Below are 56,152 nucleotides of genomic sequence, written 5' to 3' on the forward strand. Positions count from 1 at the left end.
GGCGTCGGGGAATTTGATCTTCTTTCCCTTGACGTCGACGGTCGTGTCCGGCGTTCCCAAACCTGCTGCGGGAGCGCCGGACACGACCGTCGACGTCAAGGGAAAGAAGATCAAATTCCCCGACGCCAAGACCGCCAAGCTGGCCAAGCTGCTCGCCGCGGCCGACCCGAACCACCCGATCTCGCTGGCCGATGCCGCGGCCCAGTCGGGTCTGACCCCGCCGGTGCCCGGTCAGGACCCCGGCAAGCAGATCCCGCCCGCCGATGCCAAGCCCGGCGATTTCCTGGTGGCCGGCGACAAGCACTTCATGGTGCTCGGCGACGGCAAGTTCTACGACCTGGCCCAGTACCGGACGATCGATGCCTCCGAGCTGCCGCATGACATGGGTTCGCGCGCAGGCTACTTCCGCCTCGGCGACCCCGGCGCCGCAGCTGCGGGCCAGGGCCCGGTGTCGGGCCCGACCTCCGGTGTGCCGTTCTCCGTGCCCGGGGCCACCGACGCGCCCACCGCGCCGGCCGACACCTCCGCGGGTGCTCCCGCGGCACAGCCCGCGGCCCCGCACCCGTTGGGCGCCGCCCAACAGTCGGTGCAATCGACCGGAAGCCCCGGCGTGCCCAAGCCCGGTGGCACCGCCCCGGCCAACGCCGCGGCCACCAACACCGGCGCAGGTACCTCGGTGCCGTCCTCGACGGTGCACAACCTCGATCCCAGCGCCGTGAAGTGACGAGGCTAGGCGAACAGCGATGACCGGCGCGATTGGAAATGAGTACGACACTGTCATTGGCGGAAGCCAGAAGGCGGCACAGGGATTGCCCAATCCCACAGGAGGCAAGCCGGGCGCCGGGGTGGATCCACGACTGACCCATGCAGTCGATGACACCTCCAAGCAGACCAAAGACGCTCGCAACAAGGTCTCTGACCGCACCGACAAGACGGCCGACTACGCCAAGGGACTCAAGGATATTCAGGAACGCGGCGGCCGCGACGTCCAAGGTTCCGGTAGCGGCGACAGCGGCAAGAACGCGCGCTCGGCCATGCCCGCCATGCCCCAAGTGCCCCAACAAGCCGCACCTTCACCTCAGCCGCAGTCTTCTGCTCCAGCTCCGCAGCCGTCCGCTCCATCGGTCCCGGCGCCCTCAGGGCTGACCAACATCGACCCGAAGGTGCTCGAAGAACTGGTCAAGGCAGTCAAAGAACGCCAAGCCGAGCTCGGCCCAGATGCGTTCCCATCGAGCGGGCCCGGCGCACCGCAGCGTCCTCAGCCCTTGGACGTCTCGCAGGTGTCGCTGGAGAAATATCCGGGCGGGCCGTTGTCCAAGGAAGAGACCGCAAGCGTCATCGATCAGGCACTCACCATCAACGGGATCCCGGAGGATCCTGCGCTGCGCGCCCAGTGGCAAGAGCTGTACCAGCACATGGCAGAGCATGAGTCTTCACGTGATCCGAATGCTGGCAACAACTCTGACAGCAACGCCACTGGCTCGATGATGGAGGACGGGTACTACGCCAACTCCAGCCGCGGTATCTGGCAGTGCATACCGTCAACGTTTGCCGCATATCACATGGGCGGTACGTCAAACAGCATCTTCGATCCCATCGCCAGCGCCGCTGCGTCCATGAACTACGTGATGCAGACTTATCACGTCTCCCCAGATGGCAGCGGCCTGGCAGGTTTCATGGAGCGGCAAGGTGTCGGAAGTGGCAGCTACCAGGGATACTGATCATCAACGGGAGCACGATCGCCGATCGGTACGCCCGCGACAGGAGGGAACTACCTTGTTCGGCAAGAAGAAGCACAAGCGCAGCGATCCTTCAACCACGTCCGATTCTCCGCACTCCTATGACTCGTACACTCCGACCAGCTACTACGACTGGGGTGGCAGTGCCGGCAGCTGTGACACCTCAGGTTCGTCGAGCTGCGACTTTTCATCTTTCTCGTGCGATGGGGGAGGTTTCTGATCCCGTGATCTACTAGCGGAGCGCTCCGGTTGGCTGACCCAACCGGAGCGTTTTGGTTCGCTGTGGGGATCGCGCCGCGACAAAGCGGCCCGCACACGCGGCCTCATCATCCGCGCCGTGACCACACCAACCGGGACACACAAAGCCGCTCACGGCCTGCGCACCGTAGCGCCGATCGCGATTGAGACAGCGGTGAAAATGCGTCGGGCCGCAATCCGCCCCAGTGATATCGACGACCAGCTGTGTCGATACCTGGGCGATGGGGACACCGATGCGCTGCACCTGGGCGTCTGCGTCGACGACACGGTCGTCGGATCGATCTCATGCGTGCCAGACCCGCTCGTGCTCGACGGGGCCTTGTACCCATGGCGCCGGCGGGGATTCTGCGTTCTGCCCGGGCATCGAGCCAGCGGAGTCGGCCGGTGGTTCTACGGCATGTTCCTTACCGAACTCAGTGCACGCAACATGCTTCCTACGTGGGGAACGAGCCGCGAGGACCTGATCCCGTTCTATACGACTTTCGGGCTGCGGCGCACGGACAATGTCGTGAATTTCCCGGGGACGGGGCTACACCGTGTGTGCCTGTACCCCTGAACCAAGTAGCAGGTGCCGCCTCCGAGGGGGTTCTCGGTTAGACCGAGGAGGCGGCACCTGCAAGAAAGATCATGCCAGATTGCGGGCCGATCGTCACCCGCATCGCAAAGAATTCACGGGGACGCGGGGTGTTGATCTTGTTGCGCCCCAAGTAGTCCCGTTATGCCCTAGTGCCTAATCATCGGAACGCACGTCGGCCTGAGACAGATCAGGCGCGATATGGCAAGGGAATCCCGCTACTGAATAAAGCAGCCGTAGTTGAATTTTCGATCAACCAGCGTGCGCGAACTCCGCCAATTCGGCGGCTAATTCCTTTGCGTATTCGGCATACTCGCGGGTTCCCTCGGGGAATTTCGGCGCCATCTCGACGGGTAGTCCGTGAGTCTTTGACCACTGTTCTCGGGCCTGATCCGCTGACAGGTACTTGGGTTCTTCGGCCATTATTCTCTCCTTCGGTTGGGGCGCAGCTGAACACGCTGGAAGCGAATCAGCCGCGTGCAGCGCGTAGCTGTTCGCGCTTGCGACGGAACAAATCCATCGATTCTCGGCTCATGTACCCAATCGGTACCGCGCCGAGCCGCAGCGCTTCCTGCCGTCGTGAATCCGTCACGTCGTAGTGCGAGATCGCGGTTCCGGGCTTCTGATGCCACGAGCGCTTGAGTCCCAACCTGGCGGCGAACGCGTGTAGCTCTTCGTCGGTGTCTGCCATCAGATGTGACCAGTGGGCCTGCAGCCTGCCAACCCGGGCTGGCATCCGCATGTCGTCGACGTAGACGGTCATCGGCACGGCCTCCGTCCAGCTGGTCGGTCGCTTCCTCGCTTCGCCGACCTGACTGCGCCTGTGGATCCGCCGAATTCGATGGCGCCTCGGGTGGCGAGTTGATCAGCGAGTTCGTTGCCTTCGTGTCCGTTGTGGCCTTTCACCCAGCGCCAGTCGATGTCGAATCGCGCCGCAGCGGCGTCGAGCCGCTGCCACAGATCGGCGTTCTTGACCGGCGCTTTAGCGGACGTCTTCCAGCCGTTGCGCTTCCACCCTGAAATCCAGCTGGTGATGCCGTTACGCACGTACTGGCTGTCGGTCCACAGCTGAACCTGGTGCGGTGTGGTGATCGCCTCCAGCGCCATAATGGCCGCCATCAGTTCCATGCGGTTGTTGGTGGTGCCACGTTCGCCGCCGTAGAGCTGTTTCTCATGTTCTCCGAAACGAAGCACCACACCCCATCCTCCGGGCCCGGGATTGCCATGGCATGCGCCGTCGGTGTAGACGGTGATGGTTTGCGTCACGGTCTCGCTGATATCAGTAATGTCTACTCCCAGGGTTTTTCATCGAAGGCTACGGGTTAAGTGGTCTTGAACTTGAGCTGTGCAGTCACGCACTCGGGCGGTTCTACATCACTGCGCTCCCCCAGATACACCGGCTGAACCAGCGCAGGAGCGGCGTAGAGGTAGCGCACCTCGACCACCGCGCCGATCGAAGGAACGTCGTGGTTCGCAGGGATGGTCACATTACCCACCGGCTCCCAGCCCTTCTCACCGAGCAGACTGAGCCCCACGCTGCGTTGCGTGTTGATCGTGGTCACCAGCGCGCTCAGCGTCGCGACGAACTTGAATTTGAGCTGCGGCCCGCCTCTGTTGGGGCGCCCGGGAGTGAAAGGCGCGTCCCACAGTTTGAATACGACGCCCTCCGCGCCGCCTGCTTTGAGGGCGGCAAGGCGCCGCGCCTTGTCAGCCGCGCCAGCCCAGCTGTCCACGAAGGTGATGTGCGGCCCGCTGCCCGCGAGCAGGTCAACAAGTCCGGCATAGCGTTCGCGGTATGCCATGTCGCGCAGGTCATCACCATCGCGGCCTAGCAGATCGAAGACGAAGAGTCGATCACCGATAACTTCACTGTCGAGTATGAAGTCGCCTGGCAAGGAGTGCGCAGCTGCCACGATCGGCTCGGCTGCACCGACTACTAGGCCGAGCTTGTTGATCGCCTCCACAGAATCGCCGAACTTGCGCAGCATCAGACGGCGCCCGTCGAATTTCTGCTGCATGCACCAGGCGGGATCGTTGACGAGTCGTGCAACATCGGCTTCATCGGCAACGTTGAGCAACTGTGGCAAGAGGCCGGAGACTTGACCTGCCGCGTTGGTGTGTTGGTAAGGCGTGCCATCCAGGCCAGCGGTATACCCCTTGGCCTGTTTGTCGTTCACGAGCTTGTCGAAGATCCGGGATGCAGCTGCATAATCGACGGGGGTATTCGTCTTGGTGCCAGTGCTCAGCGCCGAACCGCGGCGCCCGTAGGCGTAGTTGACAACGAACCCTACGTCCCGAGCTTCGAGACGGACGTGATACTCCTTGTCGCTGGACCCGTTGCGGTAGTACAGACTTGCCGCTCTTGGCTCGGCAATTGCCGTCATGACGATCCTCTCGACCAATACTGTTCTATTCTCTATTTTAGAGAATTTCTGAAGGTACGGCAACCCCCTGCCGGATCAACCGGTCCATCCCGGCACCACAGTCGTTGGGATACCGAGCTCGCGCCAGAGAGCGACGATGGCTGGGTTGTCATCGATGCAGTGCACGATCTGGTGACCGTGATCGCTCGTGAGGATCCGGTGAATGTCGCGTTTGACGTCGACGTCGGGCCGGAGATCGCTATCACCGCGCATGAATGGTCCAAGGTATGGCGCCGGCATGTGCTGGTTCAGCCACGATCGAGTGGATCCCTCCCACTGGTACATCCGCGCGGTGACCACGAGGATGGTGCGCCCCGCGCTGTGGTGACGCCTGACCTCGTCGAGCACCGCGTGATGTGGAGGGCAATCGGCCGCTGCCGCATGGAAAGCGGCGAAGTCCTTTCGCTTCCCCATGACTAGATGCCGTATCGCTGACACGTCGCACAACGTTCCGTCGACGTCAACGATGACGGCCGCCCCTTCGGCGCTCATTTCGCATTGACCGGAAATCGCCGGTCAGCTGCCTCATCGGCAATCTTTTTGGCTTGCGCGAGGCCGACTTTCCCGTCCACCCAGTCCTGTTCGAGAACTCGGCCGCACGACCCGTCTTCGATTGACCAGTGATACGTCAGCGGATACTCCTGATCCCAATCGGTTTCGTAGTCGACGTAGGCAACAATCCGATCCTGCAGATCACGTCGGTGCACAATCCGCCCGCTATGGCTGGGGACCATTTTCCAGTCACCCATGCCGCTACGCGATCGGTTGCGCCAGTGCGCCGATATCAGCCATTTTCAAGGCATCGAACACAGCTGCCGGGTTGTAGTCGAAGTTCAGCGGACCGTCTTTCGGGTGGTTGAACACGAGCTCTACCACCGCGTCGTTGGTCGCTACCGCGAACACCTCCATCCAGGTGTCGGTGGTCTCGATCAGGGCGTGCGCCTGTGTTGGGTCCAGAGCCGAGGTTCCGATCGCCGCGTTGCGGAATTGATCGGCCCGCTCAGGCGCTGTCTTGCAGGCGTCCAGATAGCGCCGGTAGGCGGCCAATGCGTGGCTGGCAGCGTCCACCCCCGGGTATGTCGTGGCCGCGATCGATCCCTCCCACCCTGCGGCGTCCCCGGTCGGATTCAGCCAGGCGAAGTAGGTCGGCGAGGTCGCCTGTACGCGCGATCCCAAGTCACCTGCAGGAGGCTGGCGATCTACCGAGCACCGCACCACCCCTTCCAGCGCCCCGATGGTGGTGTCGTGACCCGTGACTGGGCTCCACTCTGCGGTGCTAGATAGCGGCAAAGCAGCGGTGTCGATGACGCTGTACGCCGGCGCGGGCGCCCACGGCCAGCCCGAGTCCGCGTGAGCGGCGGCCGGCACCGCGGCGAAAGCCGCGACAGCGAGAGCGGCGACATAGGTACGAAGGACGTTGCGGAAGCTGTTCATGGCGGCGACGGTAGCCAGGGAAGGCAGCCAGCTGCCGACAGCGGCGCGTACACGCCGACATATTGACCAAACGTGAGCCGCGCGCAGGCGCCGAGGCAGCGGAGCAAGTACGGCCTCATGGGAGCCCCCGGAAAGTCTCAGCATGGATGAAAGTTCCCGGCGCCCACACCATGTACTCGAACGCTTCTCGGCCCCCAGCTGCTGATGTTCCCGTGATTCGCAGATATCCCCGGTTATCCACTTCATCGATCTCGCAGTTTGGATAGGTGACCGGCCCACCTTCGCATTGCGGGTAGACAACCGTCACCTTCTCAGCTGGTCCGGCCGCAATTTGACTCTGCTCTTCCCAGCCCCAGCGTTCAGGCACCACACAGGAGCCGGCCGCGTCAGCAGAGACGATTCGATATGCGAGCTGCGACAACGCCGTTCGCGGATCGACCGTGTCGGTTACCACGGCCAGGGCACGGAAGTCTCCAATGTCACCGTCTTCGTTCGCGGCAAATAGGTACGTTGACGTTTCTCCCGGAACGACAATCACGCTGCTGAATGGGCCTATCGGGGAATCTAATTCAGGGTGAAGGAGATAGTGCTGTTGCTCGGTACCGATGCGGCTGCCACGTCTGTTCTCAACCAGCTCAACAGCGGTGTACTCGATGGCAACAGTCATGCTCTCTCCCGCGATCAATCTTCAAACTTGTTCGTATGTTGGTCAGACGTCACGGACCACCGATTCGGTTCCATCGATTTTGGAGGATTTCTGGGCCGCTGATTCTCGGCGCGAGGCGCGCGTGACCTGGCTATTATCAACAGCTTTCGCCCTTGCAGGCGCGTGCGGTCTCAGATCCTGGGAATCAATCGTGGCCTAAACGTTACAAACGATTTCACCTCGATCGTGGGCGATACGGGAGTCGGCTCCCCCTCAACCTCAGTTCCGTCTTCGGTGGATTCGCTCACCGTAAACTGCCACATCTGCCCGTCGGGGTCAGTGGCCACGATTGTGAAATACACACGAGAGTGTTTGAACCACGCATACTCGCGTGAGACGACCACCCAGCCTGCAACCTCTGCACCGACGTCACTGAGAAGATAGCCGTGATTGGCGATCGCCGCCCGGGCCTGGTCAACGGTAACCATGTCAGTACCGCTCCCGAATCCCCGAAGAGAAGATCAACCCTGACCCACCGCACGCTGCGCACGCCGTTACCGGCTCGTCGACTCGTTCCCGGATCTCAATGACGATCCGCTCGACCTCGGCGTGTGCCGCGGCTAGTGAATCAGCGGCGATCGTGATCGGAACCGGTGTTATCAGTTTCACGTACTTTGTGTCGGTGACCGCGATGCGCTTGGCGTCGCGCCGGTTGTTGAGCGGGTTCTTCTTCATCAACTTCTTACGCGCGTCCGAGAACGCGACCTCGAACTCCACCGTCAGCTGCACCTCGGACTGCCCTGGCCGGGGCTGGCCAGCCGAGGCACGCAGGCCAGCATCAGTCAGGCTCGCCACGATCAGGTCCGGAACTGCTCCCAGCGTTCCTGGCACCACGGCAGACAAGGGCGCAGGAACGCCCAAGTAATCAGCAGAAGGTGACCACCCCATTGCACTGTCGGGAATGCCCGAGACCGCGACATCAAGCACCCGCATCTCAGCGAGGTCACAGGTGCGCGAAGGGGTGCTGTCGTGGGTGCTCTTGTCGACAACGCGCCGGTAGAAAGCATCGACGTTTTCCCACTGGCCGCGCAGTTCATCCATGTGAGCTTCGCTGCCTACCGTCTCGGGTAGCTCCGGTACGTTTGCGATCCGTTCGAAATGCTTGAAGACCTCGAGCGTCTCGGTCCGCGTTGGCCCTTGCACGGTGAAGGACTGCGCCCCTGGGTCCAGCACGACGTAGCCATCCATGGCGTGCACCGATGCAGACTCGACAACCTTCTCTACCCCACCGCCCCAGCCATTGGATCGTTCAAGCTTCACAGGCACGATCGTGGTGCCATTGGGCAGCCGAACCGCGACGGTCATGGACGAACACCGCCCTTGATCTGTCCTGCTTCTACAACCAGCCATCCGCCGTCTGGGAGCTGTACGCGGTAGGTCGGTATGACCTCAACAACCGTCGCATTCATACGCCCAGCCCCGATCTGTACCTGGGATCCGACCGGCCATTGCACGACCTCCTGGTCACTCATCGCCGCCCGGCTCCCGATTCGACGGGGTGCAGCTGGTTGTAGCGTTCCCAGTTGCACGATGGGCTGGCAGACCCGCCGTTGAACCTGTCGATGGCAACGACGCATGTCACGGTAGTGCCATCGCCGAGTTTCACATCGCGGGGCGATGTGTCGACCTGGGCAGTCGCGGCACAGCCTGACAGTGCCACCAGTCCGAACGCCGCGAACGCGAACGTGGGAATCAGGCGTGCCCTCACCTTCCACCATCCTTCGTTGAAGCTGCAGCTGCCTTCCTGCGCCGTCGAATCAACCACACAACGGCCACAGCAAGAGCAAGCGCAACAATCAGCCCGATCGGCAGAGCGTGCATGATTCGGCTCCCCATGGACCAGCCCGCGCCGCGCACCGCGCTATTGAAGAACTGATCGAACAACCCGCCGCGCGCGTGAGTTCCATCGTGCCCGGGGCGCGGTGCCGGCGTCTCGTGACCGCCGGCATGAGCGATGAAAGCCACCATCTGTATATGGGCCACAAGGGTGTTCACCTAGCATCCTCCCAAAAAACGTTCTCTATTTTAGAGAATAGCAGTGATGCTCGCCGCACAGGACACTCGCCGGTTCGGAACGCGGTCGGATTAAGCTGCCGCATCGACCGCGAAGAGCTGGAGCTGATCGGGGTGGTCCACCGGAAGGACGATGGCTTCGTCGATCAGCTCTGGATTCATCGTCAGTTCCTCGGCGAGGTCCGCCAGCTCGGTGAGCCGCCACTGCCGTTCTACGTATTCGACCAGAGTCGACCGTGGGAGCGTTCGCACGGCCCGCGCTTGCGCAATGATCTCGTTGATTACCAGAGGCATTCGCTCACCGGAACGGTCCACAGTCCCTAACATCTCGACCAGTTGCTCAACGGCGCTGGCCTCGGGACCGTATATGCCACCGCTCGTACTCCTGGATGAGTCCCAGTCGGAGTACTCGAATGGCTCTGTTGCAATGACGATCCGCGGACGCAGCAGCCTGTCCAGAATCACACGCAGGTGTCCACCATCGTTGTCGGGTAGACGATCCCAAGCGTCGTCGGTGTCCTCGCACCACCGATCGACCACACATTGGGCGTCATCGCTGATTTTCCCCGCACCGAACGTTCCCTCGCCGGGGTCTGCGGCACGAGTAGTGAACATCACGGCCGACTCACGCACGAACACCAATTCGATGTCGGAAGCAACTGAAAGGCGGGCGGCCTGTTCATCGCCTTTAGAGCGCCGCAAGTATTGCTTCCAGCTCTTGGTGCCGATCGCTTGTTCGGGGGTGTCACAGCGGGTGATGTACACCCCGTGGGCCAGCACAGCGTCAGCGTTGCGGCCAAAGAATTGAGCATCGATATCGCCGCGGCATGTGATGCGTCCATAGGCCTTACAGAGAGCCCTGACCTCCGCTGCACCGATGCTTTCTTCTTCCCTGTCAGCCGTATGAAAGCAGATGGGTGCATATCGATTGCCCGACGCTTCGGCAGCTTCGATCGACCTGAGTTCAGTCGCAGCCATAGCAGCCCAATCGGTGCGCGAGATCTCCTGTCGCAGCTCACGTGCCTTGCATACGTACAGATCGACAATCTCCTGGCGCTCGCGACGCTGATTCGCTTCGACAGCGGCGAGCCCGGCCGGCGACAACGGCACAGCGGCCGCCAGGTCACCGGCGATGGAGCGAAAAGCAACCGTTCCATGCTCGGCGACCAGCTGTTCGGCGGTTCGCAACGCAGTCGTCGGCCCCACCAACGGATGCAGGGGCTCATACCCCCGAGACAGGGTGTAGTCAGCGAGCCGCTCTGCCTGCGATGAGCCCTGAGCTTTACGTCGGAACCTGGTCGTGCCACCCATCGTCGCCTCCTGTGGTGCGTAATCGACCGGGCTCGTAGCCGGTCGCTGCCACGGGCAAGGTAGCGACAACCCGAGACACTGTGAATCGACGAGCACGGACACGCCGACGCAGCGTCAGTTTCTTGCCGTATTCTCGGAAATAGAGAATTTGGCGAACCTGGCGCGGAGAGGAGGACGACCGTGACGACCAAGACCCAGCCGATGCCGAATACAGGCTCGGGCGCACCCGCCTACGTGGCCAAGATGCAAGGCCTGCGCCGAAGCGGTGCCGCTGGCGCCCACCAACCCAAGGCCACCAAACGGGCCCGCACCCGCGCGTCGGCCCAGCGGCGCGCCATTCGGCGTGACTTCGCTGCCGGCTGAACCCGCCCTTACAGGTCGTTGTTGGCCCAGATATTCGGATCTTCGGCAAGGAACAGTCCGGGCGCGCTACGCACGATCGGGCGCGGGAACCGCCTCTGCCTGATCTCCGAGAGGATGTTTTTCGGGTTGTTGCCGGTGTAGAAGCCCGTGAAGTCCCAGCGTTGCGCCGCCTCGGAGATGTCGGCCTGAAGTAAATGGATGGCCAGCTGGTTTGGGGTGGGTGGCGCCGCCTGGTCGCATGCGAATGGTCCAGCACCGTAATAGCGCTCGACCTCGCCTCCCGACTCCGTGATTCCCGAGACATCCAGCTGGGCGTGTACCGGAACAGACCCGTTCTCGACGAATAGGTCGGCTCGGGTGGCCGGGTCTGGTGGCGGATTCAGGCCTTCGCGTCGCCACTCCACTAGTCGATAAGGGCTGTTCGGATCGATCGGCGAGTTCCCCGCTGGCAAGTCGGACATGCACAGTCCAACCCCTCCTAGGCGGGAAGCGCAGAACATCCAGTCATCCTGTGGAACAGGCGCATTAGGGAGCGTTCCACCGCGAAGGTTCACGTGCTGGGAATGTGCCAGCAGGCGCCGCGGCAATACGCGGGGTGCAGCGGTGGCCGCGGTGTAGAACACCCTGGCGCCGAGGCCGGACCAGTTCTCAACCAAACCCCAAGCGTCTTCATCACCTGGAAGTATCTGATCCGCATCATCAATGAATATCAGGTGCTTCTTGTGGAGCTGTCGACCGATTCCATCCAGGTTGCCAGGCGTCAGCCTTAGTACCCGATCACCCAAGTGAGCAATCCGCGTGAAGATCGATGCGTCGGGGGCAGCTACGACAGCCAAGACTGTGTCAAGCGGGGACGTGACAACCGCTCCTTGCTCGATGAGCGCATGCAACATCGTCGTTTTCCCAGAGTTGGCTTCGCCGGAGATACCGACGCCGACGCAGCCTTCGCCCGTGTCCGCGAAAACAGGACCACCCTCGAACAACCGGGTTGCGACCAGGGCGTCGACACTGGAAGTGTTTTCCGCCGCTGGCACGGTCCACCGATCGAATGACACGCGCGAAGGTAGTGGCCGCACACCCAAGCACAAGCTTCCGAAGTCGCGAAGTTTGTGGTCGTAATGCCGAAGCAGCGCGGGCATCAGGTCGTTGACACTCGGAGCGCCCGACGAGATCTGCTTCTCCCGGATGTCTCGCGCGGCGTTGAGGGAAAGGTTCCAGGCTGACGCCAAATCCTTGGCGTAACGGTCATTCTTGGTGATGGACATTGCACGGTCCTTCATGTCTCGTGCACGTCCCGCGTTCGTGCGGATTCTCTTCCTGGCGTCCTCGGCGAGGAAACTTGGCCGGGCGAGTGCCGCAACGCGGGCGCGGCCCCAGATCCCGAAGCACGCACCCAGGATGGTGCGCAACCGAGAAGATAGAGCGCCCTACCTAAGCGCAGAGCACAGGACGCGGAAACGGAAGCAGTCGTTCACACCATTGTTATTCTCTATAATAGAGAATTCATCTCAAGGAGGAACGACAGTGCGAAACGGAAGCTTGCAAAACCTGGTAGCGGCGAACACTCGCAGCGCCAACCCCGAAGTCGGCATGGGGGCAACGATCGTGATGTGGTCCGACCGCCACGCCGCAACCATCGTCGCCATCAACGAGCGAGGCACAACTGTCCGAGTTCAGCAAGATCGGGCCACCCGCACCGATAACCACGGAATCTCCGACTCCCAGTCCTACGCATACGCCCCGAATCCCGAGGCCACAGTGCAGACGTTCACACTGCGCAAGACCGGTCGCTGGATCCGCAAGGGGGAATCAGAGAAGGGCGGCACCGTGCTCTTAATCGGCCGGCGCGACGAGCACTACGACTACAGCTTCTAGTCATAGAGCGGTCGTGCGCACACGAGATCGTTGCAGCCAGAACACCAGAGGCCGCGACGCAGCCATGAATCGCCCTATCACTGTCACACCCTTCTGCTATTCTCTATTTTAGAGAATTACTGGAGGGATTGGACAGATGTCGACCAGCACCGCCGCGCCGGCTGCCGCACTTGAGACCATCATGCTGATTCAGGTCAACGCCGCCGGGAACAACAACAAGTTCTACGAGCTTTCGAAGATGCCCGACGGAAGCACGTTCGCGCGGTGGGGCCGTGTTGGCGGCGGCGCGGGACAGTCACGCACCTACCCCGGGCACGGCAGCTTCGACAACAAGCGCGAAGAGAAGCTGCGTAAGGGCTACCAGGTTTTTGATGGGGGCAAAGCAGCATCAGCAGCGGTGGCCACGACCGCTAATCGCGGACAACTACAACAGCGCGTGAGCGCAGGTCTGTTTCCAAGCGGTGGCGCCACCGCCGACCTCATCGCCCACTTGATCCGATCAAACCGGCACGCGATCGACACCGCGACCGGTGGTCGAATCACTGTCAGCGACAGCGGTAGCGTCACCACAGCGCTCGGGCCGGTGTCATTAGTGCAGGTCACTCAGGCCCGCCGCGAGCTGGCGGTGCTGCGCGCGGGGTACGACCGATTGGCCGTCGAGAAGTACCTGACGCTGATTCCCCAGAAGATCCAGAACGTTCGTGCCACCGACTGGGTCACCCAGTCCTGGTGCCGCGAGCAGGATGACCTGCTCGATGCGCTGGAGTCAGCGGTGACTATGTCATCGACCGGAGCTGACACCGGTGACGTCGCCGCGCCTATCGATTTCCGCCACACCTTGACTGAACTGGGACACGGGGACGACGACTTCTCTCGCATCGCGGCGAAGTTCGATCGCTCCCGCAACACCATGCACGCTGCCAATCGTCTCGCCCTGCACCGGGTCTGGGCGCTCACCGACAGCAGCGGTCCCGTGTGGGAGAAGCGCAAGACCGCGCTCAAGCACAGCCGCGACCTCTGGCACGGCACCACAGCCGGGAACGTGCTCTCGATCCTGCGTACTGGCCTGATCTGCCCCCCGTCCACCGCAGGCGCCTACAACACGACCGGGCGCATGTTTGGCGACGGTGTCTACTTCTCAGATCAATCGACCAAGAGCCTGAACTATGCGATCGGCAGCGCGCCCGGCCAGCGCGGTCGAGGCAGCGGCGCCGGCAACCCGATGATGTTCCTTGCCGACGTCGTGATGGGCCGCGAATGCCGTTCCGATGCCATCACGAGCAGTTCTGCGCTGATCTCACGCTCACGCACCGGTGCTGACGACCGGGGCCGCAAGTTCGACTCGATCTATGTCCGCGGCGGGCACTGCGGCGTGATGAACAACGAGATGATCGTGTGGCGCACCGATCAGATCAAGCTCACTCACCTGTGCGAGTTCCGCTGATCGACAGGGACGCAGCTGTCCCCGGGACGAGTTGTTCGAGCGGATGGGCTTGAATCTGGATGTGCATCTCGCCGTCGAACACCACCGGAGCACCCGGCGACTCATGTGGGCGATGCTCGTGTGTGCGACCGCGACAAGCATGGCCGGCAACATTGCCCGCGCGACGGCGCATCACAACGCTGTTGACGCCCGCGGATCGATCCTCGCCGCGGCGATCCCTCCCCTGGCGCTGCTGAGTTTGACGCATCTCACCGGCATGTGGTCGCGCATCACCGCGCGTGGATTCGTCTACTGGTGCTTCTTGGCTGCTGTCACGTGCATCACCGCAGCTGCATTCCGACTCAGCTTTGACGCGCTGCGCACCCTGGCGATGCAGTACGGCTACGGACGCACCGACGCTGCGCTCTTCCCACTGATTCTCGACGGTCTGGTCGCTGTCTGCACCCTCGGTCTAGTGATGCTCTCGCGCATCGAGTCTGTCGAGGGACGTGACATCGGCGATGCACAGAAGGAACCAGCCGGCGCGCCCCAGAATCCCCGTGACGCAGCAGAACTCATACGCGTCAGGATCGCCACCAGCGATGATGCAGCAGATGACGCGGATAGCGACGCTGCTTCAGCCGCCTTGATTCGCCCCGTGCGGCATGGGGCAGAGCCGCGGATACCAACAACAGAGTCCCGCGGCGATGCTCCGCGTCAAGAGGCGTCAGTGACGCAACGCGGTGCGTCACTGCGTCACGACGATCCTGAACCTGATGCGCATCTGCTGCTCGCGCGTCGGCTGGTTCATGACAGACGCACCACTGCGGATGTCACGGTGGTGCACCGTGTCCTGCAGCGCACCGCGGACAAGGTTCCGAGTCGCGAGGTTGCCGCTGAAGTCGGCGTCTCGGCAAGTTCCGTGCAGCGCATCGTCAAAGCCGCGAAGGCCGGGCACCGCGGCCAGCTGAAGCGGCGCGAATCAGATTGAGTCACCAGGTACGAGTTGCTATCGAACGGACTTCCATCGCAGTCCAGCGAAACCGCCAAGTACTGATGGCCGGATCGCGCGCCGCACGGGGCACAGCGGAGTGCGCGGGCTCAATGTGGCTCCGCGTGAATACCATTGAGCATCTTGAGTCCATAGACTTTGATCGGGCACGCGGCGCCCTTATCGGCGCGGCAGCCGGGGATGCCTTGGGCGCTCCGTACGAATTCACCCGTCCCGGCTCTGACGCCGAGATCATCCCGAAAGGTGGCGGGGCATTTGGATGGGAGCCGAGCGAATGGACCGATGACACCGCCATGACCGTCGCGGTGGCTCGGGGGCTACTTGCCGCCGACGCACTCACCGATCACGGGCTCAACGCTGTTGCGCAAGAGTTCCGAGTATGGCTTTCCAGCGGACCCAAAGATGTTGGTCGACAGACAAAAGTCGTGATCTTGCACGGAGGCAGCACCGCTCAGTCGATGACCGAATTCGCCAGGACGAAGGTCGATCGGGGCGCCGGCAACGGCTCGCTGATGCGCACTGCTCCTGTGGCCTTGCGGTACCTGACCGATGCCGTTCACTGTGTCTCAGCGGCAATGCAGATCTCGGACTTGACCCATCCAGACCCACACGCAGCACAAGCCTGTGCGATGTGGTCTTACGCGATCCGTCATGCGGTACTGCTCGGAGATTTCAATGGGCCCCACCAGTATCTGGATGAGTTCGCAACCCCCTCCGAACGTGGATTCTGGGGCGAGCTACTACGCCGAGCAGAGCACGCAGGCCCCACCGATTTCAGGAACAACGGTTGGGTGGTAGACGCGGTTGCCACCGCGTGGTGGGCGATAACCAATGCACCTGGAGTCCACGAGCAGCACCTAGCCGGAGTCCTCGAACGCGCCGTGCGAGCAGGTGGGGACACCGACACCACTGCTGCTATCGCAGGCGCCTTGGTCGGAGCCCGTTGGGGAGCTGAGGCGGTCCCCGCTCAGTGGAAGGTCGACCTGCACGGCTACCCGGGCATCGACGCCAACGGATTGGCCGAACTCGCAGATTCGCTAGTCGAGAAGTCGCAAGTATGCGAGCGTGTATCACGTTCAGGGACGTGACAATTCGACAACCATTGAGCTGCAGCGACGACACGCCGAAGGGAACGGTTACGTCCGAGGACGGCTTTTTCCGCCGCTCGCCCTAGCGTGAGCTCCATGCGCCTCCATGACGTAGATGCCGACTCGATGCGCACTTCGAATTCCACCTCGAAGTGCATCATCAAGCTGTCTGGATTGGCGGCTGAACGATGAACGCCAACCGCAAGCTCATCGCGCGCATGGCCGAGCTCGGCTGCCACCTCATGCCACTAGCGCCGCAGATCAAGCACCCGATCATGGAGGGCTGGCCGCTGGCTTTGGCCACCACCGTCGACGACGCCATCGCGCACGTTGACGCCAAAGGAAACCTCGGCGTCAATCTGGCGTCTTCGCGCCTGATCGTCCTAGATTCCGAGAATCTTGCCGCCACGCAAGCCGTTGTCGATGCGGGATTCACACTGACTGTGATCACCGCCAAGTCACAAGACCCCACCAGCCACAAACGCGGCGGCTCGCACGTATGGCTTCGCGTGCCCGATGGAATCGAAGCCCGTGGACTGCCCTCCAACCGCCTTCAAATCCCACTCGCGAACGGCGGCATGATCGACGTTCTGGCCGGTGCCCGCTATGTGGTGGCTCCGCCATCTCGTATCGATGAGGCACCTAACTGGATGTACGCGCCATGCCAAGGCGGCCCGCTGGACCTGTTCATGCCAGCGCTCTTGGATATCCCCGTCGCACCGAGCTGGTTGTTCGATCGCTCCGCCGCCTGCCCACCTGGATTGGAGCCGTTGCACGGCATTCTGATACCCGACCCGCCGCGTTTGAAAGTAGAACAGGACGCCCGCTCAATCGAGCTGGACAACCGCGTCGACTCCGTTCCGTGGGATCAATGGCTCGCCAGCGACCCGCGGCTCATCGCACTCAGCCAGCTCGACGGCTGCGGATGCCGTATCTACCACTGGATCGGTGCTGACAATGACAAGTCGGCCACGCTGCATGACGGATGCGAGCAGGGCTACGGCGCACATATCTGGTCCGGCACAATGCAAGCCGCACTGAACCTGGACCACGACCACATCTCCCGCCTGAACCTGGCCAAGGCGCTGCACGGTGGCACCATCCGCGAGCGAGCATCGGCGGTTGGAATCGAACTCGGCGCCGAGCGCGAAGACCTGCAGACCGTGCGGCCATCGGACTATCTGCGCATGGCAGCGGATGCATCGGCGACCGGGGATACACGCAAAGCCGAGATGTACCGCGCCGCAGCGAGGGACCTGGAATCGCGGTTGCCAACAGCACAGCAACGCGGCATCGCCTACGTGGTGCCAGGAACAGTTGTCGGGGCTAATGCGCTTGCACCTCAGACTGCTTCGCTAGCCAATGAGCCGGATCCCGAGCGTGCCGGTGTGTCTCGCAAGGCCGGAAAGATCACCATCCGCTCATTCCCGGATCGGGAAATCGGTGATGTCCCGGTGCCCGCCGAGGACGAGTTTCACGAGTACCCGATGCCCGCCATCCCCGAGCACATCACACCGGTGCAAGGCGCCAAGACCAAGATGCTGCCGGTGCTGCCTCCTCTGGCCAACCGGATGGATCATGACAGCGTCAGCAGCGAGTGGATCTTCTCGGCCACTCCAGGGCTCAGCCACGTTGCAGCGGCCGCTGATTCACACGCGGTTTCTCGCTGGGGGCTTCTCGGGGCGCTACTGCCCCGCATCGCCGCGCTGGTTCCACCCACCGTTCGGCTCACCCCGGCCAGCCGCAGGATTCCGTCAGACCCCGGACCCACCACCGAAGGCACGTCCATCAACGTGTACTCGGTGCTGGTAGGCCCGCCGGGATCGGGTAAGACCGACACAATGAGCGCCGCAGCAGCACTCATCCCGGATGTGCGGATCGTCGCACCCGGCACCGGTGAGGGTGTACTGAAGGAGTTCCCACGCGGCGACCAGGACGACGTCGATGCAGATGCGGCCGAGGACTATTCACAGCCTGCCGTTGGCAGCGTCGGTGAAAGCCTCTCAGACTCGGTAATGATGGAGTCCGACGAGATGGACGTGTTCCTCGGCGAGCTTTCACGTCAAGGATCCAGAACTAGCGGCTGGTTCCGCACGATGTGGATGGGTGGTGACGTCGGCAACACCGCCTCAGACAAGGATCGACGCAGCGCAGTCAAGGCGCACACCTATCGCTTCGGAATTTTGTTGGGCGCTCAGCCCACCACCGTGGCCACTCTGTTCGATGAATCCGATAAGGGAACACCGCAGCGATTCATGTGGCTTACCGCGCACCAGACAGTGCAGCGCGGCCCCGAATACCCACAGAGACTGGCCGTGGCTCCGGTGTATTGGTTCGGTGGGCGTCCCTCGATGATCCCCACCCTCGGCGACGCTCGCCCACCTGTGTGGATCACGCCGCCCGCCGCGGCGACCGAATACATGGATGCAGATCGGGCCCGCGCGGCGACGGCGAACCCGTTTAGCGCCAATGGCGGATACAGCGACGGAGATCTTGTGGGCGACAAGGTGGAAGCGATCGCCGACCGCCACTCCGTGTTGCAGCAGCTCAAGATCAGTGCGCTACTTGCCGCCCTCGATGGCCTTGCACAGCCCCAGGACGTTCACTGGTTCTGCGCGGGAGAAGTCATGGCGGTGCGCCGGCGCAACATCGAGGCCCTTGTCGCACTCGCAGAGCGGCTGTCCATCATGGAAACGCGCAAGCGCGGACAGAGCCTGGGCCTCATGCAGTCGCACGCCAAAGCGGCCAGCGAGCAAGAGACGCACGAACGCAGCAAGGAAACATCGGCGCAGGTTCTGTGGGAGTTCAACGAGATCATGCGCGAGGGGCGCGTAGTGACTCGATCAGAGCTATGCCAGCGCATCGAGAAGAACGGCTGGGGAACTGCAGCTTTCGTCCCGGATGCACTGGCTCTGCTCATGTCTGAAGGCATCGTCGCTCAGACCGGCGACGCCAACACCTACACGCTGCTCTCTGCCGGAGGCGACGCCGAAGGCGCCACCGTCTCAGTGCTGCACCCACCCACCATCGCCAGCGTCGGCGGGTAAGTCCCCCACCTGCCCGCCGACATCCAGATCCGGCATTTTTGAGCACGCATCCCATCAGGCATCTATTCGGCAACAGTGTATGATTTGCATATGTTAAAGACATGGGAAACCACGCTTGAGCAGGATGCTTCCCAGTTCGCAGGCCTGGATTCGCAAGAGGTGTTCACAGATCTAGCTGCCGGCCGGTATGTCGGCGGATGGGACGTCATGTCGGCAATCGACCAGGTCAAGGGCAACAACCCCGCGCTTGCCGACGATCTGGAGAAATTCCGGTCCCGCGTGAGTGCCACCTACAGCTTCTGGAGCTGAGCTGCCGTGCCCACCTTTCACCGCGTCGTGACCCTGCATCGGTTCATCCACGCCCCCGACGCCGACACCGCGCATGAACGCGCGCATCACGGGATGCAAATCGACCGCAACATGCCCCCGGACCGGTTCTCAATCGTCGAGTCAGCCCTCGTCGAACACACCGCTGTCCTGCCCTATTTGCACGCCGGGGAAGACGACGACCTGTGGCAGGTATCGATCAGGGTGAGTGCGCGACTGCGCACGGCTAACGCTCTCGCAGCCACCGAGGCTGCGCATCAGCTCGTCACCGTCGATCCCAGGAAGGCGCGCGATGACGCCTTCGAATTCGAAATCCAAGTATCCGACGACGAGCACCAGATCCGGCTGGCCGGCTGATGAATCACGAGATTGGACACCGTACCTGCGCGCGAAGAAATACGGCTGCGACAAGACCGTGATCAGTTCCAACGGAGCTGCTCGGCGGCCACGCGGAACGCACATGTCGCGGCGGGTGATCCGGGCTTTCTCCCCGCGGATGTACGGCGACGGCGACGGCGACGGCGGCTGAATCGATCGTCGGCAGGCAGCAGAGTTAGAGCTTGTCCATGAGTACCGCGATTGAATTATCTAGCTGCATGGTCGATTACATCGCCGATGTGACCACGGTCGATATCGTCGATGCGTCGCTCCGCAGCCCCAATATCGACATCCAATCCGAGGTATGGCAGACATTCGATTCGGCACTCCGGGGCGCACTCAAAGGGCTCCCTATAGGCGAAACCCGTTGGGCGCCGCTGAGCTGTGCCGCGGAATCATCCTGCTGGGAGGCGAGATGAGCTGGAACGACAGCGGCACTGTCGCCCCATCACTGCCCAGCCGATGATTCCGGAACAGCAGGTTCTTCGGCGACAGGGCTCGGGGCCATCACCGGCGGCGGAAGTGTCGCTCGATCCGTGACAGCCGGATCGCCATCCAGACACCCCGAAACCAGTTCAGTCACAATCAAATCGCGGAATCCTGGGTACGGATCTTTCAAGCGACCCGTGACCTCTCCTACAGATGTCAACGCGGCAGCCACAAGCCGATACGGCTCCATGTCGATGCCTCTGGTGTTGAGTATCTGCACCTGCCGCAGCGGCGCGTCTTCAGACTCGTCATCATCACGCAGACCGGCGTCACGGTAGGCCGCGGTGAACATGTCCCAATCGCCGAGCCCTGCAAGTCGGTACATGAACCACACATCTGCCTGCAGTGCGCTGGTTCCCGGCGGGACCGGCTCGACGAGTTTCTGGGCGTCGGCCTTGTCGATCGATCCGTCTTCTTTGACCGGGATGGCTTGGACGGCATCCGGTGGAGCACTCGGAGGTGTCACCGCCAACGATTCGCTGAGCGGGTCTGTCACCGCGTTCTCGGGCACGGTGACTGTCGTGCTGGGTGCGGTTGTACGAATGTGACAGGTGATGTCGCCGTCGCGGCCTGCGGCGGCCATGTCCTCACCCGCGCCGAACACGTCGGAGGCGTCAGGTACGAGCTTGCCTGAGATGGAGACGGGGCCCGTCGCGGTGATCGCCGCAGTGGCCATCGCGAATAGTCCCGCCAGAAGCACCAGTAGCGTTACCGCCAGAGTTCCGGCGATCTTGAACAGACGGCCATAGCCCACCCGACGCAGAACACGCTCTCCTGCGGGAGTGATGAACGCGGACACCAGGGCTCGCCCGCCGCGAGTGGCCAGGGTGGGTGCGCTCGAATCAACGACTGTTCGGCCAGCCACGATATCGGCGACTGAAGGCGCCTGTGATTCGCGCAGGTGCGCCCACCCGCTTGGACGAAATCGATTTCCGGACAAGGCTCTCTCGCTTACGCCGGCGGAAGCGTTGGCTGTCCCGGAGGATCAATGGCAGCCGGGCCCGCTGTCCCGAGCGCCGGGCCCGGCCCCACCACCCCGGAAGAGGTGTTCACATTCGGTGGCTGAACGGGCGGCCTGTCACGTCCCGCAGGTGTGGAGTCGGGCAATATCCCGTGTTCCCACGGGTTGGACTTGATCAGCCCGACGATCCCCGCGGCCACTAGAGCCAACGCAAGCATCTGGATCGCCGACTGCACGGAAACGAAGACCGTCGGATGTGTTCCCGGAATGGCGAGAATATGCAGTGCTCCCACCACATTTGTCTCGTAGTAGGGGGTCACGAAACCCGCCATGGTGAGCATCGATGCGCCGTCTGGGACAGCGATCGCGACGACCAGGATCACCAGGATCTGGCCGATCAGCACGTACGAAGCTGTGCGAATCAGCACCGCTGGAGTGTTCATGTCGCGCACCGTAGACATTGGTCGCGCCGCTGGCCATGCTCTGGCGCGAAGTGGCTTTACCGTGCGCCCCATGATCAAGCTGCAAACCGCACTGCTGGTTCCCGCCCTCATGTCTATCGCGCTGGCGGTGCCCGCGACGATCGCATTCGCCGATCCTGATTCCGATCCTTCGGCTCCGGCCTCGGATGGGACTGATTCGGGATGGCGCGCCACACGCTCGACGCCGGCCACCATCACTGTCACGGCCACCGTGGCTCCAGGCCAGTGCCAGCCGGTCAGCGGGGGCCCGGCCTCGACACAGGTCACTGATACCGCCGGTCCTCCCATCGAGCCCTCTGTGGTCGCTCGGCAGGCGGCATTGACCTCCGAAGCGAAGGCACCGTCCTCGTCGGAGTCGAGTCGCTTCGACCCGTACACCTGTGCTCCAGTGCCCGTGGAATCGACTTCGCTTACTGCTGCGCCGTCCACCTCGGTGATCCCCAGCTACACACCGACGCTGAACCCCTACCCGGGCCAGAACGGCTCGGGCGCCGCGGGCAGCTCGGGTTCTGGTTCGGCGAGTACTTCCGACCCGCTGAGCGCGCCGACCACATCGCACACCATCGCCCCAGCCCAGCCGTGAGCGATCCACTAGACCGCCTCATCGAACTCACCAGCGGCGAACTAGAGGCCGTATGGACCTCGGCGGCTTTCACTGCCGCCGAGGCCGTCGGCTTGTGGGTAGACGATCCCGACGATCCACACGTCGCTGTGGCTGTCCACGACCAGCAGATCGTCCAGATCAGCATCAGCGACGCAATGCTGCGGGTGCCCCTCGACCAGCTTCAGGATGTACTAAATATGTGCATCTTCAACGCATTCGCGATGTGGCAATCACAGGTGAGCGCCGCGGTACCGACGGTGGCTTGATCGCCCTATCCACACGGACTGCTGGTTTCAGCGGCGCAGTACTTGTAAGCCGTACTCCACGGCCGCATCTGCTGCCATGAACCACGTGAGGGAACACAGGCCTGCCAAAATGGCATGCCAGTAGCAGAGTCGTTCATGGAACCGGCCCCTGCGAGCCACAGCCACGATCGCAAGTATCACGCTGATACCGAAGGCGATCCAGAATCCCAAGTACAGGGCCTCGGACCAGAAGAACGGGAATAGCACCGCCGACCACGCGAACCACAGCAGCATGCTCAACCCGAGGCCGGCCGCGAACGCCAAGACTGTGATGACGGCATTCCTGGTGCTCAAAACGGCCAACTGCCAGAAGGTTTGGCGACGGACCCCTTGTGGCCACTCATCCGGCGATCTCCGCGGCGAGCTGGAAACCCCATAGAGCTACGTAGCCCAGTGCTATCACTGCAGCCGCAACCAAGGCATAGCGAGCCAGGAACTCGCGTGCAGGCGGCGCTTTCCTGAGACCGTCTGCTGCCAGTCCAACGGCGAGCACCACCACCAGAAGGCCGACCAAACGGCACAGATTTCCCCAGAGACCAGCGGTATGAACCTGGTCCAAATAGTCGTCGGGATCGACGTTGGCGCGACCTTGAGCCTCGATGAGCACCACCGCGACACGCCAAAAACCCCAATACATTCCAAAAAGAAACGTCGCTACGACCGTGGCAAGCACGGAGAGCCTCGTCGCCAATATCCCGGCAGCACCACGCCGCTCAAACGAACCGGGCTGCCCAACCGGCTGACCTTCAGGAACCATCCTGCCTCACCCTCCTAGCCAGTGCTGGCTCGATGATCGCCACACGGTGACCGTCATTGCCTGCCACTTGAGCGCGCTGACGCAATCCCTACCGCGACGAGACCGCCGCAGTACTTCCAGCCCTCGTTCTCTTTGAGGAACGCGACACGATAGCCCTCAGCCAGCTCGCGCGCTATCCCAGGAGGAGCTGCAAGCGTGGCTAGAGCGGCGTCGCCATGCACTGACACGGCGGTGAGAGCGCCGGTTGCGGGTAGATCGGCTGCAGAGTCGCTTTCAATGGAATCGATCCCATCCAAATGCTGCCGGGCACAGGTCAACGCGTTGTACGCATCGAGGTTGTGGTTCTGCACCGCCTGGGCGACCTCGCGGTAGATGTCATTGAGCTCATCGGCAAGCACCTCATCTGGGGTCTGACCACACGCAGACAGAACGCAGACGCCAATGAGGGAAAATACTGTTGTAGTGCAAACACTTTGACGACGCAACGATCGGCCGATCACCCATACTCCTTCATCCGATCACGTCGAAACTAGAAAACCCAGCTTTTGGGCGTCGCGATCACGAATCCATGTGTGACCGGTTGCCTCGAGCTGGCGCCCACCTCCTGTGGTGCTTTGAGGACACAGACCACGTCCGCTGACGTCGGCACCCCACACATGAGCGACTCGGTGGCCGAATTATTCCAGAACACAATCTTGTGACCTGGCGCGAGCGCAATAGGCGCCACATTGCTGGTATCACCGAAGTACTCTTCAGCGGGCTTGTCCATGAAAGCGCCCGGCCCAAGACCTTGACTGTAGGCCGAGCCCACCGTCACAACCTGCGGCCCCGGCGTCTGCCCGGGAAACTCTCCGGCACAGGACACCTGGAATGCAATCTTGACCACTGTCTGCGCACACAAAAGACCATTGACGGTGCTAAAAAATATGGCGCGCCCACCGTTGATGCCAACCACCCTGGTATCCAGGGGACCGGTGTCGTCGATCAGCGAGTCGATATCTGGAATCGACGGTGCCGCAGCAGCATTCGGAAACGTGCCGATCGGCCCCAGCGAAACCAGGATCGCGCCAATTAATCCCACTACGAACCTTGCGACAACCGAGTCCGCCTTGCTACCCGCCCTGTTCATACCGACCCCGCCCCTCCGTATCGACAGCCCCGACCGTCCGCCATCCTCTCACACCGGATGGTTTGCTGTCTGCTTACACTGTGCTGGTGTGGATAAGACTTGCACTTGCCCCGTGGTGGATACAGTGGCTCGTGTATTCGGCCCTGATCTTCACCACGGCAGGCGTTCCGGTGGCGATCATCAACCGCAACGAACAGGGCCAATGGCTGGGCTGGTGGATCGGAATCGCGATTGTGGCGCTCGTCGTCGGGCTGGTGTGCTCACTAGGCGCACGATCCCGGTCCCCGCAGCTACGCCAGATGCTCGACGGCCTGACACCCACCCAGTACCAGCAGGCTTCCAAGGCTGTCTTGTCCGGGCCGATACCGGCCGACCCGGCGATACGGCGTGTTGCTGCACGCTTGGCACAGAGAGCAGTTGAACGTCAATTCGGCACGATGACGCCCGGGGTGCGTAGATTCCTCATTGGAGCCATGGCTGTCTACGTTGCGTTTCAGCTGGGCGACTTCGCTTTAGGCAAACCAGTATCCCCCAACAACTTCTTCACCGCTGTCCTCTTTGCCGCAGCGGCCGTGCACTGGTGGCTCTATCCCCCGCTGCTCGAAGCACGAGCACAACTACTGGCAGGGCCGGATATCGAGGTCATTGGTCCGCTGCCGGCGCAGCGATCGGATTCCCACCCAGATGCAGACCGCTATCAGGGCTGGCCCGAAGGCACCTCCTGCCCACCGCAGGTATGACGATGTCGTCGGCTGCTGGTCGGACCTCGACATGGATTGCTCCCAGGCCTGCAACAGGATTCCGGCGCCGGTCAAATAGACACCCGCGGCGACCCCGAGAAACAGCAAGACCACTGTGATTGCATTCCCTCATCACGATGGAACCCCTTATGCCGATGGCCATTTCGGAGTCCTGAGCGGCCTTATCAGCCCTGTTGCGGGTTACCGGTGCGACGCCCGAGGGTTGCTTCCTGACTGGAATCTGGTTGGCTGCCTGACTCGCTCGAGTTCGGATTAACGCCACGCTCAAGCAGAAGTTTGGTCATCGAACCGTCCGGGCAACTCCTGCGTTTTCTGAGAGATATCCACAGCCGATGTCCGCGCCAACCGCACCGACGTGCTTCTGTGGCAAATGTGAGGACACACAGCTCCCCAAGTAGCGATCGTGTTGCCGTCGCCGCTGGTTTTCACCCGCCATGGAAAACTTGGCGAATTTTCTTCAATGTGCCAGGAATGTCCGCTGACATCTACTGAGGCGCACTCTCAGTTACCATCGAGTGGTTTCTGTCAGGAAAACAGACTAGGGGTGCAGTGGCTTATGCGGAATCTTGGGCAAGTAGCTGTCGGCATGGCTGCGGCGGGGGTATTGGTGGCCGTTGGGCACTTGCCATCGGCCAGTGCGGCGACGGCAACAGCGAGCCTGGTCCTGAATGAGCTGCCCGGCTACAGCGTCGACGTGTACGAGACCGGGAGCAAGTTGGGCGGAGGGCTACTGGATAAGTACGAAATGAAACCCGGCTGCCGCGCCGCCATCGCCGATTCGGTGTCGAAGATGCCCGCGGATGCTGTGGCCTATCGGGGCGATATCAGTCGGATCGCGGCGGATGGATCGCAGCGTACGGCCGCATACTCAGTGCTGATTAGCCTGGATGATCCACAGGTAGGCCGCGCCGCCGTCGCAAGTTGGGACCCAATCTTGACGAGTTGCTCGGATACCGGCCTTCGGCCCGGTGAATACGGCGCCCGCCCCAGCCCTATGCGACTGCGTGGAGTGGAGGCACAGGCCGCCAAGATCTTCACGATCAAGAAGGACGGCGAGCTGCCGACTCCCGGAGTTGTGTACGTCACCGGCGGCATTCTCGGCTACCTGGAGTTGGAGCCTACGGGGGATGAGCCCGCAGACCTTGCGCTGTGGCAGGAGCTTGCCCAGAAGCAGGTTGATCGCATCAATGCCCGTAACGCCTAGTCCCTACGTCCCAGAGTCGGCTGGTAGCAATCCATCCGGCCGATCCTCGCGCCCACGGCACCCTGATCGCATATTCGTGGGCCGATGCATCAGCTCGCTGCAGCCGCTAGCGGTGCGCCGCGCACGCACTGTTTCTCCGATCCGACGAGTATCGGGCCAGCGTGCAGGATCGCCCGTGAGCCTGCGGATCGCCGTGGCGGCAACCGCGGCAGCGGCGCTCCTCGCCGCCGCTTGTGGTCCGAGTTCCACGCCAGCAGCGCCTTCTGGCTCCGTATCTCCGTCTGCGGCCTCCCCCACCGCATCCGTCACTTCCGGATCATCGCCGCACTGGATCAGCCCGGCGCCCACAGGGGCCCTGGCCTCCCCCGTCCACGGATACATTCCGTCGCTTACTTCAACACCGGGATCACCGCAGGGGCATAAAGTTTCGATCCCGACGCTTTCGGGCGGTGATCCCGCCGTCACGAAACGATTCAACGAGTCGATGAGGGCCTCGCGCGCCGGGATGCCCCTGGGATCGCAGGAGATGAGCGTGGGCGATAGTGAGCTCCTCGGCGGCTATCGCAGCGGGGTGACCCGGATCAGTGCCGGTGCTGTGGCGGGCCGGATCGTGCTCCTCTGGTACGGCAAAGGCGCAGCGCACCCTAACCGCAGCGTGGGCACCGTGGTGATCGCAACCACGACCGCCACGCCGATCACCGTCGACGACCTGTACCGCGACCGCTCCGCTGCGCTCGACCGCCTGCGCAGCCTGTTACCCGAACTGGACACCACCAAGCGCGTGTATGCAGCCGACCTCACAGGCACCCACTTCGCCGATGCGTGGCTACCGACCTCCGCCGGCCTGGAGGTGTACGCGCCCGTCGCGCACGTTGCCGGCGACTACGCCCCCGTCGTGGTGCCATGGGCGCGCATCGCCGATCAACTCCGTCCCGGCATGCTCGAGCGACTGCGCGCCGACTGATCGGCCGCCCGAGCCTTCTTCACACCGCCGCTAGGATCAAATGCAGCAGCATGCCCAAGCCGATTCCTGCCCCGAACACCGACACTGTGAGGAAGGCTGTTCTAGCGCTCAAAACGTCTAACCCCCATAAGGTTTGAGAACGGCCCAGTCACAGGACCAGGGCACATCAGAATCTGACTCTCATTCACCCCAGCAGAAGGTTTTGACAGCTTTTACTTCGCCGAGCATCTGCCCGATGAGCTTCTGATACGCCACTTCCCGGTCGGCGGCTTCTGCGGCACTACTGGTCGGTGCAGCCGCATACGCACTACGCACCAGGTCTGTTACCTGCACCGATAGATCCGCAATACGACGTACGTGTGGCGCCACATCCGGTGTCGTCATCTTGGCAGCTTCGCGCTGAAGCTGATCGGACCACCCCTGATAATCGGCAACACTAGGGCCGCCCTGCACCACCAGTCGCCCATTAGTCAGCCAATTCCGTTCGTTCACGGCCACGATGACATCGTGTGTCTGCTCACAGTCTCGTCTGGGCCACTGCCGCTCAAAGGTCACCGCCAACCCGACAACGCACGCAACCAAACCCGCCGCAATCACCGCCAGCCACAGCCGATCCCACTTTCCCAAGAATGGACCGCTATCTGCACTCTGCCCGGCTTCTGCAGCTCCGAGCAACGCGATATGGCTCTCCTGGCGGCGCGCGACATACCACTCCGACAACAAGATCGGCACACACAGAACAGCCAACAAAGTCCACCCGGCAGCAATCCTGACGCTGTGCGTGATGTAAATCTGAAGGAACGGCAGCGCGATCCAGAACACCGGGTTCGACAGAGACGACGAGTCCTTGCGGAGCTTTCTCAGGGTCTCGCCCAGCTCGAGCGCGGCGTTCAGCACACCGGGGTCGGCCGGGATGTGTCGGCGCCACAGCGCCTTCACAACATCGGCGCGCTGCACATCGCCGACACCGTTCAGCACGGCCAAATATGCGCGATGCGCCTTCTCCTGGTAGGCGACCGACACCGCAGCGATCGCCACGCCCATCCCGATCGGTGCCCAAACCCATACCGGGCTGAAATCTACGGCCGGGATGATCAGGAGAAATGGACTCGAACTCAGTGACACCAGCACCGATATGCAAACCCACCGCGCCCACCAAGGCAACCCAATCAGGCGGATCTGCACAGCATGCCTCCCAACCGAGGTTTCAGCTTGACAACGTCGGCACCGAATTCGGAAAGCAACTCATCCGGCTCCGCTGGAATCCCCATAACCACGAACAATAGCGAAATTCAGCAAACCTATTGAGTTTGGGTGCGCTTGCAAATCCGATCCTCGTAACCCGACCGGCCAGTCAGCTATTGTCATACCTGTACTGAACAGGACAAATACAATCGGGGGTTACGCCATGCAAGACAACGATCCTGCTACTTCGTGGACGCAACCTCCACTGCCTCCGCAACATGCCGGCACGCAGCCATGGGGTCCGCCGCGAGCGCAATGGCCAACTCCCCCGCCCGTGGCCCCGCACCGACCGATGCGCGGCTACTGGTACATCATCGGTGCAACATTGATAGCGGTCGGGCTGATCGGTGGCATCGGACTGTTCGTTGGCGGGCTGATGCCCGTACTGCAGGGGCCGACGAGTCAATTCGACGCAAATGGTTCTAGCACTACACGATTCGGATCAGGTGATTCGATGATCATCTACGTCGCCGACGTGGAACCCGTACCGAAACTGACCCAGAACACACGCTGCGTGGGCCGCGACGAGAACAACAACGAAGCCACTGTCAGCCGCTACGACGGCACCCTGAGCATCAACCAATGGCATGCCCTCTACGTGGTGCGCGCCCACCAGGCAGGCAATTACACCATCAGCTGCGCCGGCTACTCCGACATCACCTACGGACTAGGGCCCCGCGCCGGCCGAGGCGCCATCACAGCGGTCCTCTTGGGGCCCATCGGCGGCATCACACTCATCGGAGCCGGCATCATCGTGCTCATCATCACCGCGTTACGGCGACGCAAACCATCACCACCACCGCAGCACCCGTACGGCAACCCGTACCCGCCCGCGCCGCAATAGCCCGGTTATTTCAGCGGCGGGCCCTTTCCCCATTTCCACCGCTTCATGCCTTCAAAGGGGTTCCACGACTGGCTGCCCTTGACCTGGTCGAGGTAGTAGGTGTAGTTCGCCGTCACCATCAGCGCTGCGCCAGATTGCTTGCTATGAGTCGAAGGCCCGCTGGCCGGAGACGGCAGAGCATTTAGCAGGGCGGGGGGCTAGGGTCTGCGCATGGGTGTTCCGACGCATGTGATGATCTACAGCGGCCGCAACGTCGCGGAGATGGACGGCGGCGCTGGTCCGCTGCAGTTCCTCGGCCCGCTGGGAGCGTTCGGACAGAACGATAATTGGAGCCTGCTTCTCTACGCGCTCCCCGAGGGCAAGGAATACAAGGACGTAGCCAACGAGGCCACGACCGAGTACCTACAAGCAGCTGGGCACAGCGCGTCTGCGATCGCCATCGAGACTCGCAAGCCCGGCGGCGCCCAGTGGGGTGCGCAATGGGTGCGATACGTGGTCGGGCATCCGCACGATGGGGCTGCTCCGCTTGATGTGGCGATCCAGTTGCCGCATGGCGCTGAATATGTCAGCCGCCCAGAGGTTTTCAGCTCAGAAGAAGCTGCTGACATCTTCATCTCGTACTACGAGACGGGGCAGATCCCCGCGGGCTACGTGCTCCGCCCGGTGGAGGGTTACACCTCAGACCAACAGTTGATCGATCTTCGCGGTCAAACTGCACACGCTGATCACTGACTGGCGACCTTGTCGCCCGGCGTCTACCAGATGGTGCGCGTCGCCGACTGCGCTATTAGGTCACCAATCTCAACAGTGCTGCCGCGCTTGGAGTACGGGGCTTGCACTGTCATCGCGGCGCCTTCGCGGTGCTGTAGGCGGACCTCGATGGCATCAGATCCCAACGCGGCGACGTGGGTGTCGTACGCGATTGCGTATGCAGCGAGTTCGTCCTTCTGCGCGGTCAATTCGCGCTCTAGAGTCGCAATCGTCTGATTCGCATCCTCCCCCGCGCCTGACAGCAGGGAGTGCTCTTGGCCGGCGTTGACGGTGACGGCGAACGGGATGAAGCTGTCGGACTTCTGCAGGTTCTGCATCGCGAGGTCAATCGAGGTGCTCAACAGAGTGTCTAGCGCATCCTGCGCCTCTGCAGATGCGGTGTTCCGCCAGCTCATGTCGCGTTCTCCTGCTTCGGTCCACACTGTTCCAGTGCCCGTTTCACCCTATCGCGCAACCACTTATCTGGTGTGTCCACCAGGGCCTTCAGCGGCTCATAGAGCCGTGGATCTTGTAGCCTGCCCGCTGCGGCGACAGCCGCAGACGGTATGACCTCAATAGCATCCTTGGATCCAAGCGGGGTTTCGAGCACTTCCTTGATCAACAACACTGCACGCTCGCGTTGTTTCTTCGTTCGTGACACCGCCGACAAGAGGAAGTCCGCGTCTGCTTTCACAGCGAGCTCGTCGATCAAGCCGAAGACCTTCTCGATCTGCTCTTCATTGAGCTTGCCGTCTATCGCATCGGAGATGTACCACCTCATCTGCGTACCCCCGCGATCACACGCTCCGGCGAAATCCCGATAGGCCTGAATAAGGGCATCAATCGAGTAAGGCCGCATTTTCCCGAGCTCGATAATGATTGACCGCTGTTGTTTCCGACTCGGGATGCGGTACAGGTACTTCACCAGGACTGGCACAGTAGCCGCGTCAACCGGCATCCTGTTGCCGCCATGGGACTGCCGGAAGGCTTCGGTCCTGTCACGTTTCAGCGCTTCAACCCACGGCGCGATTTCAGACCAGGATTCCTCGGGCGACAGAAGATCGATCCGATTGTAGAAATCGTCATCATCAATCGGATGTGGTTCCTGCACAGGCTCTTTGACCATTGACTCCATGCTATATCACCTTGTGGAGGACTATTTGCCCTGAGTCTACGAGCGCTTGAAGTGGCCCCGACAGTTGAGTGCCCTCGCCCTGCCGAACAAAAAGATGCACAGCATAGCCATTCGCCTTCGCATACTTCAGGTACTCCGTCAACTGCTGGGTCAGCGACAGCTTCCCGACATTTTTGACTTCGCCCAACATGCTGACAGGGGCCTGCACCAGCACATCTGGGATACGGAACTTCTTCGTCGACGGGTTCGGAAAGATCTTCTCGGAGTTCTGCGGCAGACCGACGGCCTCCATACCTTGTCGACCTCGAGCCCCGCTGCTCATCTTGACCATCGCCGCCGTCGTGCCCGGAGCGTTTTGCGCCTGTAAATAGCCTTCGAGCGTTCCTGTGGCCTGACGCTGGATGTTTCCTTCGAACCATTCGATGGTGGCGGTCTGTTTAAACAGAATGGTGTCACCGTCAGTTACTTGGGGCACGAAGAGCGTGTAGTTGTTGACGGCCTCCAGTAGTTTGGGTTCAACTTTCTCGCCGTTGACCCAGATTTCAGTGGTTTGTTCGACAACCTCTGTGGGTGAAGTTCCCAGCCCCTGGTACTGCCACACAAATGACGCCAGCCCCGTATCGCTATCGCCCTGAGGCAGGAAACTCGCCTTACCCGTGGCCAGCATGTCGGGCACCTGCACACCAGAAGTAGTTGGCTTGAACGGCACCGACTGATCGATGGTGACGGGCTGCCCTGCGATTAACGGCACGAGGTCATCAGTCGCTGGCATCCCGTCACCGCTTGGATCAGCCGGCGCGGGAAGTCCCGGCTGCGGCCCGCCGAAGGTGGCCGGACCGCTGCCCGCTGGGCCACTTGCTGTAGTCGCCCACCCCACCATCTCAGCTGGCGCTTCGCCCGCCGCATCTGTCGGCATCCCGCTAGCACCCAAGCTGCTCACCGAGTTGACGGCGCCGGCACCCTGGCTGGTGAGTTGTGCGACCTGCCCGACACCAGCGGTGCCCTTCGACACGGTGTCGTTGAGTTGGGTGAACTGCTCGGTCTGCGGTTTGAGTTGCGGGTTCGCGTCCCCTACCGCTTGGGCGACTTGATCGGCTTCACCCTGAGCGGTTTTCACGATCTGACTGCCCGCATTGATCGCGTCCGCGGTGCCCTGAATGCCTTGCGATACCCCCTGAACCACTGTGATGGCATCTTGTGGGTTCACCGCCCCGGATTGCACCGAGGATGCCAGCGAGGCACCGGCTTGTGCGGCCGAACTGAAGCCTTGCGCGGCCTGCCCGGATGACTCGCCGATCTGCTGGCCGGATTGGACATAGGTCTGCACATCGCCCGGGAGGCCTTGCACCGCTTGGGATGCATCCTGTCCCAGTGCCTCGGTATCCGGGCCCTGCTGGTCGTCTTGCTTACGGCGCCGCGTGGAGGCCGCGCCCATCAACAATGCGGTCAGGTCGTTGTCGCCGGACTGCTTATCGCGGTCCTGCTGGTCGCGATCCTTCTTATCGTCCTTCGACGGGAACCTCGGCGACTGCTGCTGTTTCTGGTTCTGCTTGTTCTGCTGCTGCAGTTGTTTGGTCAAATCATCGATGCGTTGGCGGTCCTGAGTGGACTGCTGCTGTTGATCTTGCAACTGCCGGGTCAAATCATCGATCTTCTGCTGATCCGACGACTGATTCGGCGATTGGTCGGGCTGCTGCCCAGCATCTTGTTGCGGCGGTTGTTGCGATGCCTGTTGCGGTTGTTGCACAGGCTGCTGTGCGCCCTGATTCGACTGCCCGCCTTGCGATCTCGGGTTGAAGTCCGGGTTCGGCCTGCCCGGTCCTTGTGTATACGGGGTGGCGGTCTGGTAGTCCGGGATTTGGGTGCCGTGTGCGGGCTGATCCCAGTTCTGCTGTGGTCCCTGCTGCCCGCTGGAGCCCTGGCTGCCATTATTGCTGACTGACGGTGCCTGCGTGTTGTAAATCGATATCGAGCTGTTTTGATCCAGCGGCGGCTGGTTGATCCCGCCCTGATAGTCCGGCATCTGGTTGGGCATCTGTGGCGGCTGAAACTGCGAAGCATCAGGCCCGTAGGAGCCACCGTTGGAGCCACCCCCACAATCCGGCGGACACTGCGCATGCGCTTGGGGCACCGTGGCCGGGGTAAACCAACCCAAACCCAACCCACCCGCCGAGAACATCAACAACGCAACAACACCGGACGTCGCGGCCGTCTTATGCGAAGCGTCGGTGGCCCACTTCCACAGACCTGCAAGACCTTTCCACCACCCCAGATTGGAGCCGATCGCCCACAACAACACCGCGGCGACCGCAGCGGCAGCAGGCAACACATCCGGACCGGTAATCCACACATACAGCCGCGGCGTGATCCCGGCGGTCAGCAGCACCAACCCCAAACCGCCCCCGATCAAGGCCGCCACCAAACCGGGATGCCACAGCCCCTCCGGCGCCCGCCGCTTACCGGCGCTACGGTCGCGCTCGATGAGCAGTCCAGAATCCGTGAGGGCATCCTTGGCCAAACCGGTGACATACCGGCCACCAGTGAACAGCGCAGCACCGGCAAGAACCGCCACCAGCATCTGACCGACGCCGAGCAGTAGCGTCCACCGGTGTTCACCGGAGACCTGCTGCCACCAACTGGCGTATCCGCCGCGGAACGTCCACCACATGCCCAACGCCCCGGCGATCACAGAACCAGCGGCCACGACAGTGCGCCCGAACTCGGTCAATCGTGCCTTCGCCGCGTCGAACAGCGCAGTGATGACCGGCCGCGCGCCCCACATCGCAAGCTTGATTCCCCCACCAAGGGCGGTCAGCGCCAGCAGCAACAGGGCGGACCACGCGATCAGTTCGGCAGCATCGTCACCGCTGCGATACAGGTTGTGCAGCGCTGTGACCGCCCCCACGACCAGAACACTCCCACCAGCGAAAGCCGCAACACGTCGGCCGCGCTCATCCCCCGCCACAAGCGACGTGTCAAGATCACGAGACGGCAACCTCTGTGCCGCCGCAGCGGACCGGACCAGATCACGGCAGTCGGTCACCGCTGTCAGCTGTTCAGTTGATCTCTCATTCCCCGACACATCGCCTCCGTCAGCCACCGCAAAGCCCCCAGGGACGTGACACTACGCCCCACCACAGAGGCGTGTCCACACAAGCAGCAAACATCCAGCAATGCAGGGGTGTCGCCGCTCGGGTCGCCCCCACTGCGAGGTCCCGGGCCAGTTCGTGGAGAACGTCGGTGGCTCTTGATAGACCAGCACTATGTCCGAACTCTCCGCTCGCAAAGCCGTCGAGCGGCTGATCGCGCGCATTCCGAATCTGCTCACTGCGACGGTGCTCGAGAAGTTCACTGACCGGCCCCTAGCCGTTGTCCATACACAAGACGAGGTCGCTGCCCGTATCGGCGCGGTGCTCGCCGATGGCTTGAAGTCCGAGGGCTACGAACTGGTCGAGCTGCCGCCGGTCTCCGCTGACGGTTATGGAGGTCTCTGTGTCCGGATCGCGCTTTCCAGTCAGCCGTGGGCAGACGCTGAAATACGCATCACGCGTGGACGGCGGGGGGACAATTTGATCGTCTCTGGCCTGCCAAACCCGCTGGCCGTCGAAGATGTGCCAATCGTTGCCGCAGGGCTACTGGCAATCTACGGCACCCGGCCGCGCATCACCCGTGATCGGGGCTGACTTCGCCCGCTACAACTCCCCGATGATCTTCTTCCCGCTTGAGCTCGGTGGCGGAAGGCACACGTACTCGCGGCTCGACGGGTCGTACTTGGCCATTGCAGGATCGGGAACGATGACGCCATCAGCACCGCGCATATCCAATGGAACCCGCTCCATGCGCTTGATCTCTTCGACGGTGAACATGTCGAAATCGATGTATCCGCGGTCGGGTTCGCCCTTCTTTTCGAGTGCCTGCTGCAGCTCTGACTTCTCGTCGATTCTGAACCACTGCCGGCTGTACATGCGCGGAACGCGATCGGACACTTGCTCTTTGAACTGAGGCCATTTCTGTTTGGCCTCAGGCGGCAGCTTCGCGTTGTCCCACGACTCCCCGGGGCTATATCCGAGATAACCCTGGTACTCCGTGGCGTCAGCGGCGCCGGTGACTGGATCCACAGACGCGATTAAGCAGCGTCCCTTGATCTTCGGGTCCATCGACTCACGGACCATGCGCACCTTCGGAACGGCGGACTCTTCGAACGCCTTATCCATGGTCATGTCACTGGGCTTGCCCAGCGAGATGGTCAGGGGCAGGTTCGAATTCCACACGCCGGGGATGGACTGATCACGCGCGTCCTGCGAGATCAGCATGACATGCACACGCAGCTCGCGACCCAGGGCTGTAATCTCGGTGACCATCGACTCGATCGCCTTCGCGTCGGCCTTGGAGAGGTTATTCTTCCACTTCTCCCGCATACCTTTGATCTCGTCCATCACCAAAAGCACGGGTATGAACGAGTTCCAGTTCTCTGGGTCCTTGATCTTGCCCTCCAGAGAGCCTTCCTGACGCTCCTGCATGATCTGGTACGCCAAAACGACGGCACCGACGTAGCTCATCCCCTTCGCGGACGATCCCAGCCCGACCGCGACAGTGCCAGGCACCGGCAGACCATGGTCACCCATTTGTGGCGCGAAGTAACCGGCGTAGTCAGCACCTTTACCGTCGGCGAGGATCAGCATCCACAACATCGCCCTGAACTGCTCCAGCCAGCTACGCACGGCAACCGACTTGCCTGACCCTGTCTCGCCAATAACCTTGACGTGAGCCATCTTTTCCAAGCACACGCCGAGTTCGCCGCCGGCGGCCACCCCGACCTTGAACTCCCAGCCGGTATAGGCACGCTTGGCTTCTTCCACGGTGGACGCCACACGCCACGCCGGCGGGAATATCAACTTGGGGATCGACGACTTACGGCTACCGCCGAATGTGTCTTCGCGCGGGTCGCTGCTGGGCGCCCAGATGCCACCGAGAGCTTTCGTGAATGTCCTGTGCAGACGCTCGTGCATGCCAGAGTCCGTGATGAATCCGGACTCAAGGCAACGGAATCCCCATGAGACGAGCTTTCGCCCACCTTTACCGTCGTCCTCGAACTCGACTTGATCGGTATCGAGAACCAGCTTCTCGGGGAACTTGGCCGCCGCGACGTCCAGCAGGCGGCGAAGGTCTTTATGCAGTTCACCGTGCTGAAGGAACATCGGCGGAACATCGGAGAGATCCAGCGCGGCGGGATGCCCGTCGATGAGCAGCCCACCCGCCAGCTCGCGTCGGTGCGCGCGCCAGTTCTCCCGCGCTTTCCAGAACGCATGAGCGCCGGCCGCCGCTGCAGCCCATCCGAAGGCAATCGGAATCGGCGATTCCCATCCGTACACCGCGATCGGAGCGAGCATCCCACCCACACCCAGGCATCCCAGACACAGCGCCTGGGATTGATGTGATGCGCGGGTGAATCCGCTTGTGTCACGGTCTATCTGCGCGCACATCTAGCCATCGCTCTTGCCATCTATGCGATGGTGTCGGCCGCGGACCTGACGCTCCTGTGCTCGTCCGGATATTGCCCCCTTCCACCCCGCGCCGCTGCGCTCGGCTGCTGGCGCCGAGGGTTGCGCGGTGTCCGAGCGCGCCCCCGAGGTTGGCGGAGGCGGTGCTGCTGCAGCAGGCAGGGACGGCGGTACCGCCCGCGTACCCGTCTCTGGGTGCGGGGGCTTCACAGGCGATCTCAGCGGCGGAAGGGACGGCGGCGAGGCCGCCGGCGCAACCGGGCGGGGCGGTCCTACAACGGGCCGCGGTGGCGGCTGCCGCCGCGGGTTCTGCGCGATGCTGCGAGGTTCAGGAGGCGGTACTTGCCCGGGCACTACCTGACCCGGGGTTGGCACTACCGGAATTGGTGCGTTGCCGGTTCGAGCTGGCCGGGGCTTCGGTGCCTCAGGTAGTTTCACCACTTCGCCCAGTAGCAAGTCGATCCGCTCCCGCGGAGCAGCTGTGCCAGCCACGTCGACGTCGCCGAGCAGTGTTCGGCGCTCCATCGGAGTCAGCTCCCAAGGAACGGTGACGCTCTGTTCGTCAACAGACACCACGATTTCCGAGCGGCCATCAACCGTCTCCACCGAAATGCTGTTGGTGGCGCCGCTGCCGACGGCACCTTCGGTCACCAGCAGAACAGCTTTTCCAGCGGTCAGCTTCCGGTGGCGCTCCCACCACTGCGGTGTGCACACCACCACATCGGCGGGAATGGTTTCGACGGTCCTCAGCGTCAACGCCGGAGAATCACGGTGTGCAACCAGGTGTTGCCAGCGTGGCTCATCGATCATCACCGCTATCCGCTGATCCTGGGTCGACAGCCGGGCCACCATCTGCATCGCGAACAGAGGCGGCCCGGCCAGCCACAGCGGCTCATCAGCCGGTGAGACCGCCACAAATACACGCGTCTTGTCTGCTTGCGAGCCCACGAACAGGCCGGCGCCACCTGCTGGAATCCCAAACCCGAGCTGGCGCTGGTCATCGATGATCGCCCCAGCTGATCTCAGCGGAAGGTGACTGGCCACAGGCAGAGCACGACTGAGTCCAGCGACCTGCTGCCCGCCAGCGGTTCGCAGTCCGTAGCTCTCGGCTTTGGCCAACGCGTCCCCGCCGCGCACCAAATAGGTGACCAGTGGTTGGGCCAGTGCCCGGCCGTCTCCCTGCGGGGTGAGGGTGAGTGTCGTGTACTGGCGGTGTGCCTGCAGATGGTTCCAGCTTCCTGCGGACTCGGCGTTCCAGTGTCCACGCGCCGGCACGTAAGTGCGCGTGTGCACACCAGATGTTGCCCCGCAGGTGCGCCATTTCGGTACCGCCAATGCGCGGACCACCTGAGCCAGCACGGCGTCGTGAAAGTCCCGGATCTGCTGAGCACTCATGATCCGGCCGCCGAACCCTTGCTCGGCCAGGGCATTGCGTACCCGCGTCGCCGCGATAGTCAGGGCCTGACATAGACCGTGCGGCAGCGAGCCTCTGCGGGTTCGCGCGTACGCGGGCTCCAAGACGTCAGCCTCTAGATCGAGGGAAACCGCAACGACAGTTGACCCTCCAAGAGGTACCGACACCGGCCCGATGAGTGTGTCCAGAACACCAGAGGCAGTGTCGTTGGCCGCGAATTTGTAACCGGCACAGATCACATCGATGCGCGAAAGCCCGATGTCATACCTCCGCAGCTGACGGCGCAATACGTCCGCCGAGATCACCGGCGACCCACCGCCTCCGGTGGCGCCAATGCATGTCAGCTGCCATGGGCGCGGGGTGATCTCTACCAGAGCTGTCACCGTGTGTCCGTCGAAAACGACTCCAACCCCGTCGCGCGAGAAGAGCGCGGCTTGTTCTGGAAGCACATTTTTGTTACCACGCAACGTGATCCATTCACCGACAGTGCGTCCGTGCACTTTCCCACCGACGGCGGCGAATACCGCCGCCACTGAGGCCGCCGCCGCTCCCATACCCAAGCCAAACCCCGAAGCACCCAGCACACTCGCAGTAGAAAGTGCCGAAGCAACCAATGCACTGCGGGGTGTCAGCGAAATCAAGTCCCGCGCAGGGGCCGCATGCCGCATCAGACGCGGCTCAAGCGACGCTCTGGGCTCGCGATTCTTTCTGCGGCTCATAGCTTCTCCACTCCACGCCCGCTGCGAGCTATGGACACAACCAGCACGATGAACACCACGGCGGCAAAGACTGCCAACGCGATGTACCCGATGGTCTGCCCCAACGTGTCAGCCTCTTCGCCTGGAGCATCCGGAACGGCCGCGACGGGCGGTACCCCCTCAGCCACAGTGGGAATTGAGTCGTCGACGGGCGCGGTCAAGGCCTGCATCGGGTCGACAACACCCGCTCCGACCAGCGAGCTCATCGCTTGGGAGGGTTTGTGAGCGGTTCGCTTGATCCGCTCGATAACCTGGTGCGACGTCAGGTTGGGGTACCGCTCACGGATCAATGTGGCCAGACCGGATACATTCGCCGCGGCGAAACTCGTTCCAGCGATCGGCTCGATGCCGTCTTTGGTCTGCTGCGCGTTGATCAGCTCGCCGGTGAGTTTGGCCGGGTCGATGCTCACGACGTTGATCGCCGGGGCCGCGACACCGACCCAGGGCCCGGACATGCTCTTGATGTAGGGGTCGCCAGTGAGCGTGGTGCCCCCGACACTCAGAACGAACTGCTCGAACATCGATGGCAGAGAGATGGTGGTGACGCCGTTCCAGCCCCGGACGTCCTCGGGGTGGGCCGGGTTGGGATCAGGATTGGGCGTGCAGTCTCCACCGAGATTTCCTGCGGCAGTGACGATCACCGCGTTCTTGACCACCGCGGCGTAGTACAGCGCCCCAGCTAGAGCGCGCAATTCGACGGGCTTGCTCGTGGCCACACAGGCAGTCACGGAGATGTTGATGACACTGGCATTCAGCGTGGCCGCGTGCACGATCGACTCCGCCAGCGTGGCTACGGTAGACGCGGATTGAGCCTCGCGGGCGTTCCCAAGCTTCGCCGAGTCCACCTCGTAGGCCGCCGAGGTCTGGCGAATGGAAACGATCGTTGCATCCGGGGCCATCCCAACGAACCCATCCCCCGCTGCTGGCTGGGCTGCGATGATCCCTGCGATGAGTGTCCCGTGATGGTCGCAGTCGAAGAGTCCGTCACGTCCCTCGATGTAGTCACCGCCACCGAGCAGCCTGGGCAGGCGGTCGTTGCGGTTCACGCCTGTATCGATCACTGCGACGGTTTGTCCTTTACCCGTGGCGAATCCGTGCAGCTTCTTCACACCCCAGACAGTGTCGATGGGTATGGCGTCGAACTGAGATCCTTTGAGCTGACCAGAAGTTGCACACAACGACCGCTGAACCATGTCGAATTTGGGGCCAGGTGGGGCGTCAGGTGGCGCGATGTCGACCTGCGGATTGAAAACGTACGGGCTCAGCGCCCAGGCTGCTGGCGCGGGAGAACCTGCGATGAGCACCAATGCCGCGGCTACGGCAGCAGCGATTTTGCGGACAGCAGTGACGAAACTGGTTCGGATATCAGCGGTTACGTACACGGGGCCAGCCCTCCATGATGAACACAAGCAGCGGGAAGACGGTGATGACTGCGACCGTGGCGACGATTTCAAGGCGGCGCTTACTCAAAGGCGAGTGCATCGTTCTCGCCTGAATCGCCCAGATCGCCGACAGCAGAATGCCGATCACCAGTGGGCCAATGCCCGCGAGAAGAACAACGTTGTCAGCGCGACTTTCCGACAGCGCCCGCCCTGCCAAGTAGGCGGTCCAGGCCAGAGGTCCACAGATCGTCAGCGGTATCGAGGCAGCACGGATCACCAAACCCCGCCCGACAGCGACACTGGCCACAGCAGCAGTAGCAACCAGAACGAACATGTGCCACTCGTAGTTGCGGGTGTAATAGCCGCCCGCGAACGCAGAGAGCACCATCACCAGCGACGCGGCACACACCAATCCGACCAGCGCATTGAGCGTCTGGATAACGCGCACCTCTTGGTTGAGCATGGATTCGATCGCCGCAGCCGAGGTCGACCTGCGCGATACCTGCGCAACTGACTGCTCTTTGCGCTTGATCAGCGGCTCTCCGGTGGTCGGTATGTAGTTGACCTGCACACGTCCGACCAGGCGCGAAATCTGCGTGCACCACAGGATTACGCCCAGGCACAGGAACACCATCTGAGCGGCGACAGCCTGCGATGAGACGGGCAGCAGGACGTGCAAGAGGCCGATGAAAACCGCGCTGACCGAGACTGCGGTGACTCCCACGTGCAGACTTGGCGGCTTGTTGCCAGTTACCGACCACAAAACCACGGCCATGGTGGCGACTCCAGCTCCCACGGTTGTCAGGTGCCAGATTCCGAGTTCGCGGGGAACTCCGACCAGTGCGGCCGCAGCTGTAGATAGGTAGGCGCCGATGCACAACGCGCCGGCGACGTCGCCATAACTGGTTTTGGTCCGTGTCAGGACGGAAGCCAAGGTGGCGCACATGAGCGCCAGCGCGACCAGGGCGCCAAGCACTGCCCACCGTGCACCGGTGTCGCCAGAGAAGACCGCGGCGATGCCGACGCCGGCCACTGCTGAGACTGCGAACGGTAGGGCCACTGCGCCAAGCCGACGCGTGTCGGTGCGGTCAAGTACGGCGAACATCCGTTTGGATACTTCGGCGGTCCCGTCGGCCAGGTCATCACGGAGCACCGGATAGGACTCGGTGCGTGTTCGGTGGGTCAGGTAGAGGTCCTCGCCCGGTAGCACCCCTTTTTCATCGAGAGTGCTCTCAGGATCGAGTCGCTCGCGGGCGGGCCCGTATTCCAACGCCCATTCGACCCGTTCTGCGGCCAGATACTCCTTGGCCGGACCGTCCTCGAGCAGGCCGGACAGTTGCTTACGCAACGGTGGCAGCAGAGACACCACCGGGGTGTGCGCGTGGAGCTTCATCTCGAACGCAGAGTTGCGTGCGTGCACGTTCACCGCGATGTACGTGGTGTCGCTGAGCACCGACGTGGGGGATGTCATGCCGGGAGATGTACCTGATGCAGTTGCCGGTTGGCTGCCGCGGCGCGTACGAGTTAAAAACAACCACTACACCGCATTGTGCCTGCTCAGCGGGGTGTTTGGCGATACGGCAACGGATTTGCAACCTACGACACGAAAACCCCAGATTCCCTTTTTTCCCGTGCCATTGAATACTCTAGGGATGGCTAAAGGTGCACAGGGTTCTTCCACGGAAAAAGACGAGGCAGAAGGCTGGCGACGGCTGGGCGCGATGCTAGCCGAGGCACGCAAAGACCTCGGCTACTCGAGCCGGGAAGATTTCGCAGCCGTGGCGGGTGTTTCCACGCGCGTGTTGACCGACCTCGAAGGCGCTGTGCGTACCAACTTCTCCGCACGGATCATTTCAAGCGTTGAGTCCGGTGTCGGGTGGCCCGCTGGCACGATCGATCAAATAATCAGCGATCCGGATTTTGAGCCGCCCAGCCCCGCCGCTGTTAGCGGCGAGTTGGTCTATCGGCCACCGAACTTCAACCGTCAACCTGTAGAGGTCGAAGTTGGAGCAGTCGAAAGAAACATCAGCCTACTGACTGAAATATCGCGAGACCTGGAGAAAGACAAGAAGCCGGCAACCGTCCTAAATGCCTTGCAGCGACTCAGCGCTCAGGTGATCTCTCTGAGCTGGCCGTACATAATTCGCCTGGTCGAAGACAACTGCTTGCCTGGCCATGAACTTCACCCCGCTGTGCGGCCCATCTATGAGGTGTTCTTGGCGCGGCAAGCAGAATTCGCTCCCAATGAGACATCAGGCCTGTATGCACAGTGGCTGGCCGGAGACTCTCCGGACGTCCCTGAGACCGTCCGCCGCCGGTACATGGAGCGCTGGAACGAATCGCGGTAGAAGGACTCCCACGCGGCCACGGCATTGACGCCGGAAATGGCGCACCAACGAAAGCCCTTTAACAGCAGCAGTGTTCAGAACTGCAAGTCCACCATCGCTTGTCCGTGGACGTAGAACACCTCGGTGTCACCGTGTCGTGAGTGTTGCGGGTTGTCGTAGGTGTGCCCATGCAGAATCCAACGTGGACGGTGCCGGTCAACCCATTGCCTCAGGGCTAGTATCCCGGCGTGAGCTGCGTCCTGTGCATCATTGATACCCGCAGGCGGACAGTGTGTGATCACCAGGTCAGCCGCGGGGATTTCATCGATGGCCGAGGCGTATTCCGCCTGGGTGAACAGCACATCATCTCTATCCGACTTGTACCGCACACATCCCTGAACTGCCAGAACGGATACCTCACGCTGCCCCGGCAGCGCCAGCACACCGCGGCGAGCCGGGTGAGCACGATCGCCCACCAGATCCACGATTGCGTACTCGGACAGATAATCCTGCGTGCAATGGTTCCCGTAGACACCGGCGACGAACGGAGCCCCGGCGCGCGCCATGACCGCTGCGTGGACCGCCGAGAAGTCTCCAAGTGAAATGAGGGCGTCCGGCCGATGGCGTCTTACCAGCGTCGAAAGCTCATAGCGACCGTCACCATCTTCTGGCCAGTCGTGCGCAGAATCCGCAAGAACAAGTAACCGCATGGCGCCCACTGTCCGCGCTGCCAGGCAGCGACGCATTACCGGACACGTTGTACGACAACCTTTCTTCGTCGGTCGCGCCGCTTGACTGCCATACTCACCAACACTCCTACGGTGCGCGCTCATGAGCAGCACGGACCCGGCGGATGAAGGCCAAGACCGCTCCATGTATCCGGCGTGGGCACAGGACTACATGGCCAAAGAACGTGAGTGGCACCGCTTCTTGCGCGGCACCGGCGCCATGAACGCCGATAACTGGCAGGCGGAACATCACCCGGCCACTGACGAAGACTCGGTGTAGGCGAGCACCATTGGATCGGTAGGCGTCGCTAACAACGATATACTTGTTATATCTACGTTTGATGGTCAGCGATGGGAGGGCAAATGCCCGTGTACCGAGACGGTCGCGAGCTGGTATCCGTTGCGGAAATCGCAGCGGAACATGCACTCGCCGAGTCAACGGTTCGCACCATGAACGGGCAAGCCGCACAACGCCGCCGCGCTGGAATGCCACGCCCATGGGACCTACCGGCGCCAGCTGACCGTATAGGCAACAGCCCGCTTTTCGACAGGCAAGCGGTGAAGGCCGCGTTTGATCAGCGGCCGGGACGAGGCGCAGGTGGCGGACGCCCGCGGAAGATGCGCAGCGCGAAGCCAGCTCCGATTGATCAGTGAACGGTCTTCGTGCCGAACGTAGTCGGATCCGGGGAGGGCTCTGGATCACCATCGTCATCCCAGTCTCGGCAGTATGGGCACCAGGGACGCAGCCTGTGGTGAAGCCAATTGGAGTAGATCAGCGCGAAGATCCAAAGATCCGAGGGAACGCTCGACAAACTCGTGTGCTCACCATTGAGCAGTAGGTCCACAATAATTGGCCCCACGATTACGAGAGCAACCGTGACAGTTACGCTCTTCCAACTACCGTTGAAGTGCGCGAGCTTGAGCAGGCTGCGCTGAGTTTCGGCTCGCACCGGCCCGTCCAGAGGCACTTCCTTCATGCATCGAAGGCAGAGCCCGGGTCGCAACTGGTGCCATACTGATGCACCGAAAACGATCATCAACACCCATGTCATGATCTCGTTGGCGCCTTCTAAATACCCGAACCACAACGCAACACGCAGCAGAATCGCGATACCCAGTACGTACACCAGAGCGTGCGCCATCGCCGACAGTTTCGATGACCCTGACGGATCTCCGGACGGCGCAAATGGTGCCACTGTCCAACTTCCTCTCTGACCATCCGCCGACGCGTCAGCCGGCCGGTACTGGGCGATACTCCCCCGCTTCTGATCGAGTGGCTTCCTGAACCGCACGACACGCCGAGCCGTCTCCCAAGTGCGCATGCCTCGGCGCTTGGGGACATGACATTGCCTTTGTCCCTGTGCATTCCATCGCGGGAGCAGACACAGCCGCTGCTGTGACGCTAGTCTGTATCGCGGGTCTCCCCCTGGTCGGTCGGAGATAACAGCGGTGAGCGGCTCGGCTGCCCTTGCGGGAAACCGAGCCGCTCACCGTTTCTCAGAAGACCACCGACAAGAGGCAAGCGCTGAGTCCGCAGACTGCCCGCGGTCCGTCGCCGTTACCAGCCGCCAGAGGACCCTCCGCCGAAGTCACCACCTGAGCTGAAGCCGGAATCCCATCCGCCCGAAGACCCACCACCGGAGTCGTAGGAACTCGGAGGGGAGGAGTGTCCGGAAGACCCGAGCACCGATCCTGCGATGAAGCCTGTCGAAAAATCAGGTCCGGAAGACGAGACTGACTCGGTCCGTGATGGATAGCGTGATCCAGCCCGCCTCGCGGCTCTGTGCTTCTTGCGCTGTTTATCGGCTTCGGCAGTGGCCGCCCCCATGCGCACACTCAAAGCAGCCACTTCGGAAACAAGGGCGTCCAATTCAAGTTCGCCAGCCCCCAAACGACTCTGCAACTGTTGGACATCACCTGCTACAGCTGCAGCAGCGGCGACAGTGTCGGAAGCGGTAGCGCTCGTTACCCCTGCCACTGCGAATGAGTACCGCTCTTGTACATCTTGTGCCTTTTCGGCGATGCGCTGCAGTTCTTCATGGGCCTCTCGGCTGCGTTCTACCTGCTCGGCGACCTCAGTGCGTGTCGCCACCGAGACATCCAACGCCGCGTCGATCTCGTCACGCTGCGGGTTTACGCCACTGTCCATTGACCTTGTCAATGCTGTCAGCTTGTCGCGCATAGCGTTCAACGCCGCACGCTGCGAGATAGGCTCCACCGACAGAAAGGCAATGGAGTGCTCTTGCTCGCCCAATTGCCGCAGCTCCTCATCCAGGTCCTGCCGCTTCTTTTCCGGAGCGCAATCGGCGACACGCTTGTCCGCGGCTAGGGCTAGCGCGTTGGCCTCGCTATGTGTGCCGTTCAAACCGGATTCAATCCGTTCAAAGGTCCGGGCGCGGCCCAGTATCTCAGCTGTGGATTTCGGTATGGGCTCACCAGCCCATTGTGTGAATTCACCGCTGAGTTCACCTTGTCTGTCAGCGAGCTGATCAATGGCGTCCAGACTGACGCCGCCCTCTGCTTCGCTCCGTGTTGCCTCGATCTGTATGCGCACCGCTGCCAGGTCGCTGTGGAGGACCGCTGCTGCCGCATCGCTGCGCGCCTTGGCCAACCGCTCCAGTGCCTGCCGGCGCCTACGACGGGCTGCTCGCAAGCGCAGCAGTGCCTCGATCAGGAAACATGCGGCAGCGATGGCGCAAATCACCCAAAAGATGACCTCCACTGCGTGCATAAAAGCTGCTGAACCATCTCCTTGCGCACCAGGTTGGGGGTCTGCACCTGCGCGCGAAGTCAACAAGGACTGAATCGATGACAACGTCGCGGTCACAGCTTCGGTGTAGTCGCCTCGCCGCAAGTGTGTTCCCATACCTGCCCGGAGGCGGTCAACATCAGAGTCCAGCCGATGGAAGTTCGACCCGTACTCGACAGCGCTTGTATGGTCCAAGCCGAATTCAACCACCAGCACATTGGGTTTGGGTGTCTTACCGTCGGTAGCCAGCCACGCCGGGCATTCCGGATATGCCTGACGCCACCAAACCGCCGCCGAGTCGCCCGGGGTCGACTGGAAGGCGCGAACAAAGACGTCAGCGCCAGTTGTCTGGCTGAGTTGGGCAGCGCTACCAGCGACTTTTGACGTGTCCAGCACACGATCGTTCGTGAGGTCCAGAACCTGTTCCTGGCACTGGACAGGATCGGCTGACGCGGTGATTGAGCCAGGAGCCAGCACGGTTACCGCTGCTGTCGTCGCGGCCAGCAGCCGGATTCCGCGAGACCTACGGAAAGTGCAGCGTGTGAACATCATTGATTGCCTCGCTCGGTTGTGTAGATGATCATGCGGCTGCACCGGTGGCCGGCAACGTCGCGTCGCGCTCGGCCGGGAACTGTCCCGAATGGAAGTACTCGATGACTAAACGAGAGGTGTCCACGCCGAGCTCGCCTTCGAACAACTCTGTGGTGGTCGAGATCTTCCGCGTGCGAAGGAAAAGCACGCGCCCTCCGGAGATCACGACGCTGTATCGCCCCGCTTCGCGGGTCACCGAGTCGGTTCGCCTCAAAATGCTGTGCCGCCAGGTGATCCCGAGGCCGTCGCGTACTTCGAAAGGCATCGGCGGATGTAGCCAATCACTGTCGCGCAGGCCTGCGAAGAACTCAAGCGCGAGCTTGAGTGCGGGAGGTGAACTCGACTTACCATGGGCGATCGCGGACAACCGGGCCAGCGCCCCGGAAATACCTGCTGTTGCACTGTTAAGTTCCCGGTGAAGCTCAGCCAACTCCGAGACCGTGGGATTGTGTTCTGTGAGAGAGCCATCCATCTGGTTCTGAATCCAGAATTTGGTCATGTCATCGAAAGGTGCACCGAGCCTCGTTGCAAGCTTGATGAGCTGGTTGGTGTTCGGGTATGCCGGCGGCGATACGACATGAGCGCGGGCTACATCGAGTGCACCCGAACCTTCGAGCAAGTCCAAACATGCGGTTCGGCCCACTCGGACAGCCATTTCCAGCTCCGAGAGAGAGTCGGCGGCCAGACGCATCCGGGCCCGCCCCAGCTGATCTCGCGGATGCTCAAGATCCACGACATAGACGTCAAACATCGTGCTCCCCTAGTTGGTTTGTGGGTAAAGCCATTTGGCTCTTCTCATGCGCATTTACGTCATCGAATTCGAACCATGCCGTGAACCGTCGCGGAGGTATGACGAGGTATTCATCGTCTGCCTTCACCACCCAGTCGTGGTCTCTGGCTTCGAGGGGCCCATCGATACCCGGGATCTGGACCCACCTCAAGTCGGTGCTGGACAGCTCAGCTGGGACGCCATCGCGCACTGTGACCGGAACACCGACGTTGGCCAACGGACACAGACGAAGAATGTCGCCTTTAGTTGTGGTTCCGAGGACGATCTGTACGGCCTCGACCGAGAAGGTCCGAGTCCGGAAGTGCTTGATCGGTGTCGACATCAGCCGACCACACCGTTGACTGCGCGTGCGCTGTCATAACGACCGGTTCTCCAGGTTAAACCCCGCGGTTTGGTGGGCAAGTTTCGAACCGTTATGTCACTTTGCAGCGTGCTCGACGTGCGGCTCATTCGGGCGTTTTCGATTCACTCGTCGATGAAGGTTCGTCTCCAGATACCTTGTTCCGCTTGGTCTCAGCTCGGATGAAGGTTCCGCTTGGCCACACTATGTATTCGAAACCGTCCCTGCCGAAATTCTCACTCGTGCCTACGATGCGCAAGTTGCCATCGGAGTCCAGTTCATCGATTTCGCAGTCCCTATAGGTCACCGGCTCACCACGAGGGGACGGATAAACGATGGTCTCCGTTCTGAGCTCTGCAGTACTCGGCGGCGTGGCGGGCGCATCGCCCAAAGATGTTCTGCTGGAACGCACTGCGAGTTTCCAACGTCCCATCCAAGAGGTGCGTTGCCATTTCGCTTCGAGCAGGTGCCCGCCATCGGCTAGAAGGAATCCTTTGTCGTCCAGGACCCTGCATGCAGCGTTCTTGTTGGTAACGCGAAAGTCCAATGCCTCGGCAGCACCACCGTCAACTGGCTCGACCCACACATCACCAGACAATCGGTCCCAGTACGCGGTGTATTGCGCGGTCACGGTCGCTTTCCCTTCTTCAGAAGCTGCACAGCTCGCTCGGTTTCCCTCTGTTCAGCTCGGGCCTGTTTCAGCGCAGAGCGCGCCGCTGCTCGCTTCTGTTTGCGCGATACCCGCGGCAATCCGCTCCCCTGCGCTTCTACCTGCTCAAAGATCCGCATCATGCGTGCGAGGTCTGACTGACTACTGCTCATGCGCTGTCTCCGTTGTCGGCGGCAGCTTCGACCTCGTAGCCCAGCTGCAACAAGGCACCCTCGGGGTCTTTGGCGCTCACCACGACAGCCAGCGTCTCGAAATCCGTGATGGACCCGTTCTCGTCTGCGGCGTAGACGTAGACCGCCTTAGCCCCAGTGGCCACCGCGACACTGCTGAACTCGCCGCGGGCCAAAATCAGCCCCGGCTGCAGGTCGTAGTGCCGTTGCTCGCTTCCGATCACGCTGGTGCGCCGGTGCTCGGGGCGCTCCGTGGCGATTCGGCTGTCTGTCACCGTCATGTGCTCTCCTGTTCGTGCAGTTCAACCGAGTCAGCGCGTTCCCCAACGCACTGTCGGCGCCAAGATCGCCCTCAGACTGCGGCCACTTTGGTTTTGGGCCTCACCGCGATGCACGACACGCCGCAAAAGCGGCATTTGGAATGTTGACCGCGACGAAACTGCACGCCCGAGACCTCAGCCCGGGCCGCTGCGCTGACGCGTCGGTGAACAGCGCGGCACGGCTGGTACCGGTGCGCGGTCCAGCTCCGGCTACCCGAATCACCCCAGCTGACGACATAACGAACGATGGGGAGAAAAATCAAGAAACATGGAACCGAATCACGCCTGCCGGCGTCGTATCTGTTCAGAGGCAATTTTCGGCAACGAAACGCGAGGTGAAGCAGGGTGAGCGGTTACACGTTCCAGCTGCGCGACATGGATCCCCAGGCACGGGAGAAGGCTGCGGGTGCGGCTAAGAAGACGCTGCACATGAAGGATGGCGCCGGCGCTGAGCTCGCTGCACCGATGCTGAAGGCCCGCGACATCATTGACCAGGAGCTGCTGGCTCTGAGAAACCGGCAGGGACTCACGTTCGGCAATCTTCCCACCGGCGATGAGGTCAAGTCGCAGTACGACGCCCGCGCCGAGAAAGCAAAGGCGGGGCTGCAAAAGCTGAGTGACCAGTACCAGGAGTTCGCGGATCATTTCATCGCCACGGAGCTGTACTTCAAGAAGTCCGACGAGGAGATCGCCAAGATGTTCGACGCGGGTTACGCGGGGACGGCGATCTCGTACTGATGAACCTTCACAAGCTCACAGTGCTGCTAGCCGTCGGTGCTGCCGTGTTGGCAGCCTGCTCGACGACAACCTCTGGCTCGCCGTCTCGAGAGGCGAGCACGTCGGCTTCGGCGTCGGGGTCGGCTTCGTCACCAACAACGTCAGTTTCCATCCCGTACACCCTGACCGCCCCGCACCCGCCCCCAGGTGCGAAAAATAACGGGACGACCTTCGACCCATGCGTGGCCTACACCGCTGAGGAGATCCGATCGTGGGGCGTGGACCCCAGCAAGGTGGAGGACACCGCTACGCGGGGATTGGAGTATCGGGGATGTGTATGGACGGCCGATGGGTGGGCGATTGAGCAGGGCGTCATCAACAACCCCATCAGCGATTATCTGAACACCCCGGTCTACCCAGGTTCACGAGCAGAGAAGATCGGCGGGCTCGACGGTGTGGTGTATCAGTCGCCGGCGACCGGGGATTCGATGTGCACTGCGGCGCTGCCGTCGCAGCAGGCCACTGTCCACGTCATCGTGAGCATCTACAACGAGAAAAGGGGCCGCAAGGCTGCACCCGATCTGTGCGCGAAGGCCGTTGAGGTGGCCACATTCGTCGCGACGAAGCTTCCGAAATAATCGAGGGATTGAAAGATGGCTAACGATAACTGGCAGGGCCGCTCACACGGAGAGATCGTAAACTTGTTGAGCGCGTTGAAATCGGATGCGGCCCATGAGGAATCGAAACGTTGGGACAACACCAGTACGGCGGTGGCTGATTCGATCGATACCGCGATGGCTGCACGCACCAAGCTGCTCGATAACACGATCTGGGACGGCGAAGCTGCCAGTGCTGCGTACGACAGCGTGGACAAGTTCTACAAGGAGGCCGCCAGCCCCCAGACCGGTCTTGCGGCGGAGGCGGGCAAGATTAGCCAGGCCGCGCTGCAGGATGGCGAGACGTTGATCGCGGCGTCCCGCGTTGCGCAGAACTATCCCGAGCCTGGGCCGGGTGCTCCGACCAACCGGAAAAAGGAAGAGTTGGAGGCGATCCGGGCCGAGGCTCAGCGCATGTATACCGATCCGCTCAGCGCGGCCAACCGGCCCGAGATCACCGACGGAAACGGCCAGCAGCAGATGGGCCAGATTCCGCAAGGCGGCGGAGGCGGCAACGGTGGCGGCTCGGGTTCTGGTTCAGGTGGCGGTAGCGGTACCCAAACACCGCCGTCATCCTCGGACGGTGTGGCTAGCAAGGACACCAAACCGCAGTTGGCAGGTGGTGAAGGTCAACAGGCCGGCGCGGGCCAGGGCCAGGGTCAAGGCAGTGGATCCGGCGGTGGCCAGGGAGCTGGCTCGGGTTCGGGCGGCAGCCAGGGAGCCGGTTCGGGCGGTTCGGGTACCGGGCTTGGTTCTGGCTCCGGTGGTTCCGGGTTGCCCATCGGCAGCACGACAGCGGCAGGCTTTTCTCCTTCGTCAACGACCGGTACAGGCGTCGGCGGGTCGGGCGCGGCTACTGGCGGCCCGGGCGGACTGAGTGCGCTGCGCGGCGGCGCGGCCTTGCCGGGCGGCGCCGCGCCGGGTGCCGGCGGTGGTGGCGTGAACCCCGCGAGCGTGGGTGCTGCCGGTGTTCGTGGCATGGGCCCCATGGGCATGATGGGCGCCGGCGCGCACGGCGGACACGGCAAGGGCGACGACGATGATGACCACGCAACGCCGAGTTATTTGATCAACGTCGACAACGGCAATGCCCTGTTCGGCGCGGAGATCAAGGCCTCCCCTGGCGTGATCGGTGACTGGACCGAGAACGAAGAAGCCGAGAAGAAAGCCCGTGAGGCTGAGATCCGCAGATATAAGTCCATGGGCTGGAACGTCAAGTTCGAATGATGGTTGCGGGAACTAGCAGGGGTTGGTTGTGAAGGTTGATCCGACGAATGTGCGTGCCGGTGCGGGCAAGGTTGATGGCGCGCACGCTGATGTGTCCAAGTTGCAGGCTCCGTTGTCGCTAAGCGCGGCTGCGGGGTTGAAGGGTTTCGCCACAGCCGGGGTGTTGCAGGCCGCTCATGATGGGGTGAAGTCTTCGCTGGAGGTTGTTTCCGGTCGTTATGACGTGATGGGGCAGCTGCTGCGGCGTTCGGCGGATATGTATGAACATCAGGACGACAAGAATCGGATTTCGTTGACGCAGTTGGCGGCTAATGGGTTGACGTCTTTGGGGGATTTGAACGGTGCCACATAGAAGTGGTTGTGATGCAGGGGGTTTGGTGTGAGTAGGCCAGGTAAGAGTGTGGTGTACAGCGCGAACGCGACTGCGCTGGGTGATTTGGCCGAGCCGACGCGCACGCTGGGGACACAGGTGCTGGATGCGGCGGGCAAGGTGCATGGCGCGATAGCGGATCTTGAATGGGAAGGCGAAGGCAAGGACGCCGCGGTGGGGCGCGCCGATCGTGAACTGGCCCAAGACAAGCAAGTGGTCGGTGGCTACAACGCGCTGGCCGATGCCTATCAGAACGGGGCCGCGGTGATGGCGCCCATGATCTCTGATCTGACCAAGACCGGCCAGGGCTTAGAGGCCGATACGTTCGCGGTGGCCGAGGACTGGACCGTGACCGATATGTTCGACTATCGGGCGGGCAAGTTCGCGATGATGGCTTTCGGTGTGCCTGAGCCGGTGGCCACCGATCGGATGAACCAGCTGCAGGCCGAGCGCGGCAACGAGGCCCAAAACAACACGGCGAGTCTGCAACAGCGCGCCGATGCGCTCGGGCAGGCCGATCAGGACACCGCGAACGCGATCAGCACGGCCAAGGGTGACATCGATGCCGCTGCCCCACTGACGGCCGGTCTAAGCGGTGAGGAAGGCAAGAAAGATCTTCTCGACGCGATCGCCGTGAGTAAGTACACCGGTATGCCTGTGGATCCGGCGGCGTTGGCGAAACTTGTTGCAGCAGGCACATTGTCGCAGGCCGATTTGGATAAGTTGGCGCGCGGGGAGAAGGTGCAGATCCCGGCCGGGCAGATGGCGTATCTGTACCAGATGTCCCAGTCGCTCAACGGTATGAGCCCTGAGCAGATCAAAGAGCTGCAGCGGACGCTGCCCGCGGATGCGCAGGCAGCGCTGGCGCAGGGTTTGAAGATCGTGTCCAACCCGAATGTGGAGGTCGCGGGCGCCGATCAGATCAAGCCCTATGCCCAGGGCGCCACCGACGCGACCCGCGGCACGTTTGTGCCCGTCACCGGTTCGAAGGCCAACCTGCCCGCGCAGATTGCCGGGGAGCTCTCACGCACCGATCGGGTCACCACAACCGAGGGGCACAAGTTCAGTGACGGACTGAAAACACCTGACACCGTGACGCTTAAAGGTGTGGGAGCGATGCAGGACATCGCCGACATCCTGCGGCCGGGCGCCGAAGGGTATTCCAACGGCAGCGAGGCCACCCGCGGAATGTTGGCGGCGGTCTCTGAATATGCCAACGCCGATATCACCCAACGGGCAGCCGAAGCCGCGCAAACCGACCCGCTGCACTACAACCCGCCGCTGGTGTCCAGCGACGAGCACGGCAATCCCGGCGGCGGAACCCCCAAGCCCAACATCAACGGCGCCCTGGCCGATATCGTGCAGGTCGCCAGCGGCGACCACATCGGCATGCATGACCTGGCCACCGGCGCAGAAGGCAAGAAATTCCTGGACGGCATGCTGCAAGAGAACTGGGGCGATCACTCCGACAAGATCGGCAAGGCGTTCGGGTGGATGGACGATGACCCCGGCAATCGGATCAATTCTGAGACCGCCAACCGTGTCGGGCACTACCTCAGCGAGAACAAGGACACTCTGCAACACATGCCGGGCACCAACGGGCAGACATTCGGGTCCACCAACGCCGAATTGTCGCGCGCAGTAGCCGAAGGCATGTCACCATATTTCGCCGAGTTGGCCGGCGCCGACGGGCCGGCGGTGGGCGGTGTCGAGGCGTTCAAGAACCAGCGTGAGATGGCCAACATGTTCTCTGTGCTGGACCAAGACCACGTCTCGGGTATCACCGCCAACAACGCCGCCCTGGCCCAACAGCAAGGCCTACTGTTCGATGCCGCCAAGAACGGCGGCGATCACTACCAGAACGTCGAATACTCCGAACGCCTGCAAGCGGCGATGAACGCCGGCGCCCAAGACGCCCGCGACTATGACCGGGCCCACCAACAGTTCAACGCCCTACAAAACGACCTCACCAAGACCCCGCAACTAGATCTAAAGAAGATCGCCGAAACCGCCGTGCCATTCCTCAAACCCGCCGGGGAAGCAGCAGATTTCCTGGAAGGCCTAACCCCAAGCCCCGCACTGAAAACCGACCCCACCACCATCCAGGGCGACGACTACCTGACCCGCCAACTCGAAGGCGGCACCTTCAACAACGCCACCACCAAAAACATCACCACGCTACAAGGACTCATCGCCGCCAACCCTGCGATCGCCAACGATCCCGCACTGCAACAGTACTTCCCAGAAGGCCAACCCGATTTCAAGAAAATTGCGGACGACAGGGTTGGCTTCGATGCAGCCTTTAGTCAGGTCACCGAGAACCCGAGTTACGGTTACGACGGCACCACTTGGAACAGGAACGTCAATGAAGGCCATGAGATCAACTGGAGCTAGACCGTGAAGACAGGGCTGGCCCTTGCCTGCACCGCTGCCATTCTCGCCGCGTGTAATCCAACGCCGCCACCGGAGCCGAGCACAACTACCTCGACGAGTTCGCGGCCCACCGCTTCTGAGCTGAACCAGACCACCATGCGCTGGATCGACAATCGGGCAATCGACCTGATGTCCGCCGAAGGCACCTTCCTACGCGCGGCAGCTGAATCATTCCGCGTGGTCGGGTCTAGCCCACAGCTGGGCTATGCGGGCCTAGACGAGGGCTACCCCGGATTCCGTCACGCGTTCAACGCTTCGTTCCCCGCTAAGCATTTTGTCGGCAACGGCGACACCTGGGTGGGCACACGATTCTTCGAGGTGCAGGATGTGCGCCGGGATGACGATCGTTTCACCGTCCACTACTGCGACTACGGCTCCCTGGTCGCCAGCAAGGACTACGACGGCCAGTACAGCAGCGCGGGCAGCTCACCGACATGGGGAGCCTGGGTCATGACGTTCGGGCCAGATCCAAAACTTGCTAATGACCAACAGGTTTCACCGAAACCCCATCAGCGCGGCCCTGCCCGTAAACCTTCGGACAATGTATTCGGGACCTGGGTGATGTTCAAGCAGGACATCGCCAGTGCCGACAACCCGCAGTGCAACAAGCTCGCCCCCGACACTCCTACCGACTGGCCTCATCCTTACGTTCGGGCTGATCCGCCGCCGACGCTGCCGCCTGATCCCGGCTGGCCCGAGGCGGGGAGCGCATAGCCGTGGCCGATACCTCCGATCTTCACCCCACGGTCGTGCACGCCCTACGTACCGGAGATGTGGGCCCGGCACAGGATGCCGCCAGGCTCAACGCGCCGACCTCCCCTACCAGGCCTGCACGAACCGCCCGAACGGAATCGCCACGCGGGACAACGAAGCAACCCCCACCGACAGCCCTCGAAGAGGACGACTTTTACCAGAACTTCCGGAGCAACCCGCTGGGCCGACGATGAAGAGTCCGCAGGCAATGCTGCAGTTTCTGCGCAAGCGGCGCCAAGACGCCACCGAAAAGCTGGCAGGCAACGGGGATTTCGGCGTCGCGGTGTGCGAAGTGCTCGACGAACTGATACGCCGCACGCAGGTTATCGCCGACGAATACCCTGCGAGTTCAAAGATGAGCCTGCGCGACATTCTGGAAATGCCTGCGGTGGTCGGGGCCTTGCAGGCAATCTTGGAAACCGTCGCCGCACTCAGTGATGTGGCGTCCGAATGTGCTGACGCAACAGCGGCACGACGCGACCCCGTACTCAAATTCGTTGCCCGCGTCAAAGCTGAGGGCTTCGAGGTCGCGAACGACTGGACACTGACCGACACCCGCGATCATCCGCACACCCACACCGACGACCCTGCACTGCTTGTACAGCGTGAAGCCGAAAAGATCGCCCGCGCAGAACAAGCCGCCGCATACCACGAG

The 56,152-nt window shown here is 62.2% G+C and carries 62 protein-coding genes and 1 pseudogene (1 of these 63 cut by a window edge); 29 read left to right on the forward strand and 34 right to left on the reverse strand.

Annotation, left to right across the window (positions count from 1 at the left end; all coding sequences use genetic code 11):
• The 3 genes and pseudogenes from AOT87_RS11535 to AOT87_RS11545 all read left to right on the forward strand — a co-directional run.
• A pseudogene (locus AOT87_RS11535) lies at window positions 1–724 on the forward strand (hypothetical protein); the annotation flags it as partial.
• Between the two features lie 19 nt (window positions 725–743).
• Window positions 744–1,721 (forward strand): transglycosylase SLT domain-containing protein, encoded by a 978-nt coding sequence (locus AOT87_RS11540; RefSeq protein ID WP_052538032.1) that lies wholly within the window; start codon window positions 744–746, stop codon window positions 1,719–1,721.
• Between the two features lie 355 nt (window positions 1,722–2,076).
• Entirely contained in the window at window positions 2,077–2,553 is a 477-nt protein-coding gene (locus AOT87_RS11545) for a hypothetical protein (RefSeq protein WP_005101707.1), read from the forward strand.
• Window positions 2,554–2,823: 270 nt separating this feature from the next.
• On the opposite strand, the gene AOT87_RS29050 is transcribed toward AOT87_RS11545, so the two are convergent.
• The 12 genes from AOT87_RS29050 to AOT87_RS11600 all read right to left on the reverse strand — a co-directional run bounded on the left by AOT87_RS29050 (window position 2,824) and on the right by AOT87_RS11600 (window position 10,458).
• On the reverse strand, window positions 2,824–2,994 hold the full coding sequence (locus AOT87_RS29050; protein WP_005102504.1) for a hypothetical protein: 171 nt from the start codon (window positions 2,992–2,994) through the stop codon (window positions 2,824–2,826).
• 46 nt (window positions 2,995–3,040) lie between these two features.
• A complete protein-coding gene (locus tag AOT87_RS11550; RefSeq protein WP_005100060.1) occupies window positions 3,041–3,334 on the reverse strand; it encodes a DUF4031 domain-containing protein in 294 nt (97 codons plus the stop codon).
• Complete coding sequence (gene rnhA, locus AOT87_RS11555; protein ID WP_237085117.1) at window positions 3,331–3,825, reverse strand: ribonuclease HI; 495 nt, start codon at window positions 3,823–3,825, stop codon at window positions 3,331–3,333. The genes AOT87_RS11550 and rnhA overlap by 4 nt, the downstream gene beginning before the upstream one ends.
• A gap of 68 nt (window positions 3,826–3,893) precedes the next feature.
• Window positions 3,894–4,955, reverse strand: a complete 1,062-nt coding sequence (locus AOT87_RS11560; RefSeq protein ID WP_057970081.1) for a DNA ligase — start codon at window positions 4,953–4,955, stop codon at window positions 3,894–3,896.
• Window positions 4,956–5,030: 75 nt separating this feature from the next.
• A complete protein-coding gene (locus AOT87_RS11565) occupies window positions 5,031–5,486 on the reverse strand; it encodes a hypothetical protein (RefSeq protein WP_057970080.1) in 456 nt (151 codons plus the stop codon).
• Window positions 5,483–5,743, reverse strand: a complete 261-nt coding sequence (locus tag AOT87_RS11570) for a hypothetical protein (protein WP_052539133.1) — start codon at window positions 5,741–5,743, stop codon at window positions 5,483–5,485. Before AOT87_RS11570 ends, AOT87_RS11565 begins: the two co-directional genes overlap by 4 nt.
• Window positions 5,744–5,747: 4 nt before the next feature.
• On the reverse strand, window positions 5,748–6,428 hold the full coding sequence (locus tag AOT87_RS11575; RefSeq protein WP_052539132.1) for a hypothetical protein: 681 nt from the start codon (window positions 6,426–6,428) through the stop codon (window positions 5,748–5,750).
• 115 nt (window positions 6,429–6,543) lie between these two features.
• Window positions 6,544–7,095: a hypothetical protein gene (locus tag AOT87_RS11580; RefSeq protein ID WP_234795456.1), complete on the reverse strand. Its 552-nt coding sequence runs from the start codon at window positions 7,093–7,095 to the stop codon at window positions 6,544–6,546.
• A 170-nt stretch (window positions 7,096–7,265) separates the two neighbouring features.
• A complete protein-coding gene (locus AOT87_RS11585; RefSeq protein WP_049233229.1) occupies window positions 7,266–7,562 on the reverse strand; it encodes a hypothetical protein in 297 nt (98 codons plus the stop codon).
• A 1-nt stretch (window position 7,563) separates the two neighbouring features.
• Window positions 7,564–8,439 (reverse strand): hypothetical protein, encoded by an 876-nt coding sequence (locus AOT87_RS11590; protein ID WP_057970079.1) that lies wholly within the window; start codon window positions 8,437–8,439, stop codon window positions 7,564–7,566.
• Window positions 8,440–8,602: 163 nt separating this feature from the next.
• The gene (locus AOT87_RS11595; protein ID WP_049234811.1) at window positions 8,603–8,842 is read right to left on the reverse strand and encodes a hypothetical protein; all 240 of its coding nucleotides are present in this window, start codon (window positions 8,840–8,842) and stop codon (window positions 8,603–8,605) included.
• 377 nt (window positions 8,843–9,219) lie between these two features.
• On the reverse strand, window positions 9,220–10,458 hold the full coding sequence (locus tag AOT87_RS11600) for a hypothetical protein (protein ID WP_057970078.1): 1,239 nt from the start codon (window positions 10,456–10,458) through the stop codon (window positions 9,220–9,222).
• 180 nt (window positions 10,459–10,638) lie between these two features.
• Between AOT87_RS11600 and AOT87_RS11605 the strand changes: the two genes are divergently transcribed.
• Window positions 10,639–10,821, forward strand: a complete 183-nt coding sequence (locus AOT87_RS11605; RefSeq protein ID WP_057970077.1) for a hypothetical protein — start codon at window positions 10,639–10,641, stop codon at window positions 10,819–10,821.
• 8 nt (window positions 10,822–10,829) lie between these two features.
• Here AOT87_RS11605 and AOT87_RS11610 read toward each other — a convergent pair whose 3' ends face one another.
• Window positions 10,830–12,086 (reverse strand): ATP-binding protein, encoded by a 1,257-nt coding sequence (locus AOT87_RS11610; RefSeq protein ID WP_057970087.1) that lies wholly within the window; start codon window positions 12,084–12,086, stop codon window positions 10,830–10,832.
• 259 nt (window positions 12,087–12,345) lie between these two features.
• Here AOT87_RS11610 and AOT87_RS11615 point away from each other — a divergent pair, with 259 nt between their 5' ends.
• The 8 genes from AOT87_RS11615 (at window position 12,346) to AOT87_RS11650 (ending at window position 20,390) form a co-directional block, all read left to right on the forward strand.
• A complete protein-coding gene (locus AOT87_RS11615; protein ID WP_057970076.1) occupies window positions 12,346–12,696 on the forward strand; it encodes a hypothetical protein in 351 nt (116 codons plus the stop codon).
• Window positions 12,697–12,832: 136 nt separating this feature from the next.
• Complete coding sequence (locus AOT87_RS11620; RefSeq protein WP_057970075.1) at window positions 12,833–14,140, forward strand: WGR domain-containing protein; 1,308 nt, start codon at window positions 12,833–12,835, stop codon at window positions 14,138–14,140.
• A 43-nt stretch (window positions 14,141–14,183) separates the two neighbouring features.
• A complete protein-coding gene (locus AOT87_RS11625) occupies window positions 14,184–15,110 on the forward strand; it encodes a DUF2637 domain-containing protein (protein WP_057970074.1) in 927 nt (308 codons plus the stop codon).
• Between the two features lie 125 nt (window positions 15,111–15,235).
• Window positions 15,236–16,219: an ADP-ribosylglycohydrolase family protein gene (locus tag AOT87_RS11630; protein WP_237085114.1), complete on the forward strand. Its 984-nt coding sequence runs from the start codon at window positions 15,236–15,238 to the stop codon at window positions 16,217–16,219.
• Between the two features lie 188 nt (window positions 16,220–16,407).
• Complete coding sequence (locus tag AOT87_RS11635) at window positions 16,408–19,266, forward strand: bifunctional DNA primase/polymerase (protein ID WP_057970073.1); 2,859 nt, start codon at window positions 16,408–16,410, stop codon at window positions 19,264–19,266.
• A gap of 90 nt (window positions 19,267–19,356) precedes the next feature.
• Window positions 19,357–19,575, forward strand: a complete 219-nt coding sequence (locus tag AOT87_RS11640; RefSeq protein ID WP_005102134.1) for a hypothetical protein — start codon at window positions 19,357–19,359, stop codon at window positions 19,573–19,575.
• Between the two features lie 6 nt (window positions 19,576–19,581).
• Complete coding sequence (locus tag AOT87_RS11645) at window positions 19,582–19,950, forward strand: hypothetical protein (RefSeq protein WP_005102633.1); 369 nt, start codon at window positions 19,582–19,584, stop codon at window positions 19,948–19,950.
• 209 nt (window positions 19,951–20,159) lie between these two features.
• A complete protein-coding gene (locus tag AOT87_RS11650; RefSeq protein WP_228539353.1) occupies window positions 20,160–20,390 on the forward strand; it encodes a hypothetical protein in 231 nt (76 codons plus the stop codon).
• Between the two features lie 29 nt (window positions 20,391–20,419).
• Here the strand turns inward: AOT87_RS11650 and AOT87_RS11655 are convergent, their stop codons facing one another.
• The gene (locus tag AOT87_RS11655) at window positions 20,420–21,325 is read right to left on the reverse strand and encodes a hypothetical protein (RefSeq protein WP_237085115.1); all 906 of its coding nucleotides are present in this window, start codon (window positions 21,323–21,325) and stop codon (window positions 20,420–20,422) included.
• 86 nt (window positions 21,326–21,411) lie between these two features.
• Window positions 21,412–21,864: a hypothetical protein gene (locus AOT87_RS11660; protein WP_049233256.1), complete on the reverse strand. Its 453-nt coding sequence runs from the start codon at window positions 21,862–21,864 to the stop codon at window positions 21,412–21,414.
• A gap of 70 nt (window positions 21,865–21,934) precedes the next feature.
• On the opposite strand from AOT87_RS11660, the gene AOT87_RS11665 reads away from it, so the two are divergent.
• Complete coding sequence (locus tag AOT87_RS11665; protein WP_049233257.1) at window positions 21,935–22,486, forward strand: hypothetical protein; 552 nt, start codon at window positions 21,935–21,937, stop codon at window positions 22,484–22,486.
• On the forward strand, window positions 22,483–22,773 hold the full coding sequence (locus tag AOT87_RS11670; protein WP_005103247.1) for a hypothetical protein: 291 nt from the start codon (window positions 22,483–22,485) through the stop codon (window positions 22,771–22,773). The genes AOT87_RS11665 and AOT87_RS11670 overlap by 4 nt, the downstream gene beginning before the upstream one ends.
• A 27-nt stretch (window positions 22,774–22,800) precedes the next feature.
• Here AOT87_RS11670 and AOT87_RS11675 read toward each other — a convergent pair whose 3' ends face one another.
• The 4 genes from AOT87_RS11675 to AOT87_RS11690 form a co-directional block, all read right to left on the reverse strand.
• Window positions 22,801–23,076, reverse strand: a complete 276-nt coding sequence (locus tag AOT87_RS11675) for a hypothetical protein (RefSeq protein ID WP_057966638.1) — start codon at window positions 23,074–23,076, stop codon at window positions 22,801–22,803.
• A gap of 76 nt (window positions 23,077–23,152) precedes the next feature.
• On the reverse strand, window positions 23,153–23,569 hold the full coding sequence (locus tag AOT87_RS11680; RefSeq protein ID WP_057966636.1) for a hypothetical protein: 417 nt from the start codon (window positions 23,567–23,569) through the stop codon (window positions 23,153–23,155).
• A gap of 53 nt (window positions 23,570–23,622) precedes the next feature.
• Window positions 23,623–24,069, reverse strand: coding sequence for a hypothetical protein (locus tag AOT87_RS11685; protein ID WP_057966637.1), 447 nt, complete (start codon window positions 24,067–24,069; stop codon window positions 23,623–23,625).
• 29 nt (window positions 24,070–24,098) lie between these two features.
• Window positions 24,099–24,698, reverse strand: coding sequence for a hypothetical protein (locus AOT87_RS11690; protein ID WP_057970071.1), 600 nt, complete (start codon window positions 24,696–24,698; stop codon window positions 24,099–24,101).
• A gap of 86 nt (window positions 24,699–24,784) precedes the next feature.
• On the opposite strand from AOT87_RS11690, the gene AOT87_RS11695 reads away from it, so the two are divergent.
• From AOT87_RS11695 to AOT87_RS29330, 3 genes are all read left to right on the forward strand, one after another.
• Window positions 24,785–25,438 carry a hypothetical protein gene (locus AOT87_RS11695; protein ID WP_234801055.1) on the forward strand — a complete coding sequence of 218 codons (654 nt, stop codon included), beginning with the start codon at window positions 24,785–24,787 and terminating at the stop codon, window positions 25,436–25,438.
• Between the two features lie 607 nt (window positions 25,439–26,045).
• Window positions 26,046–26,663 carry a hypothetical protein gene (locus AOT87_RS11700; RefSeq protein WP_234801054.1) on the forward strand — a complete coding sequence of 206 codons (618 nt, stop codon included), beginning with the start codon at window positions 26,046–26,048 and terminating at the stop codon, window positions 26,661–26,663.
• Window positions 26,664–26,838: 175 nt separating this feature from the next.
• Window positions 26,839–27,627, forward strand: coding sequence for a hypothetical protein (locus tag AOT87_RS29330; protein ID WP_237085118.1), 789 nt, complete (start codon window positions 26,839–26,841; stop codon window positions 27,625–27,627).
• Window positions 27,628–27,807: 180 nt separating this feature from the next.
• On the opposite strand, the gene AOT87_RS11710 is transcribed toward AOT87_RS29330, so the two are convergent.
• Entirely contained in the window at window positions 27,808–28,812 is a 1,005-nt protein-coding gene (locus tag AOT87_RS11710) for a hypothetical protein (protein WP_198528443.1), read from the reverse strand.
• Window positions 28,813–29,164: 352 nt separating this feature from the next.
• Here AOT87_RS11710 and AOT87_RS11715 point away from each other — a divergent pair, with 352 nt between their 5' ends.
• Window positions 29,165–29,716: a hypothetical protein gene (locus tag AOT87_RS11715; RefSeq protein ID WP_057970068.1), complete on the forward strand. Its 552-nt coding sequence runs from the start codon at window positions 29,165–29,167 to the stop codon at window positions 29,714–29,716.
• Between the two features lie 210 nt (window positions 29,717–29,926).
• Window positions 29,927–30,448 carry a hypothetical protein gene (locus tag AOT87_RS11720; RefSeq protein WP_057970067.1) on the forward strand — a complete coding sequence of 174 codons (522 nt, stop codon included), beginning with the start codon at window positions 29,927–29,929 and terminating at the stop codon, window positions 30,446–30,448.
• 23 nt (window positions 30,449–30,471) lie between these two features.
• Here AOT87_RS11720 and AOT87_RS11725 read toward each other — a convergent pair whose 3' ends face one another.
• From AOT87_RS11725 to AOT87_RS11735, 3 genes are read right to left on the reverse strand one after another with little or no spacing between them, the layout of a single operon-like run.
• Entirely contained in the window at window positions 30,472–30,882 is a 411-nt protein-coding gene (locus AOT87_RS11725) for a hypothetical protein (RefSeq protein WP_052526293.1), read from the reverse strand.
• On the reverse strand, window positions 30,879–31,601 hold the full coding sequence (locus tag AOT87_RS11730) for a hypothetical protein (RefSeq protein ID WP_052583265.1): 723 nt from the start codon (window positions 31,599–31,601) through the stop codon (window positions 30,879–30,881). The genes AOT87_RS11725 and AOT87_RS11730 overlap by 4 nt, the downstream gene beginning before the upstream one ends.
• A gap of 1 nt (window position 31,602) precedes the next feature.
• Complete coding sequence (locus tag AOT87_RS11735) at window positions 31,603–34,683, reverse strand: putative toxin (protein ID WP_057970085.1); 3,081 nt, start codon at window positions 34,681–34,683, stop codon at window positions 31,603–31,605.
• 181 nt (window positions 34,684–34,864) lie between these two features.
• Between AOT87_RS11735 and AOT87_RS11740 the strand changes: the two genes are divergently transcribed.
• The gene (locus AOT87_RS11740) at window positions 34,865–35,284 is read left to right on the forward strand and encodes a hypothetical protein (protein ID WP_005100703.1); all 420 of its coding nucleotides are present in this window, start codon (window positions 34,865–34,867) and stop codon (window positions 35,282–35,284) included.
• Window positions 35,285–35,293: 9 nt separating this feature from the next.
• Here the strand turns inward: AOT87_RS11740 and AOT87_RS11745 are convergent, their stop codons facing one another.
• The 4 genes from AOT87_RS11745 to eccD form a co-directional block, all read right to left on the reverse strand.
• On the reverse strand, window positions 35,294–36,991 hold the full coding sequence (locus AOT87_RS11745) for a cell division protein FtsK (protein ID WP_227469714.1): 1,698 nt from the start codon (window positions 36,989–36,991) through the stop codon (window positions 35,294–35,296).
• A 93-nt stretch (window positions 36,992–37,084) separates the two neighbouring features.
• Window positions 37,085–39,235 (reverse strand): type VII secretion protein EccE, encoded by a 2,151-nt coding sequence (eccE, locus tag AOT87_RS11750; protein ID WP_237085119.1) that lies wholly within the window; start codon window positions 39,233–39,235, stop codon window positions 37,085–37,087.
• Window positions 39,232–40,656, reverse strand: a complete 1,425-nt coding sequence (mycP, locus tag AOT87_RS11755) for a type VII secretion-associated serine protease mycosin (protein WP_074322505.1) — start codon at window positions 40,654–40,656, stop codon at window positions 39,232–39,234. Before mycP ends, eccE begins: the two co-directional genes overlap by 4 nt.
• On the reverse strand, window positions 40,640–42,127 hold the full coding sequence (gene eccD / locus AOT87_RS11760) for a type VII secretion integral membrane protein EccD (protein WP_052538215.1): 1,488 nt from the start codon (window positions 42,125–42,127) through the stop codon (window positions 40,640–40,642). Before eccD ends, mycP begins: the two co-directional genes overlap by 17 nt.
• Here eccD and AOT87_RS11765 point away from each other — a divergent pair.
• Entirely contained in the window at window positions 42,087–43,004 is a 918-nt protein-coding gene (locus AOT87_RS11765) for a hypothetical protein (RefSeq protein WP_237085120.1), read from the forward strand. The two genes, eccD and AOT87_RS11765, sit on opposite strands and share 41 nt — an antisense overlap.
• A 74-nt stretch (window positions 43,005–43,078) precedes the next feature.
• Here the strand turns inward: AOT87_RS11765 and AOT87_RS11770 are convergent, their stop codons facing one another.
• Window positions 43,079–43,693, reverse strand: a complete 615-nt coding sequence (locus AOT87_RS11770; RefSeq protein WP_228539371.1) for a metallophosphoesterase — start codon at window positions 43,691–43,693, stop codon at window positions 43,079–43,081.
• Window positions 43,694–43,814: 121 nt separating this feature from the next.
• Here AOT87_RS11770 and AOT87_RS29055 point away from each other — a divergent pair, with 121 nt between their 5' ends.
• Window positions 43,815–43,991 carry a hypothetical protein gene (locus AOT87_RS29055; RefSeq protein WP_164498144.1) on the forward strand — a complete coding sequence of 59 codons (177 nt, stop codon included), beginning with the start codon at window positions 43,815–43,817 and terminating at the stop codon, window positions 43,989–43,991.
• Window positions 43,992–44,358: 367 nt separating this feature from the next.
• Here AOT87_RS29055 and AOT87_RS11775 read toward each other — a convergent pair whose 3' ends face one another.
• The 6 genes from AOT87_RS11775 to AOT87_RS11805 form a co-directional block, all read right to left on the reverse strand.
• Window positions 44,359–44,853, reverse strand: coding sequence for a hypothetical protein (locus AOT87_RS11775; RefSeq protein WP_211171322.1), 495 nt, complete (start codon window positions 44,851–44,853; stop codon window positions 44,359–44,361).
• Window positions 44,854–45,269: 416 nt separating this feature from the next.
• Window positions 45,270–47,012: a hypothetical protein gene (locus AOT87_RS11780; protein WP_240483292.1), complete on the reverse strand. Its 1,743-nt coding sequence runs from the start codon at window positions 47,010–47,012 to the stop codon at window positions 45,270–45,272.
• A 28-nt stretch (window positions 47,013–47,040) separates the two neighbouring features.
• Entirely contained in the window at window positions 47,041–47,802 is a 762-nt protein-coding gene (locus AOT87_RS11785; RefSeq protein WP_057970066.1) for a hypothetical protein, read from the reverse strand.
• Window positions 47,795–48,163, reverse strand: a complete 369-nt coding sequence (locus AOT87_RS11790; protein ID WP_057970065.1) for a hypothetical protein — start codon at window positions 48,161–48,163, stop codon at window positions 47,795–47,797. Before AOT87_RS11790 ends, AOT87_RS11785 begins: the two co-directional genes overlap by 8 nt.
• 124 nt (window positions 48,164–48,287) lie before the next feature.
• Window positions 48,288–48,812, reverse strand: coding sequence for a hypothetical protein (locus tag AOT87_RS11795; protein ID WP_057970064.1), 525 nt, complete (start codon window positions 48,810–48,812; stop codon window positions 48,288–48,290).
• Window positions 48,813–48,999: 187 nt separating this feature from the next.
• Window positions 49,000–49,302, reverse strand: coding sequence for a hypothetical protein (locus AOT87_RS11805; RefSeq protein ID WP_057970063.1), 303 nt, complete (start codon window positions 49,300–49,302; stop codon window positions 49,000–49,002).
• Window positions 49,303–49,686: 384 nt separating this feature from the next.
• Here AOT87_RS11805 and AOT87_RS11810 point away from each other — a divergent pair, with 384 nt between their 5' ends.
• From AOT87_RS11810 to AOT87_RS11840, 7 genes are all read left to right on the forward strand, one after another.
• The gene (locus AOT87_RS11810; protein WP_005100166.1) at window positions 49,687–50,079 is read left to right on the forward strand and encodes a hypothetical protein; all 393 of its coding nucleotides are present in this window, start codon (window positions 49,687–49,689) and stop codon (window positions 50,077–50,079) included.
• Entirely contained in the window at window positions 50,079–50,696 is a 618-nt protein-coding gene (locus tag AOT87_RS27805) for a DUF3558 domain-containing protein (RefSeq protein ID WP_075356767.1), read from the forward strand. The genes AOT87_RS11810 and AOT87_RS27805 overlap by 1 nt, the downstream gene beginning before the upstream one ends.
• A gap of 15 nt (window positions 50,697–50,711) precedes the next feature.
• The gene (locus tag AOT87_RS11820; RefSeq protein ID WP_057970062.1) at window positions 50,712–51,941 is read left to right on the forward strand and encodes a hypothetical protein; all 1,230 of its coding nucleotides are present in this window, start codon (window positions 50,712–50,714) and stop codon (window positions 51,939–51,941) included.
• 28 nt (window positions 51,942–51,969) lie between these two features.
• Window positions 51,970–52,293: a type VII secretion target gene (locus AOT87_RS11825; RefSeq protein WP_057970061.1), complete on the forward strand. Its 324-nt coding sequence runs from the start codon at window positions 51,970–51,972 to the stop codon at window positions 52,291–52,293.
• A 27-nt stretch (window positions 52,294–52,320) separates the two neighbouring features.
• The gene (locus AOT87_RS11830) at window positions 52,321–54,705 is read left to right on the forward strand and encodes a hypothetical protein (protein WP_237085122.1); all 2,385 of its coding nucleotides are present in this window, start codon (window positions 52,321–52,323) and stop codon (window positions 54,703–54,705) included.
• Window positions 54,706–54,708: 3 nt separating this feature from the next.
• Window positions 54,709–55,458: a hypothetical protein gene (locus AOT87_RS11835; RefSeq protein ID WP_052538852.1), complete on the forward strand. Its 750-nt coding sequence runs from the start codon at window positions 54,709–54,711 to the stop codon at window positions 55,456–55,458.
• A 247-nt stretch (window positions 55,459–55,705) separates the two neighbouring features.
• Window positions 55,706–56,152, forward strand: partial view of a hypothetical protein gene (locus tag AOT87_RS11840; RefSeq protein WP_079522305.1) — the 5' portion only. Its footprint extends 93 nt past the window's final position; only the first 447 of its 540 coding nucleotides appear in the window; it begins with the start codon at window positions 55,706–55,708; its stop codon lies beyond the right edge, outside the window.

It is taken from the genome of Mycobacteroides sp. H003 (assembly GCF_001440135.1).
Taxonomy (GTDB): Bacteria; Actinomycetota; Actinomycetes; order Mycobacteriales; family Mycobacteriaceae; genus Mycobacterium; species Mycobacterium gwanakae.

Bases quoted from the DNA above. Each gene is read 5' to 3' on its own strand.
- AOT87_RS11540 (WP_052538032.1), top strand. From the start codon at position 744: ATGACCGGCGCGATTGGAAATGAGTACGACACTGTCATTGGCGGAAGC.
- AOT87_RS29050 (WP_005102504.1), bottom strand. From the start codon at position 2,994: ATGGCCGAAGAACCCAAGTACCTGTCAGCGGATCAGGCCCGAGAACAG.
- AOT87_RS11550 (WP_005100060.1), bottom strand. From the start codon at position 3,334: ATGACCGTCTACGTCGACGACATGCGGATGCCAGCCCGGGTTGGCAGG.
- AOT87_RS11560 (WP_057970081.1), bottom strand. From the start codon at position 4,955: ATGACGGCAATTGCCGAGCCAAGAGCGGCAAGTCTGTACTACCGCAAC.
- AOT87_RS11565 (WP_057970080.1), bottom strand. From the start codon at position 5,486: ATGAGCGCCGAAGGGGCGGCCGTCATCGTTGACGTCGACGGAACGTTG.
- AOT87_RS11570 (WP_052539133.1), bottom strand. From the start codon at position 5,743: ATGGGTGACTGGAAAATGGTCCCCAGCCATAGCGGGCGGATTGTGCAC.
- AOT87_RS11575 (WP_052539132.1), bottom strand. From the start codon at position 6,428: ATGAACAGCTTCCGCAACGTCCTTCGTACCTATGTCGCCGCTCTCGCT.
- AOT87_RS11580 (WP_234795456.1), bottom strand. From the start codon at position 7,095: ATGACTGTTGCCATCGAGTACACCGCTGTTGAGCTGGTTGAGAACAGA.
- AOT87_RS11585 (WP_049233229.1), bottom strand. From the start codon at position 7,562: ATGGTTACCGTTGACCAGGCCCGGGCGGCGATCGCCAATCACGGCTAT.
- AOT87_RS11590 (WP_057970079.1), bottom strand. From the start codon at position 8,439: ATGACCGTCGCGGTTCGGCTGCCCAATGGCACCACGATCGTGCCTGTG.
- AOT87_RS11600 (WP_057970078.1), bottom strand. From the start codon at position 10,458: ATGGGTGGCACGACCAGGTTCCGACGTAAAGCTCAGGGCTCATCGCAG.
- AOT87_RS11610 (WP_057970087.1), bottom strand. From the start codon at position 12,086: ATGTCCATCACCAAGAATGACCGTTACGCCAAGGATTTGGCGTCAGCC.
- AOT87_RS11620 (WP_057970075.1), top strand. From the start codon at position 12,833: ATGTCGACCAGCACCGCCGCGCCGGCTGCCGCACTTGAGACCATCATG.
- AOT87_RS11625 (WP_057970074.1), top strand. From the start codon at position 14,184: ATGGGCTTGAATCTGGATGTGCATCTCGCCGTCGAACACCACCGGAGC.
- AOT87_RS11635 (WP_057970073.1), top strand. From the start codon at position 16,408: ATGAACGCCAACCGCAAGCTCATCGCGCGCATGGCCGAGCTCGGCTGC.
- AOT87_RS11640 (WP_005102134.1), top strand. From the start codon at position 19,357: ATGTTAAAGACATGGGAAACCACGCTTGAGCAGGATGCTTCCCAGTTC.
- AOT87_RS11650 (WP_228539353.1), top strand. From the start codon at position 20,160: ATGAGTACCGCGATTGAATTATCTAGCTGCATGGTCGATTACATCGCC.
- AOT87_RS11660 (WP_049233256.1), bottom strand. From the start codon at position 21,864: ATGAACACTCCAGCGGTGCTGATTCGCACAGCTTCGTACGTGCTGATC.
- AOT87_RS11665 (WP_049233257.1), top strand. From the start codon at position 21,935: ATGATCAAGCTGCAAACCGCACTGCTGGTTCCCGCCCTCATGTCTATC.
- AOT87_RS11680 (WP_057966636.1), bottom strand. From the start codon at position 23,569: ATGGTTCCTGAAGGTCAGCCGGTTGGGCAGCCCGGTTCGTTTGAGCGG.
- AOT87_RS11690 (WP_057970071.1), bottom strand. From the start codon at position 24,698: ATGAACAGGGCGGGTAGCAAGGCGGACTCGGTTGTCGCAAGGTTCGTA.
- AOT87_RS11700 (WP_234801054.1), top strand. From the start codon at position 26,046: ATGGCTGCGGCGGGGGTATTGGTGGCCGTTGGGCACTTGCCATCGGCC.
- AOT87_RS11715 (WP_057970068.1), top strand. From the start codon at position 29,165: ATGCGCGGCTACTGGTACATCATCGGTGCAACATTGATAGCGGTCGGG.
- AOT87_RS11720 (WP_057970067.1), top strand. From the start codon at position 29,927: ATGGGTGTTCCGACGCATGTGATGATCTACAGCGGCCGCAACGTCGCG.
- AOT87_RS11725 (WP_052526293.1), bottom strand. From the start codon at position 30,882: ATGAGCTGGCGGAACACCGCATCTGCAGAGGCGCAGGATGCGCTAGAC.
- AOT87_RS11730 (WP_052583265.1), bottom strand. From the start codon at position 31,601: ATGGAGTCAATGGTCAAAGAGCCTGTGCAGGAACCACATCCGATTGAT.
- AOT87_RS11740 (WP_005100703.1), top strand. From the start codon at position 34,865: ATGTCCGAACTCTCCGCTCGCAAAGCCGTCGAGCGGCTGATCGCGCGC.
- AOT87_RS11745 (WP_227469714.1), bottom strand. From the start codon at position 36,991: ATGCTCGCTCCGATCGCGGTGTACGGATGGGAATCGCCGATTCCGATT.
- eccE (WP_237085119.1), bottom strand. From the start codon at position 39,235: ATGAGCCGCAGAAAGAATCGCGAGCCCAGAGCGTCGCTTGAGCCGCGT.
- AOT87_RS11765 (WP_237085120.1), top strand. From the start codon at position 42,087: ATGTACGTGGTGTCGCTGAGCACCGACGTGGGGGATGTCATGCCGGGA.
- eccD (WP_052538215.1), bottom strand. From the start codon at position 42,127: ATGACATCCCCCACGTCGGTGCTCAGCGACACCACGTACATCGCGGTG.
- AOT87_RS11770 (WP_228539371.1), bottom strand. From the start codon at position 43,693: ATGCGGTTACTTGTTCTTGCGGATTCTGCGCACGACTGGCCAGAAGAT.
- AOT87_RS29055 (WP_164498144.1), top strand. From the start codon at position 43,815: ATGAGCAGCACGGACCCGGCGGATGAAGGCCAAGACCGCTCCATGTAT.
- AOT87_RS11775 (WP_211171322.1), bottom strand. From the start codon at position 44,853: ATGGCGCACGCTCTGGTGTACGTACTGGGTATCGCGATTCTGCTGCGT.
- AOT87_RS11780 (WP_240483292.1), bottom strand. From the start codon at position 47,012: ATGATGTTCACACGCTGCACTTTCCGTAGGTCTCGCGGAATCCGGCTG.
- AOT87_RS11785 (WP_057970066.1), bottom strand. From the start codon at position 47,802: ATGTTTGACGTCTATGTCGTGGATCTTGAGCATCCGCGAGATCAGCTG.
- AOT87_RS11790 (WP_057970065.1), bottom strand. From the start codon at position 48,163: ATGTCGACACCGATCAAGCACTTCCGGACTCGGACCTTCTCGGTCGAG.
- AOT87_RS11805 (WP_057970063.1), bottom strand. From the start codon at position 49,302: ATGACGGTGACAGACAGCCGAATCGCCACGGAGCGCCCCGAGCACCGG.
- AOT87_RS27805 (WP_075356767.1), top strand. From the start codon at position 50,079: ATGAACCTTCACAAGCTCACAGTGCTGCTAGCCGTCGGTGCTGCCGTG.
- AOT87_RS11820 (WP_057970062.1), top strand. From the start codon at position 50,712: ATGGCTAACGATAACTGGCAGGGCCGCTCACACGGAGAGATCGTAAAC.